Annotated in this window: 60 protein-coding genes, 1 other RNA gene, 1 riboswitch and 3 other annotated features (2 of these 65 only partly in view); of the genes, 48 read left to right on the top strand and 13 right to left on the bottom strand. The window is 42.9% G+C overall.

Going from position 1 to position 57,671, the window contains the following annotated elements:
• The 10 genes from minD to pheA form a co-directional block, all read left to right on the top strand.
• On the top strand, positions 1–660 hold the 3' portion of the coding sequence (minD, locus tag NST65_RS12380; RefSeq protein WP_017358134.1) for a septum site-determining protein MinD. 144 nt of this gene lie to the left of the window's left edge; the window shows 660 of its 804 coding nt (coding positions 145–804); its start codon lies off the left edge, out of view; its stop codon occupies positions 658–660.
• 217 nt (positions 661–877) lie between these two features.
• Positions 878–1,669, top strand: coding sequence for a M23 family metallopeptidase (locus tag NST65_RS12375; protein ID WP_034279841.1), 792 nt, complete (start codon positions 878–880; stop codon positions 1,667–1,669).
• A complete protein-coding gene (locus tag NST65_RS12370) occupies positions 1,662–2,531 on the top strand; it encodes a M50 family metallopeptidase (protein WP_111926389.1) in 870 nt (289 codons plus the stop codon). The genes NST65_RS12375 and NST65_RS12370 overlap by 8 nt, the downstream gene beginning before the upstream one ends.
• A gap of 66 nt (positions 2,532–2,597) precedes the next feature.
• Positions 2,598–2,670: a sequence feature (ribosomal protein L21 leader region), on the top strand.
• 12 nt (positions 2,671–2,682) lie between these two features.
• A complete protein-coding gene (gene rplU / locus NST65_RS12365; protein ID WP_003216781.1) occupies positions 2,683–2,991 on the top strand; it encodes a 50S ribosomal protein L21 in 309 nt (102 codons plus the stop codon).
• 14 nt (positions 2,992–3,005) lie between these two features.
• Positions 3,006–3,344, top strand: a complete 339-nt coding sequence (locus NST65_RS12360) for a ribosomal-processing cysteine protease Prp (RefSeq protein ID WP_034279847.1) — start codon at positions 3,006–3,008, stop codon at positions 3,342–3,344.
• Between the two features lie 12 nt (positions 3,345–3,356).
• Complete coding sequence (rpmA, locus tag NST65_RS12355) at positions 3,357–3,641, top strand: 50S ribosomal protein L27 (protein WP_003216586.1); 285 nt, start codon at positions 3,357–3,359, stop codon at positions 3,639–3,641.
• 257 nt (positions 3,642–3,898) lie between these two features.
• Positions 3,899–4,492, top strand: coding sequence for a sporulation initiation phosphotransferase B (locus NST65_RS12350; protein WP_034279849.1), 594 nt, complete (start codon positions 3,899–3,901; stop codon positions 4,490–4,492).
• A 21-nt stretch (positions 4,493–4,513) separates the two neighbouring features.
• Positions 4,514–5,800 (top strand): GTPase ObgE, encoded by a 1,287-nt coding sequence (obgE, locus tag NST65_RS12345; RefSeq protein ID WP_024423156.1) that lies wholly within the window; start codon positions 4,514–4,516, stop codon positions 5,798–5,800.
• Between the two features lie 55 nt (positions 5,801–5,855).
• Positions 5,856–6,299 carry an ACT domain-containing protein gene (locus tag NST65_RS12340; protein ID WP_065214575.1) on the top strand — a complete coding sequence of 148 codons (444 nt, stop codon included), beginning with the start codon at positions 5,856–5,858 and terminating at the stop codon, positions 6,297–6,299.
• An 18-nt stretch (positions 6,300–6,317) separates the two neighbouring features.
• A complete protein-coding gene (gene pheA, locus NST65_RS12335) occupies positions 6,318–7,196 on the top strand; it encodes a prephenate dehydratase (RefSeq protein WP_111926391.1) in 879 nt (292 codons plus the stop codon).
• 24 nt (positions 7,197–7,220) lie between these two features.
• On the opposite strand, the gene NST65_RS12330 is transcribed toward pheA, so the two are convergent.
• Both NST65_RS12330 and NST65_RS12325 read right to left on the bottom strand, forming a co-directional pair.
• Positions 7,221–7,763: a transcription repressor NadR gene (locus NST65_RS12330; RefSeq protein WP_024423154.1), complete on the bottom strand. Its 543-nt coding sequence runs from the start codon at positions 7,761–7,763 to the stop codon at positions 7,221–7,223.
• Between the two features lie 3 nt (positions 7,764–7,766).
• Positions 7,767–8,918 carry an IscS subfamily cysteine desulfurase gene (locus tag NST65_RS12325; protein ID WP_269199617.1) on the bottom strand — a complete coding sequence of 384 codons (1,152 nt, stop codon included), beginning with the start codon at positions 8,916–8,918 and terminating at the stop codon, positions 7,767–7,769.
• Positions 8,919–9,003: 85 nt separating this feature from the next.
• Here NST65_RS12325 and nadB point away from each other — a divergent pair, with 85 nt between their 5' ends.
• The 5 genes from nadB to NST65_RS12300 all read left to right on the top strand — a co-directional run bounded on the left by nadB (position 9,004) and on the right by NST65_RS12300 (position 14,688).
• Positions 9,004–10,578, top strand: coding sequence for an L-aspartate oxidase (gene nadB, locus NST65_RS12320; RefSeq protein WP_065214576.1), 1,575 nt, complete (start codon positions 9,004–9,006; stop codon positions 10,576–10,578).
• Positions 10,560–11,423 carry a carboxylating nicotinate-nucleotide diphosphorylase gene (nadC, locus tag NST65_RS12315; protein WP_065214577.1) on the top strand — a complete coding sequence of 288 codons (864 nt, stop codon included), beginning with the start codon at positions 10,560–10,562 and terminating at the stop codon, positions 11,421–11,423. Before nadB ends, nadC begins: the two co-directional genes overlap by 19 nt.
• Positions 11,410–12,519 (top strand): quinolinate synthase NadA, encoded by a 1,110-nt coding sequence (gene nadA / locus NST65_RS12310; protein WP_065214578.1) that lies wholly within the window; start codon positions 11,410–11,412, stop codon positions 12,517–12,519. The genes nadC and nadA overlap by 14 nt, the downstream gene beginning before the upstream one ends.
• 131 nt (positions 12,520–12,650) lie before the next feature.
• Positions 12,651–13,937, top strand: a complete 1,287-nt coding sequence (gene safA, locus NST65_RS12305; RefSeq protein WP_065214579.1) for a SafA/ExsA family spore coat assembly protein — start codon at positions 12,651–12,653, stop codon at positions 13,935–13,937.
• 133 nt (positions 13,938–14,070) lie between these two features.
• Entirely contained in the window at positions 14,071–14,688 is a 618-nt protein-coding gene (locus NST65_RS12300) for a YhcN/YlaJ family sporulation lipoprotein (RefSeq protein ID WP_034279869.1), read from the top strand.
• 45 nt (positions 14,689–14,733) lie between these two features.
• Here NST65_RS12300 and NST65_RS12295 read toward each other — a convergent pair whose 3' ends face one another.
• Positions 14,734–15,366 (bottom strand): LysE family transporter, encoded by a 633-nt coding sequence (locus NST65_RS12295; RefSeq protein WP_041115101.1) that lies wholly within the window; start codon positions 15,364–15,366, stop codon positions 14,734–14,736.
• Between the two features lie 235 nt (positions 15,367–15,601).
• Positions 15,602–15,710: riboswitch (TPP riboswitch) on the top strand.
• 126 nt (positions 15,711–15,836) lie between these two features.
• Between NST65_RS12295 and thiC the strand changes: the two genes are divergently transcribed.
• Complete coding sequence (gene thiC / locus NST65_RS12290) at positions 15,837–17,597, top strand: phosphomethylpyrimidine synthase ThiC (RefSeq protein ID WP_111926393.1); 1,761 nt, start codon at positions 15,837–15,839, stop codon at positions 17,595–17,597.
• A 35-nt stretch (positions 17,598–17,632) separates the two neighbouring features.
• Here thiC and NST65_RS12285 read toward each other — a convergent pair whose 3' ends face one another.
• Complete coding sequence (locus tag NST65_RS12285; protein ID WP_162842506.1) at positions 17,633–17,779, bottom strand: hypothetical protein; 147 nt, start codon at positions 17,777–17,779, stop codon at positions 17,633–17,635.
• 192 nt (positions 17,780–17,971) lie between these two features.
• On the opposite strand from NST65_RS12285, the gene NST65_RS12280 reads away from it, so the two are divergent.
• The gene (locus tag NST65_RS12280; protein WP_008342761.1) at positions 17,972–18,154 is read left to right on the top strand and encodes a hypothetical protein; all 183 of its coding nucleotides are present in this window, start codon (positions 17,972–17,974) and stop codon (positions 18,152–18,154) included.
• A 32-nt stretch (positions 18,155–18,186) separates the two neighbouring features.
• Here the strand turns inward: NST65_RS12280 and NST65_RS12275 are convergent, their stop codons facing one another.
• Complete coding sequence (locus NST65_RS12275; protein WP_034279877.1) at positions 18,187–18,831, bottom strand: serine/threonine protein kinase; 645 nt, start codon at positions 18,829–18,831, stop codon at positions 18,187–18,189.
• A 239-nt stretch (positions 18,832–19,070) separates the two neighbouring features.
• On the opposite strand from NST65_RS12275, the gene NST65_RS12270 reads away from it, so the two are divergent.
• The 7 genes from NST65_RS12270 to yajC all read left to right on the top strand — a co-directional run bounded on the left by NST65_RS12270 (position 19,071) and on the right by yajC (position 24,088).
• Entirely contained in the window at positions 19,071–19,571 is a 501-nt protein-coding gene (locus NST65_RS12270) for an intercompartmental signaling factor BofC (protein ID WP_046312308.1), read from the top strand.
• Between the two features lie 148 nt (positions 19,572–19,719).
• Entirely contained in the window at positions 19,720–20,325 is a 606-nt protein-coding gene (gene ruvA / locus NST65_RS12265; RefSeq protein WP_024423144.1) for a Holliday junction branch migration protein RuvA, read from the top strand.
• 11 nt (positions 20,326–20,336) lie between these two features.
• Positions 20,337–21,341, top strand: a complete 1,005-nt coding sequence (ruvB, locus tag NST65_RS12260) for a Holliday junction branch migration DNA helicase RuvB (protein WP_024423143.1) — start codon at positions 20,337–20,339, stop codon at positions 21,339–21,341.
• Positions 21,334–21,534 carry a DUF2905 domain-containing protein gene (locus NST65_RS12255; protein WP_012010741.1) on the top strand — a complete coding sequence of 67 codons (201 nt, stop codon included), beginning with the start codon at positions 21,334–21,336 and terminating at the stop codon, positions 21,532–21,534. Before ruvB ends, NST65_RS12255 begins: the two co-directional genes overlap by 8 nt.
• 34 nt (positions 21,535–21,568) lie before the next feature.
• Entirely contained in the window at positions 21,569–22,597 is a 1,029-nt protein-coding gene (gene queA / locus NST65_RS12250) for a tRNA preQ1(34) S-adenosylmethionine ribosyltransferase-isomerase QueA (RefSeq protein WP_034279883.1), read from the top strand.
• Positions 22,598–22,628: 31 nt separating this feature from the next.
• A complete protein-coding gene (gene tgt / locus NST65_RS12245) occupies positions 22,629–23,774 on the top strand; it encodes a tRNA guanosine(34) transglycosylase Tgt (RefSeq protein ID WP_024423141.1) in 1,146 nt (381 codons plus the stop codon).
• A 47-nt stretch (positions 23,775–23,821) separates the two neighbouring features.
• Positions 23,822–24,088 carry a preprotein translocase subunit YajC gene (gene yajC, locus NST65_RS12240; protein ID WP_008360993.1) on the top strand — a complete coding sequence of 89 codons (267 nt, stop codon included), beginning with the start codon at positions 23,822–23,824 and terminating at the stop codon, positions 24,086–24,088.
• A 49-nt stretch (positions 24,089–24,137) separates the two neighbouring features.
• On the opposite strand, the gene NST65_RS12235 is transcribed toward yajC, so the two are convergent.
• On the bottom strand, positions 24,138–24,515 hold the full coding sequence (locus NST65_RS12235; RefSeq protein ID WP_034279887.1) for a TIGR04086 family membrane protein: 378 nt from the start codon (positions 24,513–24,515) through the stop codon (positions 24,138–24,140).
• Between the two features lie 152 nt (positions 24,516–24,667).
• Here NST65_RS12235 and NST65_RS12230 point away from each other — a divergent pair, with 152 nt between their 5' ends.
• Positions 24,668–25,330, top strand: coding sequence for a DUF421 domain-containing protein (locus NST65_RS12230; protein WP_034279889.1), 663 nt, complete (start codon positions 24,668–24,670; stop codon positions 25,328–25,330).
• Position 25,331: 1 nt separating this feature from the next.
• Here the strand turns inward: NST65_RS12230 and spoVB are convergent, their stop codons facing one another.
• Positions 25,332–26,882, bottom strand: coding sequence for a stage V sporulation protein B (gene spoVB / locus NST65_RS12225; RefSeq protein ID WP_046311918.1), 1,551 nt, complete (start codon positions 26,880–26,882; stop codon positions 25,332–25,334).
• Positions 26,883–26,998: 116 nt separating this feature from the next.
• On the opposite strand from spoVB, the gene NST65_RS12220 reads away from it, so the two are divergent.
• From NST65_RS12220 to dtd, 8 genes are all read left to right on the top strand, one after another.
• Positions 26,999–27,295 (top strand): post-transcriptional regulator, encoded by a 297-nt coding sequence (locus tag NST65_RS12220; protein ID WP_003216788.1) that lies wholly within the window; start codon positions 26,999–27,001, stop codon positions 27,293–27,295.
• Between the two features lie 41 nt (positions 27,296–27,336).
• Positions 27,337–29,565, top strand: a complete 2,229-nt coding sequence (gene secDF / locus NST65_RS12215; protein ID WP_034279892.1) for a protein translocase subunit SecDF — start codon at positions 27,337–27,339, stop codon at positions 29,563–29,565.
• 186 nt (positions 29,566–29,751) lie between these two features.
• Positions 29,752–30,240: a cation:proton antiporter regulatory subunit gene (locus NST65_RS12210; RefSeq protein WP_041115109.1), complete on the top strand. Its 489-nt coding sequence runs from the start codon at positions 29,752–29,754 to the stop codon at positions 30,238–30,240.
• Positions 30,241–30,341: 101 nt separating this feature from the next.
• The gene (locus tag NST65_RS12205; RefSeq protein ID WP_111926395.1) at positions 30,342–30,692 is read left to right on the top strand and encodes a lipopolysaccharide assembly protein LapA domain-containing protein; all 351 of its coding nucleotides are present in this window, start codon (positions 30,342–30,344) and stop codon (positions 30,690–30,692) included.
• Between the two features lie 81 nt (positions 30,693–30,773).
• Positions 30,774–33,098 (top strand): single-stranded-DNA-specific exonuclease RecJ, encoded by a 2,325-nt coding sequence (gene recJ / locus NST65_RS12200; protein WP_111926397.1) that lies wholly within the window; start codon positions 30,774–30,776, stop codon positions 33,096–33,098.
• A 23-nt stretch (positions 33,099–33,121) separates the two neighbouring features.
• A complete protein-coding gene (locus NST65_RS12195; protein WP_034279900.1) occupies positions 33,122–33,634 on the top strand; it encodes an adenine phosphoribosyltransferase in 513 nt (170 codons plus the stop codon).
• A 141-nt stretch (positions 33,635–33,775) separates the two neighbouring features.
• Positions 33,776–35,986, top strand: coding sequence for a bifunctional (p)ppGpp synthetase/guanosine-3',5'-bis(diphosphate) 3'-pyrophosphohydrolase (locus NST65_RS12190; protein WP_034279902.1), 2,211 nt, complete (start codon positions 33,776–33,778; stop codon positions 35,984–35,986).
• A gap of 18 nt (positions 35,987–36,004) precedes the next feature.
• Positions 36,005–36,448, top strand: coding sequence for a D-aminoacyl-tRNA deacylase (dtd, locus tag NST65_RS12185; RefSeq protein ID WP_034279904.1), 444 nt, complete (start codon positions 36,005–36,007; stop codon positions 36,446–36,448).
• 97 nt (positions 36,449–36,545) lie between these two features.
• On the opposite strand, the gene NST65_RS12180 is transcribed toward dtd, so the two are convergent.
• Positions 36,546–38,126: an SH3 domain-containing protein gene (locus NST65_RS12180; RefSeq protein WP_111926399.1), complete on the bottom strand. Its 1,581-nt coding sequence runs from the start codon at positions 38,124–38,126 to the stop codon at positions 36,546–36,548.
• Positions 38,127–38,263: 137 nt separating this feature from the next.
• Between NST65_RS12180 and NST65_RS12175 the strand changes: the two genes are divergently transcribed.
• From NST65_RS12175 to NST65_RS12155, 5 genes are all read left to right on the top strand, one after another.
• On the top strand, positions 38,264–38,434 hold the full coding sequence (locus tag NST65_RS12175) for a YrzK family protein (protein ID WP_003216250.1): 171 nt from the start codon (positions 38,264–38,266) through the stop codon (positions 38,432–38,434).
• A 58-nt stretch (positions 38,435–38,492) separates the two neighbouring features.
• Positions 38,493–38,732 (top strand) — a binding site (T-box leader).
• 73 nt (positions 38,733–38,805) lie between these two features.
• Complete coding sequence (gene hisS, locus NST65_RS12170) at positions 38,806–40,080, top strand: histidine--tRNA ligase (RefSeq protein WP_041115117.1); 1,275 nt, start codon at positions 38,806–38,808, stop codon at positions 40,078–40,080.
• An 18-nt stretch (positions 40,081–40,098) separates the two neighbouring features.
• Entirely contained in the window at positions 40,099–41,877 is a 1,779-nt protein-coding gene (gene aspS, locus NST65_RS12165) for an aspartate--tRNA ligase (RefSeq protein ID WP_111926591.1), read from the top strand.
• A gap of 76 nt (positions 41,878–41,953) precedes the next feature.
• A non-coding RNA gene (gene ssrS, locus NST65_RS12160) (6S RNA) lies at positions 41,954–42,134 on the top strand.
• A 92-nt stretch (positions 42,135–42,226) separates the two neighbouring features.
• Entirely contained in the window at positions 42,227–42,991 is a 765-nt protein-coding gene (locus NST65_RS12155; RefSeq protein WP_024423127.1) for a tRNA threonylcarbamoyladenosine dehydratase, read from the top strand.
• A gap of 33 nt (positions 42,992–43,024) precedes the next feature.
• On the opposite strand, the gene NST65_RS12150 is transcribed toward NST65_RS12155, so the two are convergent.
• Positions 43,025–44,290, bottom strand: coding sequence for a replication-associated recombination protein A (locus tag NST65_RS12150; protein ID WP_025092426.1), 1,266 nt, complete (start codon positions 44,288–44,290; stop codon positions 43,025–43,027).
• A 208-nt stretch (positions 44,291–44,498) separates the two neighbouring features.
• On the opposite strand from NST65_RS12150, the gene NST65_RS12145 reads away from it, so the two are divergent.
• From NST65_RS12145 to NST65_RS12110, 8 genes are all read left to right on the top strand, one after another.
• Positions 44,499–44,918 carry an Rrf2 family transcriptional regulator gene (locus NST65_RS12145; RefSeq protein ID WP_024423125.1) on the top strand — a complete coding sequence of 140 codons (420 nt, stop codon included), beginning with the start codon at positions 44,499–44,501 and terminating at the stop codon, positions 44,916–44,918.
• Between the two features lie 18 nt (positions 44,919–44,936).
• Positions 44,937–46,079, top strand: coding sequence for a cysteine desulfurase family protein (locus tag NST65_RS12140; protein ID WP_111926401.1), 1,143 nt, complete (start codon positions 44,937–44,939; stop codon positions 46,077–46,079).
• Between the two features lie 94 nt (positions 46,080–46,173).
• Positions 46,174–47,292: a tRNA 2-thiouridine(34) synthase MnmA gene (mnmA, locus tag NST65_RS12135; RefSeq protein WP_111926403.1), complete on the top strand. Its 1,119-nt coding sequence runs from the start codon at positions 46,174–46,176 to the stop codon at positions 47,290–47,292.
• A gap of 59 nt (positions 47,293–47,351) precedes the next feature.
• Positions 47,352–48,005, top strand: coding sequence for a tetratricopeptide repeat protein (locus tag NST65_RS12130; protein ID WP_034279920.1), 654 nt, complete (start codon positions 47,352–47,354; stop codon positions 48,003–48,005).
• Between the two features lie 19 nt (positions 48,006–48,024).
• On the top strand, positions 48,025–50,409 hold the full coding sequence (locus NST65_RS12125) for an ATP-dependent RecD-like DNA helicase (protein ID WP_041118108.1): 2,385 nt from the start codon (positions 48,025–48,027) through the stop codon (positions 50,407–50,409).
• Between the two features lie 73 nt (positions 50,410–50,482).
• On the top strand, positions 50,483–51,001 hold the full coding sequence (locus tag NST65_RS12120) for a PRC-barrel domain-containing protein (protein WP_052470355.1): 519 nt from the start codon (positions 50,483–50,485) through the stop codon (positions 50,999–51,001).
• Positions 51,002–51,014: 13 nt separating this feature from the next.
• On the top strand, positions 51,015–51,206 hold the full coding sequence (locus tag NST65_RS12115; protein ID WP_003216308.1) for a hypothetical protein: 192 nt from the start codon (positions 51,015–51,017) through the stop codon (positions 51,204–51,206).
• A 20-nt stretch (positions 51,207–51,226) separates the two neighbouring features.
• Positions 51,227–51,358, top strand: coding sequence for a YrzQ family protein (locus NST65_RS12110; protein WP_003216198.1), 132 nt, complete (start codon positions 51,227–51,229; stop codon positions 51,356–51,358).
• Between the two features lie 79 nt (positions 51,359–51,437).
• Here the strand turns inward: NST65_RS12110 and NST65_RS12105 are convergent, their stop codons facing one another.
• From NST65_RS12105 to NST65_RS12090, 4 genes are all read right to left on the bottom strand, one after another.
• Positions 51,438–52,088 (bottom strand): amino acid ABC transporter permease, encoded by a 651-nt coding sequence (locus NST65_RS12105; RefSeq protein ID WP_024427867.1) that lies wholly within the window; start codon positions 52,086–52,088, stop codon positions 51,438–51,440.
• Between the two features lie 15 nt (positions 52,089–52,103).
• On the bottom strand, positions 52,104–52,757 hold the full coding sequence (locus tag NST65_RS12100) for an amino acid ABC transporter permease (protein ID WP_024427868.1): 654 nt from the start codon (positions 52,755–52,757) through the stop codon (positions 52,104–52,106).
• 77 nt (positions 52,758–52,834) lie between these two features.
• Positions 52,835–53,644, bottom strand: a complete 810-nt coding sequence (locus NST65_RS12095) for a transporter substrate-binding domain-containing protein (RefSeq protein ID WP_025092422.1) — start codon at positions 53,642–53,644, stop codon at positions 52,835–52,837.
• Positions 53,645–53,657: 13 nt separating this feature from the next.
• Positions 53,658–54,386: an amino acid ABC transporter ATP-binding protein gene (locus tag NST65_RS12090; RefSeq protein WP_034622422.1), complete on the bottom strand. Its 729-nt coding sequence runs from the start codon at positions 54,384–54,386 to the stop codon at positions 53,658–53,660.
• Between the two features lie 230 nt (positions 54,387–54,616).
• Here NST65_RS12090 and NST65_RS12085 point away from each other — a divergent pair, with 230 nt between their 5' ends.
• Positions 54,617–55,681: an AI-2E family transporter gene (locus tag NST65_RS12085; RefSeq protein WP_044331701.1), complete on the top strand. Its 1,065-nt coding sequence runs from the start codon at positions 54,617–54,619 to the stop codon at positions 55,679–55,681.
• A 44-nt stretch (positions 55,682–55,725) separates the two neighbouring features.
• Positions 55,726–55,933: a binding site (T-box leader), on the top strand.
• 80 nt (positions 55,934–56,013) lie between these two features.
• Positions 56,014–57,671 carry the 5' portion of an alanine--tRNA ligase gene (alaS, locus tag NST65_RS12080; protein WP_061109407.1) on the top strand. It continues 979 nt past the right edge of the window, so 1,658 of the gene's 2,637 nt are visible here — the first part of the coding sequence; its start codon is at positions 56,014–56,016; its stop codon lies beyond the right edge, outside the window.

Here is a 57,671-nt window from a genome sequence, read left to right as displayed (position 1 = left end):
GTGATGGGGCTTGAAAACCGCATTATTTATGATCTAGTCGATGTAGTAGAAGGAAGATGCAAAATTCACCAAGCGCTTGTAAAAGATAAGCGTTTCGAGGATCTTTTGTATCTTTTACCTGCTGCTCAAACAAGCGATAAAACGGCTGTAGAGCCGGAACAGATCAAAGAATTAATTCAATCATTGAAACAAGACTTTGATTATGTTGTCATTGACTGCCCTGCTGGAATTGAGCAAGGCTTTAAAAATGCTGTATCCGGTGCAGACAAGGCTATTGTCGTGACGACGCCTGAAATCTCAGCTGTGAGAGATGCGGACCGAATCATCGGTTTGTTAGAACAAGAAGATATCGAACCGCCTCGTTTGATTGTCAACCGTATTCGTACACACATGGCGAAAAATGGCGATTCAATGGATGTAGATGAAGTGGTACATCACTTATCGATTGATCTACTTGGCATCGTAGCAGATGATGATGATGTGATTAAGGCTTCAAACAATGGTGAACCGATTGTCATGGATGCTAAAAACAAAGTATCGATTGCCTATCGCAATATTGCCCGCCGCGTACTAGGCGAATCAGTACCGCTTCAATCTTTTGAAGAAGAAAACAAGGGAATGTTTGCAAAGCTGAAAGCATTCTTTGGTGTAAGAGCATAATCACTGAACCGTGATAGAAAACCTTTGCAGTCAGGAAAGGCGGCTGCCTTTGCGAAGCGAATTTGACATTCGTGAGCACCGGAGCGCAGACCGACACTGAATGCGAGGGTTTCTCTGCACGCTGAGACCGATTCGATGAGAATCGGTCTTTTTGTTGCATATCAGATGGGGTTGTCACATAAAATGTACAAACTGTTTGTATGTAAAGGGTGATCTCATGAAAAGAGTGGACGAGTACCGAAAGAAAATCGCGCAGCGCCGCAAAACGATGCAGCCAGCTGCTCTCCCTAAGAAGACGGCTTTCAAGAAAAAAGAAGATATCCCGCCATGGGTTATGCTGACAGAGGAAGAAAAGCATTCTGGCTCGACCTCCTATGAACCGGCGTCCCATCAGCCAAAGAAATATCGTCATCCCTTATTTAACCCGAATACCTTTGTGCTTAAATGCTTATTATCAGCGTCCCTTGTGTTGATTGCAGCCATTTCATTTAAAGGTCAGACAGGTCCGTTTCAGCAGCTGAAGCCGATGATTACTCAGACCTTTGAGCAAGATTTTCAATTTGCTGCTGTTAACCGCTGGTTTGAAAAAACAGTTGGACATCCGCTGGCCTTTTTAACAGAGAAAAAAGATGGTCAAAAGGACGTACAAGCGAATCAAGAACTGGCTGTTCCTGCCTCTGGTAAAGTGCAGGAATCCTTTACGCAAAATGGAGCAGGTGTCAAAGTGGAGACATCCGCTGAAGCCATAGATAGTATGAAGGAAGGCTATGTGGTTGAGGTGAAAAAGAAAAGCGATACAGGGCTTACCGTGGTGGTGCAGCATGCAGATAACAGCTATAGCTGGTACGGTCAATTAAAGAAAGCGGATGTGGCCTTATACGATTTTGTCGATAAGGGTGAAAAAATTGGCCAGATTTCGCTTGATGATCAAGGGAAGGGCACGTATTACTTTGCCATTAAGCAAAATGAACAATTTATCGATCCTATTCAGGTGATGACCTTTGAATAGATGGCTGCTCATGCTGACGAAAATTCATATCCATCCGTTGCTGTGGATTGTGATGGCGTTTGCGATTCTGTCAGGCCAAATTAAGCCGCTGCTTTGTCTGCTTATCATCGTCTGTGTCCATGAACTTGGACATGCAGCGGCTGCCTGCTATTATCATTGGCGCATTCGGCGGATTTTTTTACTGCCATTTGGCGGAACGGTGGAAGTAGAGGAACATGGGAACCGTCCGTTAAAAGAAGAGCTGGCGGTCATTTTGTGCGGGCCGCTTCAGCATGTACCGCTCCAGCTCATGGCATGGCTTTTCATGGAGGCTTCTCTTATTTCGCATGACGTCTTTACGATGTTTACCTTTTATAATATGGCAATTTTTCTTGTGAATCTTTTGCCCGTTTGGCCGCTTGATGGCGGAAAATTATTCTTTTTGCTCTTATCCGTTTTTTACCCTTTCCAACGTGCACATGCCCTAGCAATAAAAGGCTCACTTGTCTTTTTCGGTCTATTGACAGGAGGGTTACTTTTGTTTGCACCGCTGCAATTCAATGGCTGGGTGCTGCTCACTTTTTTAGCTTATTCACTCGTGATGGAGCACAGGCAGCGGCATTACGTCAGGGTTCGCTTTTTACTAGAACGGTATTACGGTAAAAAAGAGCAAAAGGTAGAAAAACTGATTCCGCTGAGAGCAAGTGCAGAGGAAAAAGTATACGAAGTGATGGCACGATTTCAAAGGGGCTGCAAACATCCGATTATTATTGAAAGAGATGGCGTGAAGATGAGCCAGCTTGATGAAAATGAACTGCTCCATGCGTATTTTTCAGACCGCAGAACCACCTCCTCAATGGAAGAGCTTCTTTTACCGTACTAATGGTGAAAATACATTGACATTCTGCGTCTAGTTTGATATATTTTTTAATGTTATGGATATGTAGCACCCGTGCTACAACCGCGCGGAGCAGGTGTAAAGTGCCTATGGCCCCCTGTATTCGGCGAGTCTGAGTTTATTAGGAGGTGCAGAGATGTACGCAATTATCGAAACTGGTGGTAAACAAGTAAAAGTTGAAGAAGGTCAAACTGTTTATGTTGAAAAACTAGCTGCTGAAGCAGGTGAAACAGTAACTTTCGAAAACGTATTGTTTGTCGGCGGAGACACTGTCAAAGTGGGTAACCCTTCAGTTGCTGGAGCAACAGTAACGGCTAAAGTTGAAAAACAAGGTCGCGGTAAGAAAATTACTGTGTTCAAGTACAAACCGAAGAAAAACAACCACAAGAAACAAGGTCATCGTCAACCTTACACTAAAGTTGTTATCGAAAAAATCAACGCTTAAGGCGTGTGAGTGATATGATCAAAGCAACCATTACTCGGTCTTCAGCAGATGAAAGCATTACGTCTTTTCAGATGACTGGACATGCCGAGTTTGCTGAAAAAGGTCAGGATCTCGTTTGTGCAGGTGTATCTGCTGTTGTTTTCGGCTCAGTCAATTCAATTATTGCACTGACAGGATTGGACCCACTGCTTGATATTGGTGAAGAAGGCGGCTATTTCTCTTTTGAACTGCCAGCTGATACAGATCCAGTATCCTTTGAAAAAGCCCAGCTGCTTTTAGAAGGCATGGTCGTTTCCTTAGAGACAATTGAACGAGATTATCACGATTATGTGAGAATATCAACAAAAAAATAGGAGGTGAACTTCATGCTTAGATTAGATCTTCAATTTTTCGCATCTAAAAAAGGGGTAGGTTCTACAAAGAACGGACGTGACTCTGAGTCTAAACGTTTAGGCGCTAAACGTGCTGATGGTCAATTCGTAACTGGTGGTTCTATCCTTTATCGTCAACGTGGAACGAAAATCTATCCAGGTGAAAACGTTGGACGCGGAGGCGACGACACTCTTTTCGCTAAAATCGACGGAACAGTTAAATTCGAACGTTTCGGTCGTGACCGTAAAAAAGTGAGCGTATATCCTGCGGCACAATAATTGCTAAAAACTCCGGTCATTGACTGGAGTTTTTTTCACTTTTTACAAGCAGTACCGAAGATGATAAAAGAAGATGCACTCCATAAATATCAAAGAACGTTTGCTGACTTTGCCTCATTTTCTCCTATACGATCAGAAAAAACAACCTTTCCTCACATAACTAGTGTTTTTCTATGCTGTCTTCTCTGTTATAATTCAGGGAGACATATTGATGATAAGACTCCTAAAAGAGAGACCAAACGATTGGGAGTGCGATAATGGAAGAGATACCAAGTAAAGAAAATGAAAAATTAACTCACGTTGCATTAACAAATGAATTGATTGATCTGCTCAGTCGTTCAAGACACGACTGGATGAATAAATTACAGCTGATCAAAGGCAACTTGACATTAGAAAAATATGACCGCGTGTTTGAAATTATAGAAGAAATGGTCATTGAAGCACAGCATGAATCCAAACTCTCAAATTTAAAAATTCCCCAATTGGCCTATTACTTTCTAACATTTAATTGGGAGTCGCATTTTATCACCTTAGAATATGAAGTGCTTGGTGAAACCCGAGACTTATCAGCATATGAATCGCAGCTGCTAACGGTATCACAGGAGTTGTTTTCGATATTCGATCAATCAGTTTGCCAAAAAACTGAAAATCATTTAACGGTCACGTTCCAAACAGATCATGAAGAAAATGATGTGATCTTATATTTTGATTTCAAAGGAAAATTAACAAGTTTGGATGCGTTAAATGCGTTTCATGACGCAAACTATCCATGTATGAGTATAACGCAATTTCATGTGACGCCTCATGAGTCCATGATTGAGCTTTGTTTGAGGCAAGAACGAGATATGTGATGCAGAGAAACGGAGGAAGTTATGTTTGTAGATCAGGTTAAAGTGTATGTTAAAGGCGGTGACGGCGGAAACGGTATGGTGGCGTTCCGTCGTGAAAAATATGTACCAAAGGGCGGCCCAGCAGGCGGCGACGGCGGAAATGGTGCAGATGTTGTATTTGAAGTAGACGAAGGACTCAGAACGTTAATGGACTTTCGTTATAAGCGCCATTTCAAGGCTGACCGCGGCGAGCACGGAATGAGTAAAAACCAGCATGGCCGAAATGCGGAAGAAATGATTGTCAAAGTTCCGCCGGGTACGGTTGTGACAGATGCAGAGACGGAACAAGTACTAGCTGACTTGACAGAGCATGGGCAGCGGGCTGTAATTGCCAAAGGCGGACGTGGCGGACGTGGGAATTCACGCTTCGCAACACCAGCAAACCCTGCACCACAGCTGTCTGAAAACGGTGAACCAGGTAAAGAACGTGACGTCATTTTAGAATTAAAAGTACTTGCAGATGTTGGACTTGTTGGTTTCCCAAGTGTCGGGAAGTCAACGCTGCTTTCGATTGTCTCTTCTGCGAAACCAAAAATTGCGGATTACCATTTTACAACGCTTGTACCGAACCTCGGGGTTGTTGAAACAGACGATAACCGAAGCTTTGTTATGGCGGATCTGCCAGGACTGATCGAAGGAGCGCACGAAGGCGTTGGCTTAGGTCATCAATTTTTACGTCATATTGAGCGTACACGTGTCATTGTCCATGTCATTGATATGTCTGGACTTGAAGGACGTGACCCATACGAAGACTACGTGACGATTAATGAAGAGCTTGAGCAGTACAATATGAGATTGACAGAGCGTCCGCAAATCATTGTTGCGAACAAAATGGACATGCCAGATGCAGCTGACAATCTAGAGGCATTTAAGGAAAAATTAACGGATGACTATAAAGTGTTCCCGATTAGTGCGATCACAAGAGAAGGGCTTCGTGAGCTCTTATTTGAAATCGCCAATCAGCTTGAAACAACACCGGAATTCCCGCTCTATAATGAAGAGGAGCTGTCGGATAACCGCGTGATGTACAGGTTTGATGAAGGCGATGCACCATTTGAGATCTCTAGAGATCCTGATGGCACATTTGTCTTAACGGGTAAAGCACTTGAGCGGCTCTTTAAGATGACAGACTTCTCAAGAGATGAATCTGTTAAACGATTCTCTAGACAGCTGCGCGGAATGGGTGTCGATGATGCCTTGCGTGAGCGCGGAGCAAAAGATGGCGACATCATTCGTCTGCTTGAATTTGAATTCGAATTTATTGATTGATCAAAAGGAGGGTCCAGACCATGGGCTCTCCCGTTTTTAAAAGGGGAGAAAACAGGTGAAAGAAGAAACGTTCTATTTAGTAAGAGAGGATGTACTTCCAGATGCGATGCGAAAAACGCTTGAAGTCAAAAAGCTTCTCGATCGCAAAAAAGCGGATTCAGTTGCCGATGCTGTTCAAAAAGCGGATTTAAGCCGCAGTGCTTTTTATAAATACCGAGATGCTGTTTTTCCATTTTATACAATGGTGAAAGAGCAGATCATCACATTGTTTTTCCACCTTGAGGACCGGTCTGGGGCTTTATCAAGACTGCTTCAAATTGTGGCTGACTCTGGCTGTAATGTGTTATCCATTCACCAAACGATTCCGCTGCAAGGAAGAGCGAATGTCACCTTATCAATTAGTACAGCTGGTATGGAAGATGATATCAACACCGTCATGAATCAATTAAGAAAGCTTGAATTTGTCGAAAAAGTCGAAATTTTAGGTTCCGGGGCGTAAAAGGAGAGATCATAGCAGATGAAGCAATTAACTGTAGGTTATTTTGGACCAGAGGCAACATTTACTCATTTGGCCGTATGCTCTTGTTTTCCAAAAGATGCGGTGCAGCGTGCCTATGCAACGATTCCGCAATGTATGGATGCTGTGTCAAATGGCGAAGTCGACTTGGCGGTCGTTCCACTTGAAAATGCACTCGAAGGCTCTGTGAACTTAACGATTGATTATTTAATTCATGAAGAAGCGCTGTCCATTGTAGGGGAAATGACAGCACCAATTCGGCAGCATTTGCTTGTCCACCCATCAAGAGCCGAGAGCTGGGAGACGTTAGATGTCATTCAATCACATCCTCACGCGATTGCCCAGTGTCATCAATTTCTGAAAAAGCAGTACCCTCATATTCCTCATCGGCCAGTGGAATCAACAGGCTATGCAGCAAAATACATCAGTGAGCATCCAGATGAAGCTGTCGGGGCTATTGCTAATGAAATTGCCGCACAAACGTATGGTTTGACGATTGCAAAAAAAGACATTCATGATTATCCGCACAACCATACACGCTTTGTGATTTTACATAAAGATCCTAACGCATCGTTCCCAATGAATTCTGGTTTCTCATCAAAGCCAAAAACGACCATTGTGGTCAGTCTGCCTAAGGATGACCAATCAGGCGCATTGCACCGCGTGCTGTCTGCTTTTTCTTGGCGGAATCTCAACTTGTCAAAAATTGAATCTCGTCCGACAAAAACAGGTCTTGGACATTATTTATTTATTATTGATATTGAAAAAGAAATGGATGATGTCCTCGTTCCTGGTGCGATTCAAGAATTAGAGGCGATTGGCTGTGAGGTTAAGCTGCTCGGCAGCTATCAAACATATGAATTAACGAATGAAAAATAGTGTCCCGTGCAGGACACTATTTTTTTAGTCTTTTATTAAAAACCCAGCATCATCCAGCGCTTGAATGGCTTGGTCAAGCTGCTTTTGGCTGTAAGAAGTGAGAGTATGCAGGTGCACGCCGTCTGTTAGTTCTGACAAGTAGGAAGCGCCGGTGTTAGAAATATGATGCACAAAATCAGCGACTTGTTTCCGTGTACTGACGCGAATAGAGGCCGTCAGTTCACCATAAACAGGGTGCTCAATGATCACATCTTTCACCGTCACACCAAAGTCTACAATCAAGGTCAGTTCCTCTTCTGTACGAGCAGGATCATGCTTGCAGGCGATGATTTGTTCAATTTCTCTTTCTGGCGCATGCTGCGCTGCCATATACACATAGCCTTGGCTTGTGGCAATAATGGGTTCGTTTTTTGCTTTTAATAATGAAATATCTTGTACAATGACTTGCCGAGAGACAGCCGCCTTTTTAGCTAAAAAGCTTCCAGTAAGCGGTGTGTCTGTTTCTTTCAGCCACTCTAAAATGGCGTTTCTTCTTTCTTCGCCAATGAGTTTCCTCTCTTGCTCCACGTCCTAAGCTCCCTTCTTCTCCTTTTGCAAATGCTCAAATGTATGCAAAAGCTGATCGATGTCCTCTTTTGATGACTGCCATCCAAATGATAGTCGAATAAATTGAAGGGCATCACGATCTGATACACGCAATGCCTTCACAGCAGGGGAAGGATGGTGATAACCAGAAGCACATGCGCTTCCAGTTGAAAGACAAATCCCATGCCGGTTACATGCTAACATTACATATTGTCCTTCAAACCCTTCAAAAAAACAACCAATAATATGAGGCAGCGTGCGGCGATTGTCATTGTCCTGAAGTGTACGAACTGGCAGCTGTCTTATTTTTAACTGCTGAAGAAAATAATCACGCAGCTGCTTATCTAATTTATGCTGTTCATCCAGCCTAAGCATCGTTTGTTCGCTCGCGGCCGCAAAAGCACCGATACATGGAACGTTCACTGTCCCTGGACGTAAGCCATTTTCCTGAACTGCACCTGTATATAAAGGTTTCCAAGGAACATGTGCGCCCATATAAACGGCACCAGCGCCTTTAGGAGCATACACTTTATGACTTGAGATGGACACGGCATCGACTCCCAGTTCTTTGATGGACACACGAATCTTTCCAAATGTTTGCACAGCATCTGTATGAAAAAGAATGTTCCTTTCTTTTAAAAGAGGGGCTAATTCAGCAAGCGGCTGGATAATTCCTGTTTCTGAATTAGCATGCTGAATAGATACTAGTCCTGTTTCAGACAATAATGCTTTTTTGAGAATGTCCTTTGTTATGATTCCATCCTGATTCGGTTCAATGATCGTGACTTTTACGCCAAGACGCTCTAAGCTGCTAACTGCATGATGAACAGAAGGATGCTCAACTGAAGTTGTGATGACATGCTGTTGATGTGCTGGCAGTCCATTGATGATCGATTGAATCGCAAGGAGATTGGATTCAGTTCCACCGCTTGTAAAGTAGACCCCATCTGGTTCACCCTCGATCATGTCAGCGAGTGATTGTCTGCTGTAAGTCAATATGTCATTTGCTTTTCCCCCGGCATCATGAAGACTGCTTGCATTTCCGTAGAAATTTTTACTCAGCTGCTGAAAAACATGCAGCGCTTCCTCTGAAACAGGTGTAGAAGCTGCGTAATCTAAATAAACCAACCCATCCATCTCCCGTGTGAAAATTTTTTCTTGTATTTATTTTAGTGTTGTGTAATGATATGTGTCAAGACAGGTGTAAATGACAGGAGGGGCGATGGTGTCATCAATCAAAAAAGTCATTGTGGTGGGATCAGGCATTGCAGCGCTTTCCTTTGCAAAAACCATTTCGAAAAGCTGCCAGGTCATCATGATGACAAAAAAACAATTTTCATCTAGTAATTCCATGCTGGCACAAGGAGGAATCGCTGCTGCCTTTTCAGCACATGATTCAGTTCAGCAGCATGTGCAGGATACACTAGCTGCCGGCTGTGACCACAATGATGAAAGAATTGTACAAGAAATCGTGAAACTTGGAAAACATCTTGTGGAGCAGCTCGTAGCAGAAGGCTGTCCATTTGATCAAGATGAGACGGGAGATCCGCAATTAGGCAAAGAGGGAGCACATACTACTCATCGCATCTTGCACGCGGGAGGAGATCAATCAGGTAAAACTCTTGTACAGTTTCTGAAAAGTCAGCTCGGCTCACATATTCATTTATACGAATATCATCATGTCATTGATCTATTGATTCATGAAGGGACATGTACGGGTGTTGTGTGGAAAGACGAGACAGGACACGTACATACGATGACCGCAGATGCCGTTGTTTTATCAACTGGCGGCTGCGGCTCCCTATATGAGACAAACACAAATGATCCTTCTGTAACAGGCGACGGACTGATGATGGCCTATCGAGCCGGGGCGCAATTAGTGGATCTCGAATTTGTTCAATTCCATCCTACTCTTTTAACAATCGCGGGAAAAGCAGCTGGTCTCATTTCAGAGGCAGTACGGGGAGAGGGAGCTTATTTAGAAGATGAAACAGGCAGGCGGATCATGAAAGATATTCACCCGCAAGCTGATTTAGCACCTAGAGATGTGGTCGCTAGAGCGATTTTTCATGAGCAGCAATTAGGTCATCAATTGTATCTTAACATCCATGATATTCCGCATTTTTCAGCTCGTTTTCCAGCAATAGATGCGATGTGCCAGCGTGCAGGCGTCGATATGGCAAGCGGCAGGCTGCCAATTTCCCCAGGTATGCACTTTTTAATGGGCGGTATCAGCGTGAATGAATATGGAGAAACGACTGTTCCAGCACTATTTGCCATTGGAGAAGCGGCCTGCACTGGCTTACACGGTGCGAATCGATTGGCGAGTAATTCTCTTCTGGAAGGTCTCGTGTTAGGCAGCAAAGCGGCACAGAGAATTGAACAGCTGCCTAAACTGAAAGAAACAAGTCCACCTTTTTCTATTCAAGAAATATGGATGGTCCCAATGATTTCAACAGCTCAGCTAAGACAATGGATGACTACATTTGCGGCCATTGTGAGAGATGAAAAAGGCTTGCAGACTTTGCTTCATTCGCTGCAACATGTCAATTTTCAGCAAATTAATGTGAAGGATATCACAAATGAACAGATCGAATTAAGCAATCAATGGGCATTAGCGGTTTGCCTTGCTAAATCTGCATTACTTCGTACAGAAAGCAGAGGCGGCCATTATCGAATGGATTATCCAGAGCGGAGTGATGCGTTGTGGCAGGGCAGGCAGATTGTTCATGAAAAAGGCCACATTCACATTATGAAAAATGAAAGGATCGGTGCCAAATGGAACGTTTACAGTTAAAACAAATGCTCACTCATTTTTTCACAGAAGATATTGGCTTTGGAGATGTATCAGCAGATGCCATCTTTGGAGACAAGAAAGGAACAGCTCTTATCATTGCGAAACAATCTGGTGTATTGGCAGGGTCACAACTGATTGATACAGGGTACCGCCTGTTGAATGAACAGATTCAAACTGAGCTGTTTTTTCAAGAAGGTGATTGGATTCATTCAGGCGCTGTACTGGCGAAAATAAAGGGCCCAGTCAAGGACTTATTAAAGGGAGAGAGGGTCATTTTAAATCTATTGCAGCGAATGACAGGTATTGCCACCTTAACACATGAGGCGGTGCAGCGATTAGGTGACCCGTCTATTACGATTTGTGATACGAGAAAAACGACACCCGGCTTGCGTATGTTAGAAAAATACGCAGTAAAGACAGGCGGTGGTAAGAATCATCGCTTTGGCTTATCGGATGGGGTGATGATTAAAGATAATCATATTGCCGCATGCGGTTCTATCCGTGAAGCTGTAGAGAAAGCAAGAGCATATGCCGGTCATATGGTGAAAATTGAAGTGGAAATTGAATCAGAAACGCAGCTAATGGAAGCCATTGAAGCAAAAGCGGATGTTATCATGTTTGATAACTGCTCTCCGGACGAGGTAAAACGTTTTAAACAAATGACGCCAGAGTCCATTCTGACAGAGGCTTCAGGGGGAATCACCTTAGAGACATTGCCAAGCTATAGGGGGACAGGAGTCGATCTTATTTCACTTGGTTTTCTGACTCATTCAGCCCCAGCATTTGATTTTAGTATGAATATGGAATTCAGTCATAAAGGGGGAACAACTCATGTCCATGCTTAATGTATTAGCCAATCAACATGCAGTCATGATGCCAGATGAATATAAACACCGCTCTGATGATGAGATGAAGCAGCGAGTGTTAGAAATTAAGCGGGCTTTTGGTTCAAAGCTTTTTATACCGGGCCACCATTATCAAAAGGATGAGGTCATCGAATTTGCAGATGCCACAGGAGATTCATTGCAGCTGGCACAAATAGCTGCCGACAATCACGAGGCTGAATACATTGTGTTCTGCGGTGTTCACTTTATGGCAGAAACGGCAGATATGCTGTCAAACAAGAATCAAAGCGTCGTTTTGCCAGATATGAGGGCGGGCTGTTCAATGGCAGATATGGCGAACATGAAACAAACAGACAGAGCATGGGAGCAGCTCACTGATCTGTTTGGGGATACAATACTTCCGCTTACGTACGTCAATTCAACAGCAGATATTAAAGCATTTGTCGGCAAGCATGGCGGGGCGACTGTTACTTCGTCAAACGCTAAAAAAGTACTCGAGTGGGCACTGACACAAAAAGAGCGGATTCTGTTTCTCCCTGATCAGCATCTAGGGCGTAATACGGCTTTTGATTTAGGTATTCCGCTAGAAGAAATGGCTGTGTGGGATCAGATAGAAGAAAAGCTCATCACCGATCAGCCGCTTTCTCGTATTAAGATGATTTTATGGAAAGGCCATTGCTCCGTACACGAGAATTTTACCGTTCAGAATATAGAAAAAATGAGAAAAAAAGACCGTGACATTCAAATTCTTGTCCATCCTGAATGCACGCATGAGGTCGTAAGGGCTTCTGACCTAGCAGGTTCAACGAAATTTATTATTGATACGATCAAACAGGCATCAGCAGGAAGCAAATGGGCGATTGGAACAGAGATGAATTTAGTCAAACGGATCATAGCGCAGCACCCAGATAAACAAATTGAATCCCTTAACCCAGATATGTGTCCATGTTTGACTATGAACCGGATTGATCTGCCTCATTTGTTATGGTCACTTGAAAGCATTGAGAAGGGTCAGCCGGCCGGGGTGATACAGGTCAATGAAGACATTACGAAAGACGCATTGCTTGCACTCAAGAAAATGCTCGCCATTAAATAATGAATCAGCCCCTCCTATCAGAAAACAAGTTTTTATCATATCGGCTTGTAAATAGGCATAAATTTATGTTGAAACATATTGTACTTCTGACATAACCGTTACGTTCACGTTTTGCATAGGAGGGGAAAACGTTGAAAATTCATATTGTGCAAAAAGGAGACTCCCTTTGGAAAATTTCAAAGAAATACGGAGTCGACTTTCAAGAATTGAAAAAACTAAATTCACAGCTCAGTAATCCTGATTTGATCATGCCGGGTATGAAGATTAAAATTCCATCTAGTGGTGTTCCTGTGAAAACAGATCATCACAAAGCAAAAGAAATGCCAAAAACGAAAGAACATCCGTATGTGAAAGAAAAGCCAAAAGATGTTGTGCAAGTGCAAGATACGAAACCGAAGGAAAAGCCAAATGAACCGGTACCATATGTACCGCCAGTGCCAAAGATCGAGCAGCCAGTTTTTCCGCAAGTCGATGTGAACTATTATCAGACCAATCTCTACCAGCCATTCACGCCTCCTCCCAAAAAAGATCATCATGAGAAAAAAGATCACGTTCATCACAAAAAGGATCACAAGGATCATTTTCATCACGAAAATAAAGACCATAAAGATAACAAGGATCATTTTCATCATGAAAATAAGGAACATATAGACCACAAGGATCATTTTCATCATGAAAATAAGGAACATAAAGATAACAAGGACCATTTTCATCATGAAAATAAAGGTCATCTAAAAGAAGAAGTGGCGAAGGGGTATGATCCGTTTATTCATATTCCGCATCAAAAAGAGGAGGGAAAAGACATGGAGCATGGCAATTATCCGAACCTTCCTAACTTCCCGCAAATGCCAAATATGGGAGGGGCAGCGGTAGGGGGAGTGGCTGAAAATAACGAGCATCATCATCAGCACCATCATCATGAACCATATGATCCTTATTTTGGTTATGGTCATTACATGCCGGCGATGTATCCATATCCGCAGCAAATGGTGCCGGCATCGCCAATTTTACCGGGATCAGGCCTATGTTATCCAATCCAGCCATATTATCATCATCATATGATGCCATATCCATACCCGGCTCATCCGTATTATCCTGCGTATCAAGCGCCAGCTTACTACGGAGAGAATCATGAGCACCATGCAAACGACGGACATCACTGGCATCACCATATGCATTCAAACGCCAACGCAAATGCTAACGCAAATCAAGGGTTTTATCCAAATGTTTCAAATCCAGCATATGGAAAGGGAGACTGCGGATGCGATGATGGCATGAAGCATCATCAGCCTTGGGCAGGACATGATCCGAATCCTGTTCCTTATGGCCAAATGGGGGCTTATCCAGCTCAGCCTTATATGCAGCAATATCCAGGTCAATCCGTTTTTGCAAGGCCGGAGGAAGAGGAAGAAGATTAATGACAGAAGGAACGATCTCAATCGTTCCTTTTTTTGTTTATAACTGACAGCTTGATTTTTTTCCTAACTGTACATGCTAAAACAGAGCCTGTTTCGCGCTCATGAGATTGAATTTGTACAGGGGGTTTTTCGTTTGAGACAAAAATGGCAAAAAACAATCGCATTAGTGCTTCTTCCTATTGGTTTAACGGCATGTGGTGCAAATAATAACGCAGGTGTCGATACACGTCATAATCAATCAGGCCAGCCGGTTGGTTATCATTCAAATCAACGAGCGGAAGACAACAACCAAGATCATCAAGGACCAGTTTCTGAACTTATGGAGGGAATGAACGGGAGAAATACAACAAATGTTGATTACCGTACACGTCCTCAAACGGATGATCGAATGCCTCTCACAGGTGGAGATGGACGCTACAGTCATGGAGATATGAATTATCATAACCAAATGTCGTTCTCAGGCTATGATAAACAAGAGAACATTCAGCGTTCAAGAAAAATTGCCAACCGCGTCAATAAAATGAATCACGTGGCAGACTCTCAAGTCATGGTGACGGATGAGAATGTGTATATTGCCATTAAATCAGATGGCCGCCTGACGTCAGAAGGCGTATCACAAGTAGAAGAAGCAGCGACTCGTTATGCGGATGGAAGAGCAGTCCAAGTCATAAAAGATGAAGGTGCATTCACACGCTTTAGAGACATGAGAAGAACGCAATTTGAAACAGGCCAAACAGGCATGACCCGATAGTTTGACACAAAAAGGCTAAAGTTCATCACGAACTTTAGCCTTTTCTTAAAAATAAACCTTGATGCCTATATAAAATTCGTAAAAGAAATAACAGCCAAACCCTAGTAATAAAATACCAGCAATAATGGATGTCCACTTGATCATCGTCCGATTCATCACTTTTCTTGTTAACGATACAAGTGTGAGAAGACCGATGTCATGAAGGAAAATCCCTGCCAAGATACCGCCGGCAGCCAGCATAAATTCAGATGAATCTGTTTTTGTATACGCATCCGCAAGTACAGCACCAAAAACAGAAACCCAGAACACAAGATTTCCAGGAGATACTGCCACGAGCAAGCCGTTTCGATATGTTTTTGCGAATGATTTATTGACCTTTTCTCCTGCTAAATGGATATCTTGATCCGCGTGTTTAATGGAGTCGTATGCGAGAATCATTAAAAATACAGCTCCGATCAGCCAGAGCGGGATTTGAACAAACGGCAAAGATAAAAACTGAGCAAATCCAGCATATAAAGCCAAGATAAGTAATAAGTCTATGGTCATACCGCCTGCTCCGACAGTTAAACCATGAAAGAATCCGTTTTTGAGTCCCTGTTTTGTCATTTCAACCGTGATTGCTCCAACAGGCAGAGCAATTGAGAATCCTACGACGATAAATGTGAGAAATGTTTGCAATCGACTAGAACTTCCTTTGAATAAATTGTATAAAAATTCTCCGTTTAGATTAATTATACATAATAGGAGAAAAGGATCAACGATTATTTCAGATTTAATTGAAATGAGAGAGACAGATCATGTATAGAAATCTGTATATCAATATAATCCATAAAGCTTGTAGGGGAAAGGAACTATTTTCCTGAATTCTCTTTTTTTCATGATGTCTCTATGCTACACTGATGTGGAAATCAATAAAAGTGACTAGGGGTGCCCGTAAATGGGCTGAGAGAGTAGCATAAGCTTCTTAACCCTTTGGACCTGATCTGGCTCGTACCAGCGTGGGGAAGTTGAAGATGATGCATGTATCCTATCAATGATATGCATGTTTATTTCTGACGACGAAACCAGGTTCTTTCAATAGAGCCTGGTTTTTTGCTGGTGCTGATTCCATCCTGTCCGGTGACAAGAAGAAAAGGAGAGAACAGCAAATGAAGGAAAAGAAAAGTGTCCCATCCAACCAATCATTATTATCCAGCTTTGACGGCAGCCGAAAGGTGTATGAGAAAGGATCGAGGCCCGATATCTTAGTGCCGAAAAGAGAGATTGCGCTCTCACATACTGTGACAGAGGCGGGCGGCATAAAAAATGAACCAGTCCGTGTATACGATACGAGTGGACCGTACACTGATGAGAACGTTCATATTGACGTCACAAAGGGATTAAAGCGTCTTAGGGCAGCATGGATTGAAGAAAGAGGAGATACAGAAAGCTATGAAGGGCGTCATGTAAAACCGGAAGATAACGGATATCGTTCAAGGGAGAAGGAGTCCTTCCATTCTGTCCAAACTGATTTTCATCATAAGCCGCTCCGCGCGAAACAAGGAGCGCGCGTGACGCAAATGCATTATGCCAAAAAAGGCATCATTACGCCTGAAATGGAGTTTATCGCAATAAGAGAAGAGCTAAGCCCTGAGTTCGTTAGAGAGGAAGTAGCGAGCGGAAGAGCCGTCATTCCTTCGAATATTAACCATCCAGAAAGTGAACCAATGATTATCGGAAGGAATTTTCATGTCAAAATCAATGCGAATATTGGTAATTCAGCTGTCACGTCATCCATTGTTGAAGAGGTTGAAAAAATGACATGGGCGATCAGATGGGGGGCAGATACAATGATGGATCTGTCTACTGGAAAGGATATTCATACAACGAGAGAATGGATCATTCGGAATTGCCCAGTCCCAGTAGGAACCGTTCCTATCTATCAGGCCCTTGAAAAAGTGAATGGAGTCGCAGAAGATTTGACGTGGGACGTGTACAGGGACACATTAATTGAACAAGCAGAACAAGGTGTAGATTATTTCACAATTCATGCGGGCGTGCTGTTAAGATATATTCCGCTTACAGTCGATCGGGTGACTGGAATTGTTTCAAGAGGAGGTGCAATTATGGCAAGATGGTGTCTTGCTCATCATCAAGAGAATTTCCTCTACACTCACTTCGAAGACATTTGTGAAATTATGAAAAAATATGATATCGCCTTTTCACTTGGAGATGGACTTAGACCAGGCTCGATTGCTGATGCCAATGATGAGGCGCAGTTTGCAGAGCTGGAAACGTTAGGTGAATTAACAGAGATCGCTTGGAAACATGATGTGCAGGTGATGATTGAAGGGCCCGGACATGTCCCAATGGATAAAATCAAAGAGAATGTGGACAAGCAAATGGACATTTGCAAGGAAGCACCATTTTATACGTTAGGGCCTCTTACAACAGATATCGCGCCGGGGTATGATCACATTACATCCGCAATCGGTGCGGCCATGATCGGCTGGTACGGAACAGCCATGCTGTGCTATGTAACACCTAAAGAGCATTTAGGTCTGCCGAACAAAGAAGATGTGAGAGAAGGCGTGATCGCCTATAAAATTGCCGCACATGCCGCTGATCTAGCAAAAGGACATCCTGCGGCTCAAAAGCGTGATGATGCTTTATCGAAAGCAAGGTTTGAATTTAGATGGCGGGACCAATTCAACCTGTCACTTGATCCAGAAAGAGCCTTGGCGTTCCATGATGAAACATTGCCTGCCGAAGGCGCTAAGACCGCTCACTTTTGCTCGATGTGCGGACCGAAGTTTTGCAGTATGAAAATTTCTCATGATATCCGCAATCAATCTGAAGAAGTGAAAAGAGAGATGGAAAAGAAGGCGAAGGAGTTTGTCAGTAAAGGAAGTCAAATTTATCAGCCCTAAAAAAAGAACCTCGCACGATGCTGTGCGGGGTTTTATCAAACGGCTGAAAAGGCTTTTCTTAAAAGGTGAAAAAATGCCTTTGCTGCATATGCCATCATGTCCACACTTGGAATGAGAGCATCTGTTAAATGAAAAAAGACTGTTTGTTTTTCGGGAGATGTTCGTTTCTTTTTCTGCTTCATTAAGGACAGCCTCCTTTTTAATCAATATACTTCTTTGCAGATCTGAGAGATAGATATGTTGTGTGAATTTAAACAAAATTTAAACTTCTTGGGTTTGAATGGAAACAAGGAGGGGAAACGAGTTGAATAGAGAATGAATGAAAAGAGCTGATCTATTTGACCAGCGAACAAGAAGAGTGGAAGGTGATCTTTATGATGAAAGTATTTAAGGTAACATTTCATATGAACAATGGGGAAGTGCTTGATTTCGAGCTCAAACGTCCAGCTACCTATGATGTGTATAAAAAAATTGAAGAAGCCAATCATTGGTTTAAGCTGAATAATGAAATCATTAACCTATTAAACGTCAATAGTATCCATGTAGAAACAGAATAACGCAGAAAGCCGCTCAAAGAGAGCGGCTTTCATTATGCAGAAAAATCATTTCGATTATTAAGCTGCCCGCGGGACAGCCAGTTCTTTTTATACAAATAGGCAATGACTTCAAGCCACAGACGCGGTGCTTTTTTAGGGAAAAAAGGTTTTTGGTAATAGGCATAAGCGGCTTTTAAATCATCCCATTGATGACATGCTTTCGTTTGCGTGAATCTGGCAACGTCAATGACCCTGATCCGTCCTTCTTTTGTTAAGATCAAATTGCGCAGATGAATATCAGAAGGATTCAATCCTTTCTCACGCGCTTCCTCCAGCGCATCATCGACTTGTTCAATCATTTGTTTTTTAATAGGAATTCCTTTTGTAAGGCATTCATAGAATGTGTAGCCTTTAATATATTCCATTAAAATATACTGATCCCCAGACTCATAAATCTCAGGGTAGTAAGACGAACCAGAAAGTTTTTCGTAAATGGCAGCCTCTTTGCGGGCAATATGCTGATAAGAAGGGAAAAAAACTTTTAGTGCCATTTTCTTGCCGTCTTTTTTGTATAAAAAGACATAGGCACTTCTTCCTTTGCCGCACAGTTCAAGCTCTGCCGGTTTATAGGCAAGCTTATGAAAACGTTTCTCTTCATGATATTGAATCGATTCGGCTAATCTTTTGACATCTGACATTGACTTCACCTTCTTTGGTTTCAGTTTATGCGGCTGAAAAACGAATGATGAAAAAACCGTGTCATTCGATAAAGCAATGGATTGTATAAAACATAACATTTACGAATGAAGGATACAACGAAAGACTCTTACCATACACTTGAATGATCGATTTGGTTAATGTTTAGAAAAATGGGTCAAACTACATATGTCATGCATCGATCTCATGTTCTAAAGAGGTGTAAATAGTGAAAGTGAAGATGAAATGTTTCGTTACAGGACTTATCATGACAAGTGTGCTTTTTTTTGCTGCGGATATGGAAGGGAAAGAACACTTGCAAAAGCAGTCAAACTCTATTACCGTCCAGCTTGAAAAAGTCTATCTAGACGGCGATGTGAGTATTGAAAGACACCGGGCATCATTAGAAGACAAAGACACATTCTGGGCGCAGTATAAAGGCTGGACGCTCGTAGAACAAAAAGAGGATTTTGCCCTTTTTAGAAAGCAAATTGATGATATCTCTCCATTAAGTAAAGCAAATGGATATATCGGATTATCAGAGGACGGTGTGATTTCTACGTTTCATGGAAGGCCTGACGGCTGGGCGGAGCCTATTCATCTCTTTTTTCAAATTGATACGTCCCGTTTAGAAAGTCATGTGGAAAAGCAGCTTGAGCAAGGCATTCCTTTTCGAACAAAGGATGAATTTGAGCATGTGCTTGAAGTCATGAAGCCTTATCGAAATGAAGTATCGTTTTAAAGCGTGTAACAGCTTGCTGGTGTGAAGGCCACAAGCTGTTTTTCGTGGTTTCATCATAAAAATGTACTGAGCGAACGTATGTTAACTTTTATTGCGGTTTTCTCTTCGATTTATGTTACAATGAAGAACAGTCAAAGAGGTGAAAACGGTGATAGAGTTTGTAAAAGGGACCATTGATTATGTGTGCCCGCAATATGTTGTCATTGAAAACGGCGGAGTGGGATATCAAGTCTATACCCCAAACCCGTTTATCTATCGAGTAAATAAACAAGAAACGATTTATACGTATCATTACATAAAGGAAGACGCCTTTTCGTTATACGGTTTTCAAACACGAGAAGAAAAAGCGCTGTTCACAAAACTGTTAAATGTCACAGGAATTGGGCCAAAGGGCGCACTCGCCATTCTTGCTTCCGGGGATCCTGGCGCTGTCATTTCAGCGATAGAACGTGAAGATGAAGCGTTCCTGATTAAATTCCCTGGTGTGGGCAAAAAAACAGCACGCCAAATCATTCTGGATCTAAAAGGCAAACTTGCAGATGTGGTACCAGAAATGATTGGCAACTTATTTAATCACGAGGACCACATTCAGGTCGAAACGCAGCAAACTGCATTAGATGAAGCGCTTGAAGCCTTAAGTGTCCTTGGATACGGTGATCGTGAAATCAAAAAGGTTCTTCCATTATTAAAAGAAGAAAAGAATCTCACAACCGATCAATATGTGAAAAAAGCTTTACAAAAAATGTTGAAATAGGGTGATGTCTCATGGATGAACGGCTCGTCTCAACTGAAGCAGACAACCATGAATCAGCCATTGAGCAAAGTCTGCGGCCACAGACACTTAGCCAATATATCGGTCAGCAAAAAGTAAAGGATAACCTCAGCGTATTTATTGAAGCTGCCCGCATGAGGCAGGAAACGCTTGATCACGTCCTTTTATATGGACCTCCTGGACTTGGGAAAACAACGCTTGCGTCGATCATTGCCAATGAAATGAATGTTCAGCTGCGTACAACGTCAGGACCAGCGATTGAACGTCCTGGTGATTTGGCGGCCATCTTAACATCTCTTGAGCCAGGTGATGTATTGTTTATTGATGAAATTCACCGCTTGCAGCGTTCAATTGAAGAAGTGCTGTACCCAGCAATGGAGGACTTTTGTTTAGATATTGTCATTGGAAAAGGAGATACAGCACGCTCTGTGCGGCTTGATTTACCGCCATTTACGCTTGTAGGTGCAACAACCCGTGTCGGGCTGTTAACAGCACCGCTTCGTGACAGGTTTGGGGTACATGCAAGATTGGAATACTATGAACAAAGAGATTTGGCTCACATTGTGGCAAGAACAGCCGAGCTGTTTGAGATTGGGATCGATATTCGCTCTGCTGAAGAGATTGCGAGACGTTCCCGGGGAACACCGAGGGTTGCCAATCGTTTGCTCAGAAGAGTAAGAGATTTTGCGCAGGTGCTTGGGAATCATGCCATTACGCAGGATATTGCGGAAGATGCCCTAGAGCGTCTTCAAGTCGACAGGCTTGGCCTTGATCATATAGACCATAAGCTGCTTTTAAGTATGATCGAAAAATTTAGAGGCGGTCCTGTTGGGCTTGATACGATCTCAGCGACAATTGGAGAAGAATCACATACGATTGAAGATGTGTACGAACCGTACTTACTGCAAATTGGTTTCCTGCAAAGAACACCAAGAGGGCGGGTCGTCACAAGAGAAGCGTATGAACATTTTCAAATGGAGGTTCCGATTCGTGACTGAATTCCCTAAAATATTAATGATTTTAGGTGGTGTCCTTTTTGCCGCAGGATTAGTATTTCAATTGGTTGGTAAGCTTCCAGGTGATATTTTTGTGAAAAAAGGAAATGTAACGTTCTTTTTTCCTGTCATTACATGCATTGTCATTAGCATCGTGCTAACCATATTACTTAATATCTTTGGACGGATGAAATAACGTTAACTAGTTAACTACAGAATAGGTGAAGGAAATGAAGCTAGAACTATTTGATTTTGATTTACCAGAAAGATTGATTGCACAAGTGCCGCTTGAAAAAAGAGATGCATCAAGACTGATGGTCTTAAACAAACAAACGGGTGCGATTACACATGATACATTCTCACAAATCATCAATTATTTTCAAAAGGGTGATTGTCTCGTTCTAAACAATACGCGCGTTCTGCCTGCACGTCTGTTTGGTATGAAAGAGGATACAGGTGCCAAAGTAGAGCTGCTTCTATTGAAACAAGAAGAGGGAGACAACTGGGAAACACTTGTCAAACCAGCCAAACGGGTGAAAAAAGGGACGGTTATCACGTTTGGTGATGGACGGCTCAAAGCAGTATGCACAGAGGAAATGGAACATGGCGGAAGAAAAGTCGAGTTTCAATATACAGGCATTTTTTATGAAGTGCTTGAATCCCTTGGTGAAATGCCGCTGCCTCCATATATTAAAGAGCAGCTTGACGACCGTGAACGCTATCAAACCGTTTATTCAAAAGAGGTTGGCTCCGCTGCTGCGCCAACTGCCGGTCTCCACTTTACAACCGAGCTGCTGGATGCGCTGAAAGCGAAAGGTGTACACATTGCTTTCATTACGCTGCACGTAGGGCTTGGCACATTTCGTCCGGTAAGTGCAGAACGTATTGAAGAACACGAAATGCACGCAGAGTTTTATGAAATGAATGAAGAAACAGCTGATGAGCTTAACCGCATTCGCAAGGAAGGCGGGCGGATTATTTCAGTCGGCACAACGTCAACAAGAACGCTTGAAACCATTGCAAGTGCACATGATGGTGAGTTCAAAGCCTCAAGCGGCTGGACGTCGATCTTTATTTACCCTGGCTACACATTCAAGGCAATTGACGGCATGATCACGAATTTCCATCTGCCAAAATCCTCGTTAATTATGCTTGTCAGCGCATTAGCTGGACGAGAGCACGTACTTAAAGCGTACAATGAGGCTGTTAAAGAGGAATACCGATTCTTCAGCTTTGGCGATGCCATGCTGATTCAATAACATCATACAACAAAGACAGGAGGGCTCATTTTTGTCGCAATTACCGATACGTTATGAGTTCATTAAATCATGCAAACAGACAGGTGCACGTCTTGGCCGCGTTCATACACCGCACGGCTCCTTTGAAACACCTGTATTTATGCCAGTAGGTACACTGGCTACAGTCAAAACAATGGCGCCTGAAGAATTAAAGGCTATGGATGCAGGCATCATCTTAAGCAATACGTACCACCTATGGCTCCGTCCAGGTCACGATATCGTAAAGGAAGCAGGCGGTCTGCACAAATTTATGAACTGGGATCGAGCAATCCTAACAGATTCAGGCGGATTCCAAGTTTTTTCATTGAGTGAATTTAGAAAAATTGAAGAAGAAGGCGTTCACTTCCGTAATCATTTAAACGGAGACAAGCTGTTCCTATCTCCTGAAAAAGCCATGGACATCCAAAATGCACTTGGCTCTGATATTATGATGGCATTTGATGAATGCCCGCCGTATCCTGCAGAGTACGATTATATGAAACGTTCTGTGGAGCGGACAAGCAGATGGGCAGAGCGATGTCTAACAGCGCACCAGCGTCCTGAAGATCAAGGGCTGTTTGGGATTGTCCAAGGCGGAGAATACGAAGAGCTTCGAAAACAAAGTGCAAAAGACCTTGTTTCACTTGATTTCCCAGGTTACGCCATCGGAGGCTTATCTGTAGGGGAACCAAAAGATGTGATGAATCGTGTACTAGAGTTCACAACACCATTTTTACCGGCAGACAAGCCGAGGTACCTAATGGGTGTCGGCTCACCAGACTCCTTAATTGACGGCGCCATTCGCGGTGTAGATATGTTTGACTGCGTACTGCCGACGCGAATTGCAAGAAACGGCACCTTGATGACAAGTGAAGGCCGTCTTGTTGTGAAAAATGCAAAATATGAGCGTGACTTTAGACCAATCGATGAAAACTGTGACTGCTATACATGTAAAAACTATACACGCGCCTATATTAGACATCTCATCAGAACAAATGAAACGTTCGGAATTCGATTAACAACTTATCATAATCTTCATTTTCTGTTAAAATTAATGGAGCAAGTGAGAGAAGCTATCCGTGAGGATCGTTTAGGTGATTTTAAAGAAGAGTTTTTTGAGCGTTACGGCTTTAACAAACCGAATGCGAAAAACTTTTAACGCATAAACGAAAGGCTTTACAATGCTTTAGAAAGGGGTGAAATAGAATGGATGGTGGTATGGGTTCAATCATTATGATTGTTGTCATGTTTGCTGTGCTTTACTTCTTGTTAATCCGTCCACAGCAAAAGCAACAGAAAGCTGTGCGTCAGATGCAGCAATCTTTATCAAAAGGCGATAAAATCGTCACAATCGGTGGTTTACACGGTGAAATCGACTCAATTGATGAATCAAAAGTGGTCATCAAAACAAGCGAAAACAACCGTTTAACTTTCGATCGTCGTGCTATTAGAGAATTAGCTGACAAAGGCTAATCCTCTGATACATAGCCATAAAAAAAAGAGCGATATAACCGCTCTTTTTTTATTTGCCTCGAAGATTGACGCCAATCATTCCCCCCAGCATACAAATGCCTAAAAATGCTCCATGATAGATAAACTGCTCTGGTGAAAACGTTTTTCCAAATCCCAAATATTGAAATAGAAATACAGTGAGGGAAAAAATGATAGACGTGACCGCACCAATCAGCCAGCCACGCTCCTTTGCTTTCCCTCCAGAAATGATGCCTCCTAATAAAAGGGCAGCAAAGGACAAAATCATAATCATCCATTTAAATGATGTTTCCTGCATACTTGTGAATGTAAGCATGAGCGACACAAGTAAACTTGTGACAACCATCACGACAAAAATGGCAATTAAGCCGGATAAAATGCCTTTTCCAATATGTTTCGTTTCCTGCATGTAGATTCGTCTCCTCTCCAATTGAACGAAGCTTGTCTTTTACTAAAATGTATTCACAGTGAAGAAAAAATAGACATGTTTCAGACGTTTCTTTTCTACATAAATAAAGTGTTTTGACACAAGCTATGTTGGAGAAGGAGGGTTTACATCACATGCAGGATATCTTGATCATTTCCATGAGAACCATCATTTTATATTTTCTTATTTGGTTTATATTTCGCTTAATGGGCAAAAGGGAAATTGGCGAGCTGAGCATTTTAGATCTAGTCATTTTTATGATGATCGCAGAAATTGCGGTTCTCGCCATAGAAGAAGTAGAGGATCACATGTTACATACGGTATGGCCAATCCTGCTGTTAACCTTCATTCAAATCACACTTGCTTACCTCTCATTGAAATTCCAAGGCGTCCGGCGCTTTCTTGACGGCAAACCGGCCCTGCTCATCATCAATGGGAAAATAGACGAGGGTGCAATGAGAAAACAGCGATACAATTTTGATGACCTTCTCATTCAATTAAGAGAAAATAACATCGACAGCATTCAGGATGTCTCTTACGCCATTTTAGAGCCGTCTGGAAAGCTCGCCGTTGTCGAAAAAGAAAACAAGCGCAAACATGCAGCGCTTGAGCTTCCACTTGTTGCAGACGGTGTCGTGCAGCATGACCACCTTAAGCAAATCAATCAAAATGAACAGTGGCTGAAAGATGAGCTTGCTAAAAGAGGCTATCATGATATCGATCAAATCTCTTACTGCAGCTTTAATCAAAAAACATTTTATATTGATTTGAAAGATGAAGTGATCAAAAAGAGATGAGCTAAAACAGCTTCCCAATGAACGGGATGCGGCGCAGCTCTTCTCGTTTCACTAGCCCTAGGCAGATTAATAGAATGACATAGAGCGTGCACGTAACAAAAATGAGCGTCACAAGTTCAATAGGAGCAGAAAAGAGTCCGTCTACTTGAGATTTCAGCCAAAGGCTGACAGCCCCTGTACCGATAATCACAAGGACGCATAGTCCATATTCCTTTAATGGTAAATGAATAGGCAGCACCTTTCCGACAGTTGCCGCATGGAGCAGCGTGACAAGGATGATGCCGATTAAGATCGCAAGTGCTGCGCCCATAATGCCAAAGCCAGGCTGGGAAGCAAGGACAAAAATCATCCCTGTTTTCACAATTGCACCTATCAGGCTGTTGGTCATCGCCGCACCAGCTAAATTGAGTGCTTGAAGCACGGCTTGAAGGGGCCCTTGAAAATAATAAAGAAGGAAAAATGGCGCCATGAATTTCACATAAATGGCCGCGTGCGATGAACCATACATAAAGAGCGTTAAATCTTCTGCGTAAACGAAAAGAATAATACATGAAATGCCTCCGCTGAGTAAACAAAGGCGCATCGCCTGCTTCAGCCGGTATTCGACCGTTTTACGTTTGTTCTGCTCCATTCCTTCACTGATCGCCGGAACTAATGCAGTGGAGAGTGAATACGTAATAAAACTAGGCAGTGTCAAAAGGGTCAGGGCAAGACCAGTCAACTCCCCGTACTGCCTTGTCGCCTCTACAGCTGCATAACCAGCAATGGCAAGACTTTGCGCGACAACAATCGGCTCTAAAAACCACGAAATATTCCCGATAAAACGGCTGCCTGTTGTTGGCAGGGCAATGCTCATCAGCTGTTTAAACGTGTCCTTCCCGTCATGAATCGCCTTAAAAAATCGTTTTCGAATACGAATCGTCTTTTTATAGCGGAAGGCGATCAGTAAGTAAGCAAGTGAAATCATCTCTCCAATCACAGATGAAATCATCGCACCTGCTGCCGCATATTCAATCCCGTAAGGAAGGAAAGCCGTTGTACATACTGCCACTAGTGAAATTCTTGCGACCTGCTCCAGAACTTGAGACATCGCAAGCGGGCTCATCTGCTGTCTGCCCTGGAAATAGCCTCTTAACACACTGGAAATGGCGATGACTGGTACGACGGGTGTAATGGCAAGCAGTGGATAGACCGTTCTAGGATCAGTCAGCATATTTTCTGCCATGATGGGCGCAAACCATAAAAAGAGCGGCGTGAATATCAGGCTGAGTGTTCCTGTTATCGCAAGGGACATGACCAGAATACGTTTTGTTTTCTGTTTGTCACCCCGGGCTTCTGCTTCTGCGACAAGCTTACTAATGGCGACAGGCAGTCCGAATTGTGTGAGCGTCACGGCGAGAAAAAAGGTAGGTGCAGCCATCATATAAAGCCCGACCCCTTCTTCGCCAATGAACCTCGCAATGACAATTCGATTGACAAAACCCAATATTCTCGTGATAAAACCTGCTAAAATTAAAATAATGGTCCCCTTTAAAAACGTTTGCTTCGTCAAATCACAGATCACCTGCCTTCTCAAACGACATAGAATCATATACAATAAGATATGCGTGTATATCGTCCAAGCATGACAAGTCTCTCGATAAAAAACTGAAAAGGGGGAGCTACGCAATGACACAACACCCAGCTGCTATATACAAAGACCATTTAAAGCCTTTTCTGTTCAGTAAGCTTGAAGAATTCATCGTTTTGGGCTATAAAGATGTAGATTTAGAGGAATTATGGTCATACTTAGAGAATAAGAAGTGGAAGAAAAAACAAGAGTATCCGATTCATGAAATGGTTGCAGATATTTTATCTGTGAAAATAGGCGAATTTATGAACTATGCAACCGTTCAGTCGTTTAAAACGTCTGCTTTTTTGGACAGTGAAGATGGCAAGAATATGCTTGATGAACTGTTGAAATAAGCCATCTTAATGGATTCAGGTGTTTAAGGAGGAAATACATAATGAAAAAAGGGCGCATTCTTGCGTTTTTCTTAGTGGTTCTGTTAATCGGAACTGGCGTGGGCTTACTGACAAAGCCTGTTGCGAAAGATATGACGCTAGGGCTGGATTTACAGGGTGGATTTGAAGTCCTGTATGATGTACATCCAGTGAAAAAAGAGGACAAGATCACAAATAGTGTTCTCGTTAGTACGGTGGAAGCTCTTAACCGAAGAGCCAATGTGCTAGGTGTAAGTGAGCCGAACATCTCGATTGAAGGCAATAATCGTATCCGTGTGCAGCTTGCAGGGGTAAAAGATCAAAACAGAGCTAGGGAGATTCTTTCCACTGAAGCACAGCTATCATTCAGAGATACGAATGATAAAGAACTTCTTAACGGGGCTGACCTAGTCGAAAACAGTGCAAAACAAACATTCAGTCAAACGAATGAGCCAATTGTGACGGTTAAACTAAAGGATGCGAAAAAATTTGGTGACGTCACAAGAAAAGTAGCGGCGATGGCGCCGAATAACCAGCTTGTCATTTGGCTTGATTATCACAAAGGAGATTCCTTCAAAAAAGAAGTCTCAAAATCAAACCACAAGTATGTATCTGCACCAAATGTGAATCAAGAGATTAACAGCAGTGACGTACAAATTGAAGGGAAATTTACTGTCCAAGAGGCAAAAGACCTCGCAAGTATTTTAAATGCCGGGGCATTGCCAGTAAAATTAACAGAAAAATATTCCACATCTGTGAGTGCACAGTTTGGTGAACAAGCACTGAACGAAACAGTGTTCGCAGGAATTGTAGGAATCGCATTTATCTTCTTATTCATGCTGCTTTATTACCGATTACCTGGTCTTATAGCTGTCATCACACTCTCAGCCTATATCTACATTACGCTGCAAGTGTTTGACTGGATGGGCGCGGTCATGACACTGCCTGGAATTGCCGCACTTATTCTAGGGGTAGGGATGGCTGTTGATGCCAACATTATTACTTATGAGCGGATCAAAGAAGAGCTGAAGCTCGGCAAATCTGTCCGTTCTGCTTTCAGGTCAGGGAACCGCAGATCATTTGCGACCATCTTTGATGCAAACTTAACAAGTATTATTGCCGGCGGAGTGCTGTTCTTCTTCGGGACAAGCTCTGTAAAAGGATTTGCAACAATGCTCATCCTCTCGATTTTAACAAGCTTTATCACGGCTGTATTCCTATCAAGATTCCTTCTTGGACTGCTTGTAGAAAGCCGTGCGCTCGACCGCAAAAAAGGCTGGTTTGGTGTCCGCAAAAAAGACATCATGAGTATCCACGAAACAACAGAAAATACCGAACCGAAAACGCCATTTGATAAATGGGATTTCGTCAGCAAACGTAAAGGCTTTATGATTTTCTCCATAGCTGTTACTATTGCGGGAATCATCGTCCTTTCGATCTTCAAGCTCAATGCTGGTATTGACTTTGCTAGTGGAACGAGAATTGATGTTCAAAGCGATCACAAGCTGACAACTGCACAAGTAGAGCAAGACTTTAAAAAGCTTGGTCTTGAAGCAGACAGTGTTGTGCTGTCGGGGCAAAAAGAAAATCAGGCAGCTGCTCGATTTGTCGGGGTGCCGAACAAAGAAAAAATCGCTGAAGTGAAGGATTACTTCAAAGATAAATACGGCACTGAGCCGAACGTAAGTACAGTATCACCGACTGTCGGAAAAGAACTTGCCCGTAATGCGCTATATGCCGTCATCATTGCTTCCATTGGGATCATTTTATATGTATCCGTCCGTTTTGAGTATAAGATGGCAATTGCGGCGATTATCTCACTGCTGTACGATGCATTCTTTATTGTCGCCTTCTTTAGTATTACGCGCTTAGAGGTGGATGTCACCTTCATTGCCGCGATCCTCACGGTCATTGGGTACTCGATCAACGACACGATCGTTACCTTCGACAGGGTTCGTGAGCAAATGAAGAAACGTAAACCGAAAACCATTGAAGATCTATCGTACATTGTGAACTTAAGCTTACAGCAAACCTTTACGCGATCTGTCAACACGGTGCTGACTGTACTTGTCGTTGTTGTCGCACTGCTTATCTTCGGATCAGCGTCGATTACAAACTTCTCCATCGCCTTACTTGTCGGCTTATTAACAGGGGTGTACTCATCCCTTTATATCGCGGCACAAATTTGGCTGATGTGGAAAGGCCGTGAGCTGAAAAAACCAGCTAAGATTGATACAGATCAAGATATTTAATCTAGAAAGACTGCCTTTTTCGGCAGTCTTTTTCTATCGGTTTTTCTGAAAATAAGATGATTTGAAAAAACATTTCGGGTTTCATTGATCTTGAAATGGTCTTTTGCTATAATGACTTACGTTTAGACCAGTATAGAAAGCAAGTGTCTGTTTAGGCATTTGGCTTTATTCATTGGAGGGGCTGTTATGAAGGTTCGGGAAACTGAACTGCCAGGTATCGGTCATAAAGCCGAAATGATCACAAGAAATAATGAGAAGCTTGCCATCATTACACATGATGACGGCAGAAGAGAAATGTATCATTTTCAGGAGGACGACCATGAAGAAACGATTTCTGGCATCCTGCTAAACGATGAAGAAGCAAGACAAATTGCGGCTATTTTAGGCGGCATGGTCTATAAGCCGAAAGCGCTTGAAACCGTAGAGGTAGCCATTGATGAACTGGTGATTGAATGGTTTAAAATTGAAAAGAATGCACCAGCTGTTCAAAGAAGCATCGGTGACCTCAATGTTCGCCAAAACTATCAAGTAACAGTCATCGCCATTGTGAGAAAATCACATGAGAAGATTTTAAATCCAGGACCAGATACCATCATCGAAGAAGGGGATACCCTTGTCATTTCTGGAGAAAGAAAAGAATTAAAGAATCTGATTAAAGAAAAACTCAGCAGCTGATGATGCCCATGCTGATAGGTTTTCTTCCACTGCTTTCTTTCGGTGTTTAAAAAAGGCAGCGAAAAGGGAAGAATAAAAGAAAAAGCTTGGGGGATATGTAGATGAACAAACAACAATGGACCATCATACTCGCATTTATTTTCGTATTAATTGTCTCAGTATTTGCCGTGATTAATGTACGGCCTGTCGAGGTACACTACTTATTTGGAACGGCTGAATGGCCGCTGATCCTTGTCATTATCGGTTCAGTTTTAATGGGCGGGCTGATTGTGGCATTTGCAGGGATCTTCCAAATTGTGAAACTGAAACGTGAACTAAAAGCATTAAAAGCTGAGCGTGCAGCCGCTGCACCTGCTGCTTCGACGAAAAAGGCAGACAGAGATATTCAAAAGAAATCTCATGTCACGCCTTTAAAAGAACAGCCAGCATCATTTGACCGGAAGGAAAAATAATCTTCCAGCACAATTTCATAAAATAAAAATTGAAACCCCTCAGGCCACTCTAGTATAATAGTGTGGTTGAGGGGTGAATTTATGTTATTATCCAAAATGCGCTGGGAATATGAACATCCAAGCGAAGAAAAAGTGAAATCACTCTCTGAAAATCTGAATATTTCAGCGCTGACTGCATCGCTTCTCGTAAAAAGAGGACTTGAAGAAGTAGAAGAGGCGAGGTCTTTTTTATTTGATCAAAAAGCCGAATTCCATGATCCATTTCTATTAAAAGGAATGAAAGAATCAGTAGAGCGCATCAACAAAGCGATCGAAGAGCAGGAATCGATTGTGATCTTCGGAGACTATGATGCAGATGGTGTGACAAGTACGTCTGTACTTTTACATACATTAAAAGAGCGGTCTGCGATAGTAGACTTTTATATTCCAGATCGATTTAAAGAAGGCTATGGGCCTAATGAACAGGCATTTCGATATATCAAGGAGCAAGGAGCATCGCTTGTCATCACGGTCGATACAGGCATTGCTGCTGTAAATGAAGCACGTATTGCAAAAGAAATAGGGTTAGACCTAATCATTACAGATCACCATGAACCAAGTGAGGAGCTGCCTGAGGCACTTGCTATTGTCCATCCTAAGCAGCCTGGCTGTGAGTATCCCTTTAAAGAACTTGCTGGTGTAGGCGTAGCGTTTAAAGTGGCGCATGCACTGCTTGGGAAGCTGCCAGTTCAGCTGTTAGATCTTGCAGCAATCGGGACAATTGCGGACCTTGTACCGCTTCATGATGAGAATAGGTGGCTCGCCAAAAAAGGCCTTGTGCAGCTTCGGCAGTCGAATAGACCGGGGCTGAAAGCATTATTGAAAGAAGCGGGAGCCACTCTAGAAGAAGCCAATGAGGAAACGGTCGGCTTTCAAATTGCGCCAAGGCTGAATGCTGTAGGACGAATTGAACAGGCAGATCCTGCCGTTCATCTTCTGATGACTGAGGATAAGGATGAAGCAGAAGAGCTCGCTCGTTTTGTACAGGAACTGAATAAAGAACGACAAAAGATTGTCAGTACGATCACAGAAGAAGCCATTCAAATGGTGGAAGAGGCAGGTGATGACCAGTCTGCGATCGTTGTAGCGAAAGCTGGCTGGAATCCGGGCGTTGTCGGAATTGTTGCCTCTAAATTGACGGATACTTTTTCTCGTCCGGCGATTGTGCTTGGAATTGATGAAGAGACGCAAATGGCAAAAGGATCAGCCCGGAGTATTCCTGGCTTCGATCTATTTTTCCATCTAAGCAAATGCCGCGACATCCTGCCGCATTTCGGGGGGCACCCGATGGCAGCAGGGATGACACTTCGAGCGGATGATGTCGCTTTACTAAGGGAAAGATTAAATCAATATGCAAATGAAACATTGACGGAAGAAGATTTTATTCCAATACAGCGGGTCGATGCAGTATGCAAGGTAGACGAATTGACGGTTGAAGCGATTGAGGAAGCGGGGATGCTGTCACCATTCGGTATGTCAAACCCAAAACCGTTCATTATGATTGAAGATGCGAAGCTTGAAGATATCCGAACGATTGGGGCAAATCACAACCATATTAAAATGTCTTTGAAAGACGAAGACAAGCTGCTTGACTGTGTCGGTTTTCACCAAGGGAAATTAAAAGAAGAAATTGTTCCAGGAAGCCGCATTTCCGTGATTGGAGAAATGTCCGTCAATGAATGGAATAACCGGAAGAAGCCCCAGCTGATGCTAAAAGATGCACGAGTTGATGAATGGCAGCTGTTTGATCTGCGCGGGAAAAAGGATTGGGAGAAGAAAGTCTCGACACTTGATTCAGAAAAATCTTTGGTTGTCTGTTTTGATGAAGCAACAAAACAGGACGTCGATATCCCCATTCATCATGTTCATGCAGAAAATGTATCAACGTTTGATGTACAGGGCAAATATGTGGTCTTTGCGGATGTTCCCGCAGATGAGCAATTGCTGAAGCAGCTTTTAGAAAATCAAAAGCCTGCCAGAATTTATACGGTTTTTCAAAGAAAAGAAGATCATTTTATGTCCTCTTTCCCAAGCCGTGACCAATTCAAATGGTTTTATGGGTTCTTGTTTAAACGGGGAAGTTTTCCTATCAAAGAACAAGGAATGGACCTTGCCAAACATAGAGGCTGGACAAAAGATACAATCATTTTTATGACAAAGGTGTTTTTTGAACTCGGTTTTGTTAAAATAGAGAATGGTGTGCTGTCAATAGTACTTGATGCCCCTAAAAAAGATTTAACGGCATCAGCATCCTATACAGCAAAACAACGATTGATGGAACTCGATCAAACACTAACATATTCCTCAGCTAAAGAGCTGAAGGAATGGCTGAATAGCATGATGAGCGAAGTCTCACCTGTGCTTTGACGTACGAGGAGGAAAAGGAAAAGATGGATTTAAAACAATATGTGACAGTTGTACCTGACTACCCAAAGGAAGGTGTACAATTTAAAGATATTACAACGTTAATGGATAAAGGCGAAGTGTACCGTTATGCAACGGATCAAATCGTTGATTACGCGAAGGAAAGAGACATTGATCTCATTGTTGGACCTGAAGCGCGTGGATTCATTATTGGCTGCCCTGTAGCATACGCACTTGGTGTAGGTTTTGCACCGGTTCGTAAAGAAGGAAAGCTTCCTCGTGAAGTCGTTAAAGTCGATTACGGCTTGGAATATGGTAAAGATGTATTAACGATTCATAAAGATGCGATTCGTCCTGGTCAGCGTGTCCTGATTACAGATGACTTACTTGCGACTGGTGGAACAATTGAAGCGTCCATTAAGCTTGTAGAGGAATTAGGCGGCGTTGTGGCAGGGATTGCATTTTTGATTGAACTGACGTATCTGGACGGCAGAAAGAAGCTTGACGGCTACGACATCATGACGTTAATGCAATACTAATGGAGTTTTCGTAAAAAGCACTCAGTAAGAAGGGTGCTTTTTTCCTATCAAAAATCTTTTAGCGGACTTCTTCTCTTTACATCTATCGAATTTTTCTTGATAATAAACTACAATACAGTTTTCATTTAAAAAGGTGATTCCATGGCGAACGAACAAGTTTTAACGGCGCAGCAGGTCATTGACAAAGCAAGAGAATACCTGTCCGCTGAACATATTCAATTTATAGAGCGAGCATATGAATATGCTGAAAATGCACACAAGGAGCAATACCGGAAATCTGGTGAGCCCTATATTATCCATCCAATTCAAGTGGCGGGCATTCTTGTTGATCTTGAAATGGACCCATCAACCATTGCAGGCGGTTTCCTGCACGATGTAGTTGAGGATACAGATGTGACATTACAGGATTTAAAAGAGCATTTTAACGAGGAAGTAGCAATGCTTGTTGATGGTGTCACAAAGCTCGGGAAGATTAAATATAAATCACAAGAAGAACAGCAGGCCGAAAACCATCGAAAAATGTTTGTTGCAATGGCGCAGGATATCCGCGTGATCTTGATTAAGCTGGCAGACCGTCTTCATAATATGAGAACGCTCAAGCATCTTCCGCAGGAAAAGCAGCGGAGAATTTCAAATGAAACACTTGAAATCTTTGCACCGCTTGCGCACAGATTAGGGATTTCAAAGATTAAGTGGGAGCTTGAAGATACAGCACTCCGTTATTTAAATCCGCAGCAATATTACCGGATTGTGAATCTGATGAAGCGCAAACGAGCGGAACGTGAGGAATACTTGGACGAGGTCGTCAATGAAGTGAAAGACCGCGTGTCTGAGGTGAACATCAAGGCTGAATTTTCCGGCAGACCAAAACATATTTATAGTATTTATCGCAAAATGGTCTTGCAAAATAAGCAGTTTAATGAAATTTATGATCTGCTTGCCGTTCGTATTTTGGTTGACAGCATTAAAGACTGTTATGCTGTGCTCGGGATTATCCATACATGCTGGAAGCCGATGCCAGGCAGGTTTAAGGATTATATCGCGATGCCAAAGCCGAACATGTACCAGTCTCTTCATACAACGGTGATTGGACCAAAAGGCGATCCGCTTGAAGTTCAGATCCGTACAGTGGAAATGCATGAAATCGCAGAATACGGGATTGCGGCACACTGGGCATACAAAGAAGGTAAAGAGTCAGCAGAATCAACGGAAGAAGCGGTCTTCCAGAAGAAGCTCTCTTGGTTTAGAGAAATTCTTGAATTTCAAAACGAATCCACAGATGCAGAAGAATTTATGGAGTCGTTAAAGATTGATCTTTTCTCTGATATGGTGTTTGTGTTTACTCCAAAAGGAGACGTCATTGAACTGCCGTCGGGCTCAGTTCCAATTGATTTCTCTTACCGGATTCACTCGGAAATTGGGAATAAAACGATCGGTGCCAAGGTCAATGGCAAGATGGTCACGCTCGATCACAAACTAAAAACAGGTGACATTATTGAAATTCTGACATCAAAGCACAGCTACGGGCCAAGTCAGGATTGGGTCAAGCTTGCCCAAACCTCCCAAGCGAAGCACAAGATCAGACAGTTTTTCAAAAAACAGCGCCGTGAAGAAAATGTCGAAAAAGGCCGAGAGCTCGTGGAAAAAGAAATCAAAAACCTTGAGTTTGATGTCAAAGACATTCTGACCGCTGAAAACCTGCAAAAAGTGGCTGACAAATTTAATTTTTCAAACGAAGAGGACATGTATGCAGCTGTTGGATATAACGGCATTACTGCACTGCAGGTCGCCAATCGTTTAACGGAAAAAGAAAGAAAACAAAGAGATCAAGAAGAGCAAGAGAAAACCGTTCAAGAAGTGACGGTGGAACCGAAGACGTATCACGGGAAAAAACGGGAAGCTGGCGTAAGGGTCAAAGGAATTGATAACCTGCTTGTCCGCTTATCTAAGTGCTGTAATCCTGTTCCTGGCGATAGCATTGTCGGTTTTATTACGAAGGGCCGAGGCGTATCTGTTCACCGCGACGACTGTCCGAACGTGAAGACAGGAGAAGCGCAGGAGCGGTTAATTCCCGTCGAGTGGGAGCATGAGCAGCCTGCTCAAAACCGTAAAGAATACAATGTGGAAATTGAAATATTAGGATATGATAGACGCGGCTTACTTAACGAGGTGCTTCAAGCAGTCAACGAAACCAAAACGAACATCTCCTCTGTTTCTGGGAAGTCTGATCGTAACAAAGTGGCGACGATCCATATGGCGATCTTTATCCAAAATATTAATCACTTGCACAAAGTGGTCGAACGCATTAAACAAATCAAAGACATTTACTCTGTTCGCCGATTCATGAATTAGAAAGGAAGTATATCGTCTATGAGGCTTGTTGTGCAGCGTGTGACAAATGCATCTGTGAAGGTAGAAGAAGAGATCACAGGTGCCATCAACGAAGGATATATGGTGCTTGTTGGTGTCACACACGAAGATACAGAAGAAGATGTGCTTTACTTAGCTGAAAAGCTTGCACATTTACGTATTTTTGAAGATGAAAATGGGAAAATGAATCGTTCATTATTGGACATAAAAGGAAGCGTTCTGTCTGTATCACAATTTACCCTATATGGTGATACGAGAAAGGGCAGACGGCCGAATTTTATGAAAGCCGCCAAGCCGGATGCAGCCAACTCGCTTTATGAATGTTTCAATAAAACCCTTAGAGAAAAAGGCATCCATGTGGAAACTGGCCGTTTTGGTGCGATGATGGACGTGACATTGACAAATTCAGGACCAGTCACGATCTTGATGGACAGCAAAGAATAGATTCTCTTTAGACTGTAGATGAACTCATGCGGGAGTTTGTTTAGAGTCTTTTTCTTTTGCGGATAAACAAAAAAGAGGCGCAGCGGCCTCTTTCTTTTTAACGGAAATATTGTTTTAATCCTTCAGTCATTCCTTCTGTGACTCGTTCTTGGTAAGAGGCGCTATAAATGATCGCTTCCTCCTGAGGATTGCTTAAATACCCGAGTTCATATAAGAGGGAAGGGCGTTTGTTTTCTCTTAAAACAAAGTAATCTCCGAATTTGACACCCTTATCAGGGATTTGAGAGCGTTTTGCAACTTCTGAATGAACGCTTGACGCTAATTGCTGATCTTTTGCTGCTTGATAATAATACGCTGTACTTCCTCTAACACTTTGATCCATAAAACTATCGTAATGAAGACTAATAAATGCATCTGCATTTCGGTAATGAGATGTTGCCACCCTTGATTGAAGGCTGATAAAGGTATCATCACTTCTTGTTAAATATACATTTGCACCAGAAGCCCTTAATTTGCCTGCCAGTAAATTGGCGGTTTTGATGGTGATGTTCTTTTCAAAAGCACCGTCTGCGCCGATTGTGCCGCTGTCTTTTCCGCCATGACCAGGATCAAGAACAATCGTTTTCCCTTTTAAAGAACCAGTTCCAGACGATGAATCGTGCTGAGGTCTTGGCGCGTCGCTGCTATTTTTCTTCGTTTGAACGACCCAGCTCGCCACATAGCCAGTTCCGCCGTTTGATAGTGTCACCTCGTACCAGTCACCTTGCGTCCGAACGATTTGATAGGCAGCTCCTTTTGTTGCTCTTTCTGCAATCCCAGCAGAGGTAGAAGCGCTTTTTCGAATATTGGTGCCATCATAGACAATGTACGCTTTTTGTTCAGAAGCCGAAGAGGATGAACTCTTTTCAGGTGCAGAGCCTGCTCCTTTGCCTGTGACAATGTAATAGCTTGCAACCCAGCCTTTTACGCCTTTCCCCTCAATTTCATACCAGCCGTTCTGCTCTCGCAAAATGGTGATCTGTGTGTTGCGGGCAAGTGAAGCGACGACTTGTGCATTTGGTGCGGCCGATTGCCTTACATTCAAGCTTGATACGCCAACTGTGCCTGTCTGGTTAGAGCGAGAGGACTCGCCGGAGCTTGATTGAGAAGTTTTCTGCCCCTCTGAAACATAATCAGAGTGAACCCAGCCTTCTGCTTGTTTATACGAAATTTTCGTCCATTCGCCGCTTGTCTCGAGCTTTTTAGCGGTAGCACCTTGCGGGAAAGTACCAATCACTTGATAGGAAGTCCCGGGGCCTGTCCGGATGCGAAGGTCGGAAGCTGTTGAAGTAATTGTACTGCCTCCAGCCGTGCTTTGACCTTGCGCCTTTGGCTTCGCGGATTTTTGAGCGCCGGATGATGTGGTAATCAGCCATGAGACGACCCAGCCTTTTTGTCCGTTTGATAATTGGATCTGCACCCATTCTCCTTGTTCAGTGAGAATGGGATAACTTTCGCCGCGTTTCACAACAGCTGCAATTCCATAGCTTAAACCAGGGCCCGTTCTCACATTGATTTCATCTGTTGCGACAACAGCTTGATCTGTTTGTGCTGTAGCATGTGTCATAGGCAAAGAACTCGCGATGAGAACAAAACAAGTAAGCAGCATCATCATTTGATTATGTTTTTTCAGATTCAAAACGGTGTTTTCCCCTCCCTTGTAAAACCGATGAATGTTAATTCGTTATGTAGTGGATGAATTCCTTGCAGTTTCCCTAATAAAAATGAATCAATCTGTTTATACTAAATAAAAATGTGATAAAAGGATGTACAAACATGAGATTAAGCAGAAAATTAGGACGAGTGCAATATAATGGACATCGTGATATCGACCGCTGGCAGCACGACGAAATGGATCAGCCAGGCTTCCTTGAAGAGACCGCATCTGAATACGGATGTACGTCAAAAGAAGAGCTGGAAAAGAAAAAGAGGCACGGCAAGGGTTGACAGAGTGGCAGCACCGACCTTATTATAATATAAATCAACACACTTGAAAATTTAAAATGTGGAACTGATGATAGAGAATAGTAGGGTAAATTGCGTGAGCAGAGAGGAATCGCCTTAGGCTGAAAGCGAATCCGCATGGCATTTATCACGAAAGAACACTCTGTAGGTTTCCTGCTGAACGCTCTAAAAATGAGTCAATAGGCGGAGAACGTGAATCTGCGTTAAGGATTTGAGCGGGAACATGGCTGGATCATGTTCCAACTAGGGTGGCACCACGGGTATAACTCTCGTCCCTACTATACACATAGTAGAGGCGGGGGTTTTTTATATGTCCACATAAAAAATGAATGATGGTCGTAGGAGGACGAAAAATGAGTTTTAATATTCCAAGAGGCACACAGGATATTTTACCTGGAGAGTCAGAACGCTGGCAGTATGTTGAACAAATTGCGAGAGATACATGTGCAGCCTTTCAATACAAAGAAATCCGCACACCGATTTTTGAGCATACTGAGCTGTTTGCACGGGGAGTAGGCGAATCAACTGATATCGTTCAAAAAGAGATGTACACATTTGAAGATAAAAAAGGACGCAGCATCACACTTCGTCCAGAGGGAACAGCTTCAACCGTCCGTTCTTATGTTGAAAATAAATTGTTTGCACAGCCTGCTCAGCCAACAAAGCTGTATTACATCGGACCAATGTTCCGCTATGAACGTCCGCAAACAGGAAGATATCGTCAATTTTATCAATTTGGGATAGAAGCGATTGGTTCCAAAGATCCTGCCATTGATGCTGAGGTCATTTCGCTTGCGATGAGTGTGTATGAGAAAGCAGGTCTTTCTAACTTAAAGCTCGTCATTAACAGCCTTGGTGACAAAGAGAGCCGTGCAGACTACCGCACAGCACTGGTCAAGCACTTTGAACCAAGAATTGAGGAATTCTGTCACGACTGTCAAACGCGTTTACATCAAAATCCGCTTCGTATTCTTGATTGTAAAAAGGATCGTGATCATGAATTGATGGCAACAGCTCCATCCATTCAAGATTTCTTAAATGAAGAATCGCGGACTTATTTTGAAAAGGTTAAACAATACTTATCGGATATAGGCATTGAGTATGTCGTTGATCCAAATTTAGTACGCGGTCTTGATTACTACAATCACACAGCATTTGAGATCATGAGTAATGCAGAAGGCTTTGGTGCGATTACAACATTAGCCGGCGGTGGCCGTTATGATGGGCTCGTTGAAGGAATTGGCGGTCCTGAATCACCAGGGATCGGATTTGCGATGAGTATTGAGCGTTTCTTATCTGCGATCGATGCTGAAGGAATTGAGCTTCCTCTGCAAGATGGTATTGATCTATACATTGCTGCTCTCGGAGATGAAGCGAAGGATTATTCTGTTTCATTATTAAACCGTCTGAGAAAAGAAGGTATCTCAAGTGAAATGGACTATACAGGGAAGAAACTAAAAGGACAATTTAAAGCGGCTGATCGATTAAAAGCCAAATTTATTGCAGTTCTTGGTGAAGATGAGCTTGCGCAGCAAATTGTGAATGTGAAAGATACGACAACGGGTGAACAAATTGAAGTGAAGCTTGATGAGCTGATTCAAATGTTGAAGGCCCACCAGAAAGCGTAAAGAAGGAGTGGAATGTTTGTGTTTGGTAGAACTTTTTATTGTGGAGAAGTAACAGAAGACCAAATCGGTCAGTCAGTTGTATTAAAAGGATGGGTTCAAAAAAGGCGTGACCTAGGCGGATTAATCTTTATTGATTTGCGCGACCGTACAGGGATTGTACAAGTTGTCTTCAATCCAGACTTATCAAAAGAGGCGCTTGAGACAGCAGAATCAATTCGTAATGAATATGTCCTTGATATTAAAGGAACGGTTGTTGCAAGAGAAGAAGCAACGATCAACCCAAATTTAAAAACGGGCAAAATTGAAATTCAAGTCGAAACGGTTACCGTTTTAAATGAAGCGAAGACTCCTCCTTTTGTGATTTCAGATCAAGCAGATGAGGTATCAGAAGATGTTCGTTTAAAATATCGTTACCTGGATCTTCGCCGCCCTGCAATGTTTGAAACAATGAAAATGCGACATGAAGTCACAAAAGCATTCCGCCATTTCTTAGACGACAACGGCTTTCTAGACATTGAAACACCAATTTTAACGAAAAGTACCCCAGAAGGTGCGCGTGACTATCTTGTTCCAAGCCGTGTACACGAGGGAGAATTTTATGCACTGCCTCAGTCTCCGCAATTATTTAAACAATTGCTGATGGTTTCTGGGATGGACCGTTATTATCAAATTGCCCGCTGTTTTAGAGATGAAGACTTGCGTGCTGACCGTCAGCCGGAATTTACACAAGTCGATATTGAAATGTCCTTTATGAGTCAAGAGGATATCATGACGCTTGCTGAAGAGATGATGGCGAAGGTGATGAAAGATGTCAAAGGAGTAGACCTTACATTGCCATTACCTCGTATGACATACGATGAAGCGATGAATTCTTATGGATCTGATAAGCCGGATACACGCTTTGAGATGAAGCTAGTGAACATTTCAGACACGGTAAAAGACTCCGATTTCAAAGTGTTTAGCGGAGCTGTGAAAAATGGTGGGTCTGTGAAAGCCATCAATGTAAAAGGGGCTGCAGCGAACCACTCAAGAAAAGACATTGATGCACTTGGTGCATTTGCAGCGAACTACGGTGCAAAAGGTCTAGCTTGGCTAAAAGCAGAAGGGACTGAATTAAAAGGGCCGATCGCTAAATTCTTTGATGAAGCAAAGCAAGCTGAATTAAAAGAACAGCTGCAAGTTGAAGAAGGCGACCTTTTACTTTTTGTTGCAGATAAGACGTCTGTTGTCCATGATGCGCTTGGTGCACTTCGCTTAAAACTTGGTAAAGAGCTTGGACTGATCGATGAGTCTGTATTCAATTTCTTATGGGTTGTCGATTGGCCGCTGCTTGAAAAAGATGAAGAAGAAGGCCGCTTCTATGCTGCCCATCATCCATTCACAATGCCAGTTCGCGAGGATCTTGAATTAATTGAAACAAGCCCGGAAGACATGAAGGCACAGGCTTACGATCTTGTGCTGAATGGCTACGAGCTTGGCGGAGGTTCTATTCGTATTTTCGAAAAGGACATTCAAGAAAAAATGTTTGGCTTACTTGGTTTTTCAAAAGAAGAAGCTTACGAACAATTTGGCTTCCTGCTGGATGCGTTTGAGCATGGTGTTCCTCCGCATGGCGGAATCGCGCTGGGTCTTGACCGTTTAGTGATGCTGCTTGCAGGCCGCTCTAACTTAAGAGATACGATTGCATTCCCAAAAACGGCAAGTGCGAGCTGCGTTCTTACAGATGCCCCTGGCCATGTAAGCGAGGCGCAGCTTGATGAGCTGAGTTTAGCGATTAAAACAAAAGTAAAACAGTAAAATAGACGCATGTTTATAGGTATGTAAACGCTTGAAAAAGAAATATGCCTATGATATGCTTTCATCAATAATAAATAAAGTCCTGATACGTACGGTGGTTACCTAGTTTTGACCGAACATTTTTTTATACGGGAGCTTGCCTTTCCTTTCTGCATAAATGCCTCTTTAGAGGACTTATAAAGTCAGGAAGAAAGCACCCACCTGCATGGTGCGGGGTTCAAAACGAAGGAAATGCTGGCGGCGTCATCGGGACTTTTTTGTGTTTTTTTCTTTTAGAGAAGGATGACGGAGAAGTCTGAATATGATATGATTCTTTCGATTCATTTTAAATAAAGGTGGAGTGAGGCACTTGTTACATCAGTTTTCAAGAAACGAGCTTGCCATTGGCAAGGAAGGCTTAAATATACTAAAAAACAGTACAGTTGCAGTGCTTGGTGTGGGCGGCGTTGGTTCATTCGCAGTTGAGGCACTCGCTCGTTCAGGCGTTGGCCGTATTGTTCTTGTTGATAAAGATGATATTGATATTACAAATGTAAATCGTCAGCTTCCAGCATTGCTATCAACAGTTGGCCAGCCAAAGGTTGACTTAATGCAGGCGAGAATCGCTGATATTAATCCAGAATGTGAAGTTGTCGCGCTGAAGATGTTTTATACAGAGGAAACATACGAGCAATTTTTTGAGTATCCGCTTGATTATGTCATTGATGCCTCAGATACCATTCACTATAAAATTCATTTAATGAAAGAGTGTCTGAAACGAGGTGTGAACATCATTTCAAGTATGGGAGCTGCGAACAAAACAGATCCGACACGCTTCAAAATTGATGATATTTCAAAAACACATACCGACCCTATTGCAAAAGTCGTGAGAACACGTCTGCGTAAGGAAGGGATTCGTAAAGGAATTGAAGTCATTTTCTCTGATGAAAGTCCAATTGTCATTCGCGAAGATGTCAGAAAAGAAGTTGGAAATGATGAAGCGAAGATTCGCAAGGCGCAAATGCCGCCATCATCCAATGCATTCGTTCCGTCTGTTGCCGGACTGATCATGGGTGGTCATGTCATTATGAAGCTTTTAAAAGATATTCCAATTACACGTGTGAAGGATAAATAAACAGCCCGCCTGCTGAAATGCAGGGGGCTTTTTTTATTTCTGGCGTTTTAAATTTTCATAGACCTGTTTCAATGCACCTTCAAATTTTCCGGTTTGTTTCGGTACATAGTATTGCTTGTTTTTCAGCGGATCAGGTAAATATTGCTGCTTCACCCAGCCGTTTTCGTAATCATGCGGGTATAAGTAATCGACGCCTCTTCCGAGTGCTGTGGCGCCTTTGTAGTGAGCATCCTTTAAATGAACTGGAACTTCTCCAATTTTCCCTGTACGAATGTCACCAAGTGCCGCATCAATCGCCTTATATGCCGAATTAGACTTAGGAGAAAGACACAGCTCAATCACTGCGTTCGCCAGTGGAATTCGTGCTTCTGGGAAACCGATTCTTTCTGCTGTTTGTACTGCGCTTAACACGCGGGGACCTGCCTGCGGACTGGCTAAGCCAATGTCCTCGTAAGCCATCACGAGTAATCTCCTTGTAATGCTTTCAAGGTCTCCTGCTTCGATCAGTCGGGCAAGGTAATGCAGCGCCGCATCTGTATCAGATCCCCTAATGGATTTTTGAAAAGCCGAGAGGACATCATAATGAGCATCACCATTCTTGTCATGTGAGAAGCTCTTTTTTTGTAAACATTCTTCTGCTGCGGCAAGAGTGATTGTGATATGCCCTGTCTCATCAGCTTTTGTCGATAAGACAGCGAGCTCGAGTGCATTTAAAGCAGAACGCACGTCTCCTCCGCATCCATTGGCAAAATGATTCATCGCTTCATCGTCCACTGTCACCTCATATCCGCCAAGCCCTCGATGCTCATCCTGTAAGGCTCTTGTTAACGCAGCTTTGATTTGCTCTGTTTCAAGCGGCTTCAGCTCGAATATTTGTGTCCGGCTTCGAATGGCAGGATTGATCGCATGGTAGGGATTAGCCGTCGTTGCCCCAATTAAAATGATCATGCCATTTTCTAAATAAGGAAGAAGAAAATCCTGCTTTCCTTTATCAAGCCGGTGGACTTCGTCTAAAATAAGGATCACCTGGCCGCTCATTTTCGCTTCAGCGGCAACAGCTTCCATATCCTTTTTGTTGTGAATGACCGCATTCAGCGTTCGAAAAGCAATGCTTGTACTGCCAGCAATCGCGGTTGCAATCGATGTTTTGCCGATGCCCGGCGGTCCATATAAAATCATCGAGGATAAATGTTTTGCCTCGACCATTCGCCTAATAATTTGACCTTCTCCAACAAGATGCTCCTGCCCAATAATGTCTTCAATATGACTTGGGCGCATCCGGTACGCTAAAGGTTTCATAATTATCTCTCCTATAGCAATGTCTTGTTTGTATAGAGTACCGAAATTTCTTCAAATAGAAAAGGGATTCGTCCTTCTATCATGCTCAGAACCAGTAAATGAAAGTTGGCTGAAAGTATGATATAATTGCTTCTGGTCTATATATCGGCGTATATGAAATCAGAAAAATAATTGATGACATAGAATAGAAAACGCAGAGGTGTTTAACTTGAAAATATCAACTAAAGGCAGATATGGTCTGACGATCATGATCGAATTAGCCAAAAAACATGGCGAAGGCCCTACATCATTAAAATCAATCGCTCAAAACAATGATTTGTCTGAGCATTATTTAGAGCAGCTTGTATCACCACTCCGCAATGCCCGTCTTGTTAAAAGTATCCGCGGAGCGTATGGTGGCTATGTTCTTGCACATGAACCAAACGAGATCACAGCAGGTGATATTATTCGTGTATTAGAAGGACCCATTAGTCCTGTTGAAGTCATCGAAAACGAAGAACCAGCAAAGCGTGAACTATGGATTCGTATTCGTGATGCAGTAAAAGACGTACTAGACAATACAACTCTTGAAGACTTGGCAAGCTACACAGATGACGGGGATCAAGACTCGTATATGTTCTATATTTAGATCAGAGGTGTACCGGAAATGGAACGAATCTATTTAGATCATGCGGCCACAACGCCGATGGATCAGCGTATTGTGGACAAGATGATGCCGTACTTTACAGAGATATTTGGCAATCCCTCTAGTATTCATTCATATGGGCGCGAGGCAAGAAAGTGGCTCGATGAAGCAAGAGAAGTCATTGCAGGAGAATTACACTGTAAACCGCAGGAGATCATCCTCACAAGCGGTGGAACCGAGGCGGACAACCTGGCAATTACAGGTGTTGCCATGGCAAGACAGCATGAAGGAAAACATATCATCACAGTGAAAACAGAGCATCATGCGGTGCTGCATACATGTGAACGCCTAGAAAAACTAGGATTTGAAGTGACATATTTAGATGTGGACGAAACAGGATTGATTCATCTTGATCAATTAAAACAAGCATTGAGAGATGATACGATTCTTGTGACCGTCATGTACGGCAATAATGAAACAGGTGTGATTCAGCCAATCAAAGCCATTGGCGAACTTCTGCGTGATCACACTGCTCATTTTCATACAGACGCAGTGCAGGCGTTTGGCATAGTGCCCATTGATGCAGCAGATCTCCATATTGATCTTTTATCTGCTTCTGGCCATAAGCTGAATGGTCCGATGGGAACAGGCTTTTTATATGTAAACGAGGGCGTGAAACTTTCTCCGCAAATATTCGGAGGCGAACAAGAAAGAAAGCGCCGTGCCGGTACTGAAAATGTTGCAGGAATTGTTGGGCTTGCAGAAGCTGTTCAATTAACGAAGCAAAATAGAAGAGAAAAAGCGATGCATTATGGTAAGCTCAAAGAAACCATGCTGCAAGTATTCGAAGAGGAATCTCTCAATTTCTCTATCAATGGACATCCGAAAGAGACATTGCCGCACATTTTAAATGTTCATTTCCCGGGCGTCTCCATTGAATCGCTGCTTGTGAATTTAGATATGGAAGGAATTGCTGTTTCAAGCGGATCGGCATGTACGGCTGGATCTGTCCTTCCTTCGCACGTGTTAAGCGCCATGTATGGCGAAGAAGCAAAAGAGCTGACATCCTCAGTCAGAATAAGCTTCGGTCTTGGGAATGAAGAGGATCATGTGAAGCAGGCGGCACATAAGATAGCGGCTGTTGTCAAACGCCTAGCCAAATAAATGCTTCCTTTTGTTCGTGTGTGAAAAATGAAACAGCGAAGCACCTGAAGAACGAAACGCGCATGTTGTTTCATTGAAATTGGAGTTGATGAAGATGACAAAAAGACCAGAAGATACAAGAGTTGTGGTCGGTATGTCCGGAGGAGTCGATTCATCAGTTGCCGCTCTTATGTTAAAGGAGCAAGGCTATGATGTCATCGGCATATTTATGAAAAACTGGGATGACACCGATGAAAATGGTGTTTGCACAGCAACGGAAGACTATGAGGATGTCATCCGCGTATGTAACCAAATTGGAATCCCTTATTATGCAGTGAATTTCGAGAAGCAATATTGGGACAAAGTGTTCCAATATTTCCTTGATGAATATAAAGCGGGCAGAACGCCAAACCCAGATGTCATGTGTAACAAAGAAATTAAGTTCAAGGCATTCCTTGAGCATGCACTTTCACTTGGTGCGGATTATTTGGCAACAGGACACTATGCTCGTGTTGATCGAACTGGTGATGAAGTCAAAATGCTGCGAGGTCTTGATGCAAACAAAGACCAAACGTATTTCTTAAATCAGCTGACACAGGAACAACTTGATAAAGTCATGTTCCCAATCGGTGATTTAGAGAAAAAAAGGGTTCGTGAATTGGCAAAAGAAGCAGAGCTCGCAACAGCAGCGAAAAAAGATTCAACAGGTATCTGCTTTATTGGAGAAAGAAACTTTAAAACGTTCCTCAGTCAATATTTGCCTGCACAGCCTGGTGTGATGCAGACAATGGACGGAGAAGTAAAAGGGGAGCACGATGGACTGATGTATTACACGATCGGTCAGCGCCAAGGACTTGGCATTGGCGGCAGCGGTGATCCTTGGTTTGTCGTTGGAAAAGACTTGGAGAAAAACATCTTGTTTGTTGAACAAGGCTTCCACAATCCACTTTTATACTCTGAAAGCATTTCAGCTGTTAATATCAGTTGGACTCGTCCTCATATTGTCGGAGAAAACGGTGAATTAACTTGCACAGCAAAATTCAGATACCGTCAAGAAGATCACTATGTGAAGGTCAAAATGACAGGTGAGCAAGAAGCGATGGTGATCTTTGATGAACCTGTTCGTGCTGTTACCCCGGGACAAGCGGTTGTTTTTTATGATGGCGACGAATGTCTTGGCGGCGGTACAATTGACGATGTCTTCAAAGATGGTCAAAAGCTGTCGTATGTGTAGCATGTTTCAAAACCTCAACGTCGCTGTTGAGGTTTTTTAATGAAAGGATGAGAGAGCGAATGAATTATAACGAAATCGGCATAGAAGCCTTGAATCAAGGGAATATCGAAAAAGCAGCTGAAGCTTTTACAAAAGCGATAGAAGAAAGCCCGAAGGACCCGGTTCCATATATTAACTTTGCGAACTTACTTTCAAGTATCAATGAATTTGAACGCGCTTTAAACTTTTTTCAGAAAGCAATTGAACTTGATCATACCGCAGCTGCAGCCTATTATGGAGCAGGAAATGTATATACATTAAAAGAAGACTTTATGAAAGCGAAAGACTACTTTGAACAAGCACTAAAAGCCGGCATGGAAAATAGTGATTTGTTTTATATGCTCGGGCAGACGCTCATCAAATTAGAGCAGCCAAAGCTTGCGATGCCGTATCTTCAGCGTGCCGTTGAACTAAACGAAGAAGATAATGAAGCAAGATTTCAATTTGGCATGTGCTTAGCCAATGAACACATGCTGGAAGAAGCGGTGACAACTTTTAGTGAAGTCATCACGCGTGATCCGCAGCATGCAGATGCCTTTTATAATTTAGGTGTTGCGTATGCGTACTTAGAGAAAAAAGACGAAGCACTTGAGATGCTGGGTAAAGCCATTGACGTGCAGCCTGACCATATGCTGGCACTACATGCGCAAAAGCTGATTCAAGAGGCAGAATAGATGGAAGGAGGGAAGACCTGTGCAGGAACATCCAGATCAAATGAAGCTTGAGGACGAACCGTTTTTAAAGGGGACCATTCAAGCCGTTATTTTCCATAATGAAAGTAATTTATACTCGGTGTTAAAGGTAAAAGTCATTGAAACATCGGAAAACTTAGAGGAAAAAACAGCATCTGTCACAGGCTACTTCCCAGCACTTCATGAGGAGGAAACCTACACCTTTTATGGCAAAGTGACAAGCCATCCGAAATTTGGTGAACAGTTTCAGGCCACTCATTTTCAAAAGGAAGTACCAACAACGAAGCAAGGAATCATACATTATCTCTCAAGTGATTTATTTGAAGGGATAGGGAAAAAGACGGCTGAAGAAATCGTCGGGAAGCTTGGCAATCAGACGCTCCATAAGATTATGCGTGACCCAGCTGTTTTGTATGATGTACCGCGCTTATCAAAAAAGAAGGCGGATAAGCTGGCCGCAGCGCTTCAGGAGCATCAAGGGCTGGAACAAATCATGATCAGCCTGAATCAATATGGCTTTGGTCCGCAGCTCAGCATGAAGATTTACCAAGTGTATGAGAGTGAAACGCTGCAGAAAATCGAGGAAAATCCCTATCAGCTTGTCAAGGATGTCGAGGGAATCGGATTTATTAAGGCGGATGAGCTTGGTGCTAGAACAGGCATCTCAGGTAATGACCCAGAGCGGATTCGCGCCGCCTTGCTATATACAGTGGAGACAGCCAGTCTACAGGACGGTCATACGTACATACAAACGAAAGATTTGATCGTCGAAACCCGCAAGCTGCTCAACCAAACAGGCAATGATTACAAAGTGACTGAAATGGATGTTGCCAATCAGATCATTGCACTTGGCGAAGGAAAAGAAATGATCATTGAAGACGACCGCTGCTATCATCCATCCTTATTTTATGCAGAGCAAAGTGTCGCCAAACGCATTCAAAAAATCGTCTCCCAAACAGAATATGCAGATCAATTTCCTGAATCAGAATTCCTGCTAGCACTTGGCGAGCTGGAGGAGCGGTTAGGCGTCCAGTATGCACCGACACAAAAGGAAGCGATTCAAAAGGCACTCATGTCCCCGATGCTGCTTTTAACAGGCGGGCCTGGAACAGGGAAGACGACGGTCATTAAAGGAATTGTCGAGCTTTACAGTGATCTTCACGGTGTTTCTCTTGATCCGAGTGATTATAAAAAAGATGAATCCTTCCCCTTTGTGCTTGCGGCACCAACTGGACGGGCGGCTAAGCGGATGACAGAATCAACAGGGCTTCCAGCTGTCACCATTCACCGGCTGCTAGGCTGGAACGGTTCGGAGGGCTTCTCGCATGATGAGGAACAGCCGATTGAAGGAAAGCTTGTCATCATTGATGAATCAAGTATGCTGGATATTTGGCTGGCGAATCATTTGTTTAAAGCGATTCCTGATCATATCCAAGTGATTATGGTAGGAGATGAACATCAGCTGCCATCTGTCGGACCAGGCCAAGTTTTACGGGATTTGCTTGCCTCAAAAGCCGTGCCGGCTGTTACCCTGACAGATATTTACCGGCAGGCAGACGGCTCAACCATTGTTGAACTGGCACATGATATGAAAAATGGTGTGCTGCCAAAGGATATTACTGCACGCTCAAAGGATCGGTCCTTCATTCGGTGTTCAGCTGATCAAATGAAAGAAGTCATTGAGAAAGTTGTCAGCAATGCTGCTCAAAAAGGATTTTCGGCAAAGGACATTCAAGTGCTCGCACCAATGTATAAAGGAAAAGCAGGCATCAATGAGCTCAACAAAATGCTGCAGCACATTTTGAATCCTAAAAAACCAAAAGGCAGAGAAATCCCGTTTGGTGATGTGGTGTACCGGACAGGTGATAAGGTGCTTCAGCTTGTGAATCAGCCGGAGAACAACATTTTTAACGGCGATATCGGCGAAATTGTCTCGATTTTTTATGCAAAAGAAAATACAGAAAAAGAAGACATGGCCGTGATCTCCTTTGATGGGAATGAAATCACCTTTACAAAAAAGGATTTTCATCAATTTACACATGCTTATTGCTGCTCCATTCACAAATCACAAGGAAGTGAATTCCCGATTGTTGTGCTGCCAGTCGTCAGGAGCTATTACCGAATGCTTCGGCGGAATCTGCTGTACACAGCCATTACACGCAGTAAAAAGTTTTTAATACTGTGCGGCGAGGAATCAGCGCTGGAATGGGGTGTGAAAAACAATGAGGATTCCCTTAGACAAACGTCCTTAACGATGCGGCTAGTGCAAACCGAACAAATCATGGATGCAGAACTTGAAGCGCTCCAAAAAGAGCTTCCGTTTAGCGTACATGACGCAAATATTGGCATGGAGGGAATCACTCCATTTGATTTTATGCATGAGTAGAAGGCTTCCATATGGGAGCCTTTTAGTATGAAAAGAACTTCTCCCATTCTGTTCATGGAAGCCATTTCTTCGTATGAGTCATGAAGCAAACGCACACGATAAGACTGTTCCGCAAAAGGTGGTTGAGCACATTTTGAGAACATGCCGAGAACTTGAAGGAATGACGATCTATACAGATGAGCTGTCCCAATCACTTGGTTCCATAAAAGATATTTGCTTTTTAGCCGGAGGCAGCTGCGGAGGATATGTGTTAGAGGGGAAAAAGAAAGACTGTGCACTCGTTCCATTCTCTGCTTTTGATCAGCTGACAGATAAAGGTTTGTATGTGAGCTGTCAGGAGGGAGTGGGCATGGATTCCACTGCTCCATTCTTGTTATTTTCAAAATTAAAAAAGAAAATGATGCAGTCGCCTGATGGTGAAAATTTAGGCATTTTGGAAGATGTATACTTTTGCTCAAATTCGGGCACAATCGTAGCATATGAACTCTCGGACGGCTTCTTTACAGAGCTATCAGGGATTCGGAAACAGCTGCAGGCTGCCGGAACCTTGATGAACGTTCAAAAGGAAGCACTGGTTCTAAACCGAACGTAAAGAGGTGCTGATTATGCTCATTTGCCCAAATTGCAAATGTAAAGACATCGGAAAAATTGGGGTCAATCAATATTATTGCTGGGGCTGTTTTATTGAATTGACGCTGTCAAAAGGCAAAATATCTACACACCAAGTGGAGGAAGACGGGACACTAAGCAGCTTAGATGATCTGTTTAGTGACGATGAACGTTCAATTCAACTATAAGTGTTAAGGGGGAATTTCGAATGGGCAAAATGACTTCTTCACTATTAACGCTTGGTGCAGGTGCACTCGCATATCACTTTGCAAGCCGATATGATATGCCATCAAAGCGGGATATGAAAAAGCTAAGAAAACGTGTTATGAGAATGATGTAAACAAAAAGGGCTAAAATGATCTACATTTTAGCCCTTTGTTTTTTTCGCCGAGGCATCCGCTATGAGCGGATGTCCTTTTTTATGCCTGCCTGTATTCTAATCGTCTTGCAAGAATGGATAAGCTGAAATTGACGACAAAATACATCATAGCTGCCAATAAGAAAATCGGCAGTAAATAGGATTGGCTTTGACCGTTTAATATTTGAGCGTGATGTAATAATTCTGGAAGCGCAATGACAACGGCAAGCGACGTATCTTTCAAAAGAGATATGAACTGACTGACAATTGGCGGCACCATTCGGCGCAGAGCCTGCGGCATAATAATCATTTTCAGTGTTTGAATATAGGTTAAGCCAGAAGATCTGGCTGCTTCAATCTGACCCTTATCAATTGATTTAAGGCCGCTCCGAATAATTTCTGACAGCATCGCGGATTCAAACACGGTTAAAGCTGCAATGGCAGAGGCTGTGATGCTTAGCTTGATGCCGATTTCTGGCAATGCAAAATACGTGAAAAAGATGATCAGCAAAAGCGGCAGGTTTCGAATGGTCTCTACAACTACCGCAAGCACCTTCGATAAAACCGGTATTTGAGCGAACCGTAATGTGCCAACGACTAATCCAATGATAAAGCTCAAAATGATGGAGATAAAAGCCACTTTTAAGGTGACAGCAAATCCTTCAAGTAAAAAGGCGAGGTGATCAGGCTGGTAGGCACCTATAAAATCCATGATGTTTCCTCCTTTCTAGTGGCTTCTTGCTAATCTTCTTTCTAAATAACCGACGCCTAGACTGAGCGGAATGGTTAATAGCAGATAGAACATCGCAACAAAGATGTAGACATCAAACGTCACAAATGTTCTAGATGCAATAAGGTCTCCTTGATACATGAGATCAAACCCTGCAATGACACCTAAAATAGAGGAGTTTTTAACAAGGTTTATAAATTGATTCCCAAGAGGAGGAATGACGATTTTAATTGCCTGCGGCAAAATGATATACCGCATCGTCCCGCCATATGATAGACCTGAGGCGCGGGCTGCTTCCATTTGTCCAAGGGGCACAGCTTGTATCCCTGCACGAATGGCTTCAGCAATAAAGGCAGAGGTATAAATGGCAAGAGCAATCGTACCAGCAGTAAAGCCATCTGCTACAATACCTAACACGGGTAAACCAAAGAAGAAAACAAAGGTGATCAATAATAACGGAATATTCCGAATAAATTCCACGTAAGCCGTCCCTAACCAGTTAAGCGGCCTGAGTGGCGCAATTCTCATAATGGCAATGAGTGTACCGATCAAAAAGCTTCCAATCAGAGCAATCACACTTGCACCAATGGTATATTTAAAGCCTTCTAAATAAAGATGAACATTTTCAGTGAGAATGGAAAACCGCAGCAATCAGTTCACTTCCTTCCTGATCAACAGGGGAGCCATGGAGCGGCTCACCTGAGGCATCGATCTTGACGAAACAAACGTTATTCTTTGATCCATTTTTTAAGAATCTTGTCATACTCTCCATTGTCTTTTAACGTTTTTAAGGCTTTATTGATCGCATCTGTTAATTCTTGATCGCCTTTTTTCACAGCAATGCCATAAGGCTCATCTGTAAAGGTGCCGCCGACCACTTCGTAATTTGAATCCTCATCTGCCATACCAAATAAGATCGCATTATCAGTTGTCAGCACTTGCCCTTGATTTGATTTTAATGCTGTAAAAGCCTCCTGATAGTTCTCAAATTCTAATACGGATGCTTCAGGTGCTTTCTCACGGATATTTTGAGAAGAAGTGGAGCCTTTCACGGCCAGCACCTTCGTTCCTTTTTTAAGATCATCAATGGATTGAATGTCGCTTCCTTTTTTCACAAGCAGTGATTGTCCTGCTTCAAAGTATACATCTGAGAAATTGACTTCTTTTTTACGCTCTTCTGTAATTGTCATGGTCGCAACAATCGCATGGATATCCCCTTTTTGAAGCAAAGGAATTCTTGTTTTAGATGTCACTTCCTTAAATTCTGCTTTTCCTTCATCGCCGAGTATTTCCTTTGTAATGGCTTTTGCAATGTCAATATCAAATCCTTCAATATCACCGCTGCTCGGATTTTTTAGACCGAATAAACGTGTGTCATTTTTTACACCGAAAATGATTTTTTTGTCTTTCTTAATGGCTTCTAAAGAACTTCCTTGTTTTGCATCAGTTGACCCTTTTTCAGTAGATCCACAAGCAGCCAAAGCGGCGATGCAGCAAGTCATAAAGAGCAGCAGGCCAAAGCGTTTCATTTTTTTCATCAAACCATTCCCCCTAGTGATTTAATATACGGCTTAAAAATAATTGAGCACGTTTCTCTTGCGGTTTTTCATAAAATGCAGCCGGTGTTGATTCTTCAAGAATTCTGCCTTCATCAATAAAGACAATACGGTCAGCCACTTCGCGGGCAAAGCCCATCTCATGTGTGACGACAACCATGGTCATGCCTTCACGAGCCAGCTGCTTCATCACATCTAATACCTCGCCGATCATCTCTGGATCAAGTGCAGATGTCGGTTCGTCGAAAAGCATCACCTCCGGCTTCATCGCAAGCCCTCTTGCAATGGCAACGCGCTGCTGCTGTCCGCCCGAGAGTCGTGAAGGGTAGGTGTCTGCCTTTTCAGGAATGCCGACTTTATTTAAATAAAATTCAGCTGTTTCCTTTGCTTCTGCTTTGCTCACTTTTTTGACCTTCATCGGCGCAAGCATAATGTTTTCAAGCACCGTCTTATGCGGATAGAGGTGAAAATGCTGAAAGACCATGCCGATATTTTGCCTGACAAGATTGATGTTGGTCTTCGGATGCTGAACAGACACTTGGTTGACGAGAACTTTTCCCGCATCAATGCTTTCAAGACGATTGATACACCTGAGCATCGTGCTTTTACCAGACCCTGAAGGACCGATGATCACAACAACCTCCCCTTTTTGAATATGTAGGTTAATGTCCTTAAGTACATGGAACTGGCCATAATGCTTGTTGACTTCTTCGAATGTGATCATGAAGAACCTCCTCTTGTGTTTCATTGGCTAAAGCTAAAGTGGATTCTAGCACAACTTGTGTAAAAAGAAGTAAATGATGGAATATTTTCTGACGAGATTTTACAGCAAACAGTGACTTTGGATGGAGCTGTATGTTTCATGTGTATTCATTTTTAACAAAGTTAGGACAAATTTTATTTACGTGGATAATTGCAGAAGATGGTTAAACAATAAGAAAAGAGGTGAAAAAGGTGAAGAAACGTCCGATCCAATTTCTAATATATGCTGCAGGGGTCCTGCTTGTCCTTGCATCCTTGCTCATTTTACTGCAGCTCGACGAGTTATGGATGCCTGTTTTTTTATTGCTGAAGGCGGTTCTCATTCCGCTTCTCATCGCTATTTTTATTTCTTATCTGCTTTATCCGATTGTGGAAAGACTGCATGCACGAGGGCTGCCGAGAACAGTCAGTCTCTTACTCATCTATGTCCTGTTTTTTGGCGGGATTGGTTTTGCGGTATATAAAGGAGCGCCTGTTATGATCGCACAGTTAAATGAGCTGTCAGAACAAATTCCTGTCATCGCTGAAACGTATAATGGGGCTTTATCACATATTCATCATCATACGAGCCACTGGCCTGACGGACTTCATGACCGCTTGGACCGCTTCATTGTTCAATCGGAGACATATGCAGCCAATAGCGCTGAGCGGATGATTCTTAGCTGTAAAGTTTTATTTGATTACGCTTTAGTTGCAGCACTCATCCCTTTTCTTGTTTTTTATATGGTAAAAGACATGAGTACGATGAAACGGGCGGCATGGTATTTAACGCCGCCGTCATTTAGGAAGAGGGGGCATGCCTTTGTGAAAGCAGTGGATGAATCGCTTGGTGATTATATTCGAGGGCAGCTGCTTGTCTGTTCTTTAATCGGGGGTGCAGCAGCCATTGTGCTTTGGCTTTTTCATATCCCGTATCCGCTCGTTCTTGGCATGCTGATAGGAGCAACGAACGTGATTCCGTATTTTGGACCGATAATTGGCGCAGTGCCTGCCATCTTTATTGCGTTTACCATCTCAGTGAAATCGGTCATCATCGTATTGATCACAGTAGCGGTGCTGCAATTTTTAGAGAGCAATGTCCTCAGCCCGATCATTGTAGGGCGAAGTCTTCATATGCATCCTGTCGTTATTATGCTTGTCTTGCTTGCAGGAGGGGAGCTGTTTGGCTTAATTGGGATGATTTTAGCTGTACCAGCAGCTGCGATTATCAGGGTGATCATTGTGCAATATATCCTGATGAGACGAAGCGTTCATTGACAAGACGAGCCGAGTTGTCTATAATAATTTCGATTCATACATATTGAAATTCAATGACGGACCCGAGTACGTTAAAAAGCTGTTGCAGAGAGAGGCTTTATTTGCTGAGAAAAGCCTTATCAGACCTTTAACGGAAGCTAGTCCCGAGTGCAGATAAACACTGCCGCTCTCTTCCGGCGTTATCGGATGTGAAGGTGATAGACGAATGTGTCTATAATCAGGGTGGTACCGCGAGAACATCTCGTCCCTGTGTAAGTCGTTTTGTGCTTGCATAGGGCGGGATGTTTTTTCGTTTGTGTGGAGATTGATGAATGAAAAGGGAGGATTTTTGAATGAAAACTTTAACTTCAGCTCAAGTACGTCAAATGTTTTTAGACTTTTTTAAAGAAAAAGGACATGCTGTAGAACCGAGTGCGTCACTTGTACCGCATGACGATCCGACACTTTTATGGATCAACAGTGGGGTGGCAACATTAAAAAAATATTTTGATGGCCGCGTCGTACCTGACAATCCGCGTATTTGCAACGCGCAAAAATCGATTCGTACGAATGATATTGAAAATGTAGGGAAGACAGCACGTCATCACACGTTCTTTGAAATGCTTGGCAACTTCTCTATTGGTGATTATTTTAAAGAAGAGGCCATTGAATGGGCGTGGGAATTCCTCACAAGTGAAGAGTGGATTGGCTTTGATCCGAATTTGTTATCTGTGACAGTCCACCCAGAGGACGAAGAAGCATATATTCTTTGGAGAGATAAAATTGGTGTGCCTGAAGAACGTATTATTCGTCTTGAAGGAAACTTCTGGGATATTGGCGAGGGCCCAAGCGGACCAAATACAGAAATTTTCTATGATCGCGGTGAATCATACGGTGACGACATGAACGATCCAGAATTATATCCAGGCGGGGAAAACGAGCGTTATCTAGAAGTATGGAATCTTGTGTTCTCTGAATTCAACCATAATCCAGATGGATCATATACCCCACTGCCGAAGAAAAACATAGATACAGGGATGGGCCTTGAACGAATGGTATCTGTCATTCAAAATGTGCCAACGAACTTCGATACAGACCTTTTCATGCCGATTATTCGTGCAGTCGAAACCATTTCTGGAGAAAGCTATGGTTTGGCGAAGGAAAAAGATACAGCATTTAAAGTCATTGCTGACCATATCCGGACAGTTGCCTTTGCTGTAAGCGACGGTGCGCTTCCTTCCAATGAAGGCCGCGGATATGTATTAAGACGTTTGCTGCGCCGCGCTGTGCGTTATGCAAAAACGATCCATATCCACCGTCCGTTTATGTATGATCTAGTGCCAGTTGTTGCTGAGATCATGAAGGATTTCTACCCAGATGTACAAGCAAAAGAAGAATTTATTGCGAAAGTCATCAAAAACGAAGAAGAACGTTTCCACGAAACACTGAACGAAGGGTTAGCGATTTTGTCAGAAGTGATCAAAAAAGAAAGAGACAAAGGCAGCTCACAAATTTCAGGTGAAGATGTATTTAAGCTGTATGACACGTATGGATTCCCTGTCGAGCTGACAGAAGAATACGCAGAAGATGAAAACATGACAGTTGATCGAGAAGGCTTCCAAGCGGAAATGGAGAAGCAGCGTGAACGGGCAAGAAATGCGAGACAAGATGTCGGCAGTATGCAGGTTCAAGGCGGCGCTTTAGGCGATATTAAAGTGGAAAGTACCTTTGTTGGCTACGAAAATTTAACTGCGGAAACTCGCATTATCGAACTGCTTCAAAATGGTGAACTTGTCTCTGAAGCACATGAAGGAGACACGGTGCAAATCTTGTTAGATGAAACACCTTTCTATGCGGAAAGCGGCGGACAAGTGGCTGATAAAGGGACACTAAAAAGTGCAGAAGCCATCATTGAGATCAAAGACGTGAAAAAAGCACCAAACGGTCAGCATGTCCATGAAGGAGTTGTCGTAAGCGGTACGGCTCAAAAAGGTCTCGAGGTCACTGCTGA

Source organism: Bacillus sp. FSL P4-0248 (genome assembly GCF_038593305.1).
In the GTDB taxonomy this organism is placed as follows: Bacteria; Bacillota; Bacilli; order Bacillales; family Bacillaceae; genus Bacillus; species Bacillus safensis.
This window is presented reverse-complemented; position numbering and strand designations above follow the sequence as displayed.

What these genes read in the sequence shown, in the direction of transcription:
- NST65_RS12275 (WP_034279877.1), bottom strand. Translation starts at nt 18,831, where the DNA reads ATGTCAGATGTCAAAAGATTAGCCGAATCGATTCAATATCATGAAGAG.
- NST65_RS12115 (WP_003216308.1), top strand. Translation starts at nt 51,015, where the DNA reads ATGCTCATTTGCCCAAATTGCAAATGTAAAGACATCGGAAAAATTGGG.
- NST65_RS12140 (WP_111926401.1), top strand. Translation starts at nt 44,937, where the DNA reads ATGGAACGAATCTATTTAGATCATGCGGCCACAACGCCGATGGATCAG.
- NST65_RS12285 (WP_162842506.1), bottom strand. Translation starts at nt 17,779, where the DNA reads ATGAAGCAGAAAAAGAAACGAACATCTCCCGAAAAACAAACAGTCTTT.
- NST65_RS12350 (WP_034279849.1), top strand. Translation starts at nt 3,899, where the DNA reads ATGGAAGAGATACCAAGTAAAGAAAATGAAAAATTAACTCACGTTGCA.
- NST65_RS12360 (WP_034279847.1), top strand. Translation starts at nt 3,006, where the DNA reads ATGATCAAAGCAACCATTACTCGGTCTTCAGCAGATGAAAGCATTACG.
- NST65_RS12090 (WP_034622422.1), bottom strand. Translation starts at nt 54,386, where the DNA reads ATGATCACATTCGAAGAAGTCAACAAGCATTATGGCCAGTTCCATGTA.
- nadC (WP_065214577.1), top strand. Translation starts at nt 10,560, where the DNA reads ATGGAACGTTTACAGTTAAAACAAATGCTCACTCATTTTTTCACAGAA.
- rpmA (WP_003216586.1), top strand. Translation starts at nt 3,357, where the DNA reads ATGCTTAGATTAGATCTTCAATTTTTCGCATCTAAAAAAGGGGTAGGT.
- NST65_RS12270 (WP_046312308.1), top strand. Translation starts at nt 19,071, where the DNA reads ATGAAATGTTTCGTTACAGGACTTATCATGACAAGTGTGCTTTTTTTT.
- NST65_RS12220 (WP_003216788.1), top strand. Translation starts at nt 26,999, where the DNA reads ATGACACAACACCCAGCTGCTATATACAAAGACCATTTAAAGCCTTTT.
- obgE (WP_024423156.1), top strand. Translation starts at nt 4,514, where the DNA reads ATGTTTGTAGATCAGGTTAAAGTGTATGTTAAAGGCGGTGACGGCGGA.
- NST65_RS12130 (WP_034279920.1), top strand. Translation starts at nt 47,352, where the DNA reads ATGAATTATAACGAAATCGGCATAGAAGCCTTGAATCAAGGGAATATC.
- NST65_RS12190 (WP_034279902.1), top strand. Translation starts at nt 33,776, where the DNA reads ATGGCGAACGAACAAGTTTTAACGGCGCAGCAGGTCATTGACAAAGCA.
- yajC (WP_008360993.1), top strand. Translation starts at nt 23,822, where the DNA reads ATGGATGGTGGTATGGGTTCAATCATTATGATTGTTGTCATGTTTGCT.
- NST65_RS12105 (WP_024427867.1), bottom strand. Translation starts at nt 52,088, where the DNA reads ATGGATTTTATAGGTGCCTACCAGCCTGATCACCTCGCCTTTTTACTT.
- queA (WP_034279883.1), top strand. Translation starts at nt 21,569, where the DNA reads ATGAAGCTAGAACTATTTGATTTTGATTTACCAGAAAGATTGATTGCA.
- NST65_RS12205 (WP_111926395.1), top strand. Translation starts at nt 30,342, where the DNA reads ATGAACAAACAACAATGGACCATCATACTCGCATTTATTTTCGTATTA.
- rplU (WP_003216781.1), top strand. Translation starts at nt 2,683, where the DNA reads ATGTACGCAATTATCGAAACTGGTGGTAAACAAGTAAAAGTTGAAGAA.
- NST65_RS12375 (WP_034279841.1), top strand. Translation starts at nt 878, where the DNA reads ATGAAAAGAGTGGACGAGTACCGAAAGAAAATCGCGCAGCGCCGCAAA.
- NST65_RS12095 (WP_025092422.1), bottom strand. Translation starts at nt 53,644, where the DNA reads ATGAAAAAAATGAAACGCTTTGGCCTGCTGCTCTTTATGACTTGCTGC.
- hisS (WP_041115117.1), top strand. Translation starts at nt 38,806, where the DNA reads ATGAGTTTTAATATTCCAAGAGGCACACAGGATATTTTACCTGGAGAG.
- NST65_RS12110 (WP_003216198.1), top strand. Translation starts at nt 51,227, where the DNA reads ATGGGCAAAATGACTTCTTCACTATTAACGCTTGGTGCAGGTGCACTC.
- mnmA (WP_111926403.1), top strand. Translation starts at nt 46,174, where the DNA reads ATGACAAAAAGACCAGAAGATACAAGAGTTGTGGTCGGTATGTCCGGA.
- thiC (WP_111926393.1), top strand. Translation starts at nt 15,837, where the DNA reads ATGAAGGAAAAGAAAAGTGTCCCATCCAACCAATCATTATTATCCAGC.
- NST65_RS12280 (WP_008342761.1), top strand. Translation starts at nt 17,972, where the DNA reads ATGATGAAAGTATTTAAGGTAACATTTCATATGAACAATGGGGAAGTG.
- nadB (WP_065214576.1), top strand. Translation starts at nt 9,004, where the DNA reads ATGGTGTCATCAATCAAAAAAGTCATTGTGGTGGGATCAGGCATTGCA.
- NST65_RS12175 (WP_003216250.1), top strand. Translation starts at nt 38,264, where the DNA reads ATGAGATTAAGCAGAAAATTAGGACGAGTGCAATATAATGGACATCGT.
- recJ (WP_111926397.1), top strand. Translation starts at nt 30,774, where the DNA reads ATGTTATTATCCAAAATGCGCTGGGAATATGAACATCCAAGCGAAGAA.
- pheA (WP_111926391.1), top strand. Translation starts at nt 6,318, where the DNA reads ATGAAGCAATTAACTGTAGGTTATTTTGGACCAGAGGCAACATTTACT.
- NST65_RS12230 (WP_034279889.1), top strand. Translation starts at nt 24,668, where the DNA reads ATGCAGGATATCTTGATCATTTCCATGAGAACCATCATTTTATATTTT.
- NST65_RS12150 (WP_025092426.1), bottom strand. Translation starts at nt 44,290, where the DNA reads ATGAAACCTTTAGCGTACCGGATGCGCCCAAGTCATATTGAAGACATT.
- nadA (WP_065214578.1), top strand. Translation starts at nt 11,410, where the DNA reads ATGTCCATGCTTAATGTATTAGCCAATCAACATGCAGTCATGATGCCA.
- NST65_RS12210 (WP_041115109.1), top strand. Translation starts at nt 29,752, where the DNA reads ATGAAGGTTCGGGAAACTGAACTGCCAGGTATCGGTCATAAAGCCGAA.
- NST65_RS12195 (WP_034279900.1), top strand. Translation starts at nt 33,122, where the DNA reads ATGGATTTAAAACAATATGTGACAGTTGTACCTGACTACCCAAAGGAA.
- NST65_RS12325 (WP_269199617.1), bottom strand. Translation starts at nt 8,918, where the DNA reads ATGGATGGGTTGGTTTATTTAGATTACGCAGCTTCTACACCTGTTTCA.
- NST65_RS12235 (WP_034279887.1), bottom strand. Translation starts at nt 24,515, where the DNA reads ATGCAGGAAACGAAACATATTGGAAAAGGCATTTTATCCGGCTTAATT.
- dtd (WP_034279904.1), top strand. Translation starts at nt 36,005, where the DNA reads ATGAGGCTTGTTGTGCAGCGTGTGACAAATGCATCTGTGAAGGTAGAA.
- NST65_RS12120 (WP_052470355.1), top strand. Translation starts at nt 50,483, where the DNA reads ATGAGTCATGAAGCAAACGCACACGATAAGACTGTTCCGCAAAAGGTG.
- ruvB (WP_024423143.1), top strand. Translation starts at nt 20,337, where the DNA reads ATGGATGAACGGCTCGTCTCAACTGAAGCAGACAACCATGAATCAGCC.
- secDF (WP_034279892.1), top strand. Translation starts at nt 27,337, where the DNA reads ATGAAAAAAGGGCGCATTCTTGCGTTTTTCTTAGTGGTTCTGTTAATC.